The 56,584-nt window shown below is 74.7% G+C and carries 46 protein-coding genes, 1 pseudogene and 4 CRISPR repeat arrays (1 of these 51 running past the window's edge); of the genes and pseudogenes, 13 read left to right on the top strand and 34 right to left on the bottom strand.

The features are described 5' to 3' along the window. Positions 1-1,495 carry the 3' portion of an SdrD B-like domain-containing protein gene (locus ACH5AR_RS03565; RefSeq protein WP_396299724.1) on the top strand. Its footprint begins 1,781 nt before the window's first position, so the window shows 1,495 of its 3,276 coding nt (coding positions 1,782-3,276); its start codon lies beyond the left edge, outside the window; it ends in the stop codon at positions 1,493-1,495. Positions 1,496-1,623: 128 nt separating this feature from the next. Here ACH5AR_RS03565 and ACH5AR_RS03560 read toward each other — a convergent pair whose 3' ends face one another. The 5 genes from ACH5AR_RS03560 to ACH5AR_RS03540 form a co-directional block, all read right to left on the bottom strand. Then, positions 1,624-2,100 (bottom strand): hypothetical protein, encoded by a 477-nt coding sequence (locus ACH5AR_RS03560; RefSeq protein WP_396299974.1) that lies wholly within the window; start codon positions 2,098-2,100, stop codon positions 1,624-1,626. Positions 2,101-2,459: 359 nt separating this feature from the next. Beyond that, on the bottom strand, positions 2,460-3,212 hold the full coding sequence (locus ACH5AR_RS03555) for a choice-of-anchor P family protein (RefSeq protein ID WP_396299723.1): 753 nt from the start codon (positions 3,210-3,212) through the stop codon (positions 2,460-2,462). 143 nt (positions 3,213-3,355) lie between these two features. After that, a complete protein-coding gene (locus ACH5AR_RS03550; protein WP_396299722.1) occupies positions 3,356-4,723 on the bottom strand; it encodes a glycosyltransferase family 2 protein in 1,368 nt (455 codons plus the stop codon). After that, entirely contained in the window at positions 4,720-5,337 is a 618-nt protein-coding gene (locus ACH5AR_RS03545) for an archaeosortase/exosortase family protein (protein WP_396299721.1), read from the bottom strand. The genes ACH5AR_RS03550 and ACH5AR_RS03545 overlap by 4 nt, the downstream gene beginning before the upstream one ends. Positions 5,338-5,403: 66 nt before the next feature. After that, a complete protein-coding gene (locus ACH5AR_RS03540) occupies positions 5,404-5,619 on the bottom strand; it encodes a hypothetical protein (protein WP_396299720.1) in 216 nt (71 codons plus the stop codon). Positions 5,620-6,006: 387 nt separating this feature from the next. Between ACH5AR_RS03540 and wecB the strand changes: the two genes are divergently transcribed. The 5 genes from wecB to ACH5AR_RS03515 all read left to right on the top strand — a co-directional run bounded on the left by wecB (position 6,007) and on the right by ACH5AR_RS03515 (position 11,554). Continuing rightward, complete coding sequence (gene wecB / locus ACH5AR_RS03535; RefSeq protein ID WP_396299719.1) at positions 6,007-7,179, top strand: non-hydrolyzing UDP-N-acetylglucosamine 2-epimerase; 1,173 nt, start codon at positions 6,007-6,009, stop codon at positions 7,177-7,179. 164 nt (positions 7,180-7,343) lie between these two features. Continuing rightward, positions 7,344-8,327 (top strand): alpha/beta hydrolase, encoded by a 984-nt coding sequence (locus tag ACH5AR_RS03530; protein WP_396299718.1) that lies wholly within the window; start codon positions 7,344-7,346, stop codon positions 8,325-8,327. Positions 8,328-8,647: 320 nt separating this feature from the next. After that, a complete protein-coding gene (gene lanKC / locus ACH5AR_RS03525; protein ID WP_396299717.1) occupies positions 8,648-11,242 on the top strand; it encodes a class III lanthionine synthetase LanKC in 2,595 nt (864 codons plus the stop codon). 58 nt (positions 11,243-11,300) lie between these two features. Continuing rightward, entirely contained in the window at positions 11,301-11,432 is a 132-nt protein-coding gene (locus ACH5AR_RS03520; RefSeq protein ID WP_396299716.1) for a hypothetical protein, read from the top strand. Then, entirely contained in the window at positions 11,432-11,554 is a 123-nt protein-coding gene (locus ACH5AR_RS03515) for a hypothetical protein (RefSeq protein WP_396299715.1), read from the top strand. The genes ACH5AR_RS03520 and ACH5AR_RS03515 overlap by 1 nt, the downstream gene beginning before the upstream one ends. Before the next feature lie 183 nt (positions 11,555-11,737). Here ACH5AR_RS03515 and ACH5AR_RS03510 read toward each other — a convergent pair whose 3' ends face one another. Then, the gene (locus tag ACH5AR_RS03510) at positions 11,738-12,805 is read right to left on the bottom strand and encodes a LuxR C-terminal-related transcriptional regulator (RefSeq protein WP_396299714.1); all 1,068 of its coding nucleotides are present in this window, start codon (positions 12,803-12,805) and stop codon (positions 11,738-11,740) included. Positions 12,806-12,953: 148 nt separating this feature from the next. Here ACH5AR_RS03510 and ACH5AR_RS03505 point away from each other — a divergent pair, with 148 nt between their 5' ends. The 3 genes from ACH5AR_RS03505 to ACH5AR_RS03495 all read left to right on the top strand — a co-directional run bounded on the left by ACH5AR_RS03505 (position 12,954) and on the right by ACH5AR_RS03495 (position 15,530). Beyond that, entirely contained in the window at positions 12,954-13,952 is a 999-nt protein-coding gene (locus ACH5AR_RS03505; RefSeq protein ID WP_396299713.1) for a LuxR C-terminal-related transcriptional regulator, read from the top strand. Between the two features lie 157 nt (positions 13,953-14,109). Next, positions 14,110-14,790 carry an alpha/beta fold hydrolase gene (locus ACH5AR_RS03500; protein ID WP_396299712.1) on the top strand — a complete coding sequence of 227 codons (681 nt, stop codon included), beginning with the start codon at positions 14,110-14,112 and terminating at the stop codon, positions 14,788-14,790. 119 nt (positions 14,791-14,909) lie between these two features. Further along, complete coding sequence (locus ACH5AR_RS03495) at positions 14,910-15,530, top strand: TetR/AcrR family transcriptional regulator (protein ID WP_396299973.1); 621 nt, start codon at positions 14,910-14,912, stop codon at positions 15,528-15,530. A gap of 74 nt (positions 15,531-15,604) precedes the next feature. On the opposite strand, the gene ACH5AR_RS03490 is transcribed toward ACH5AR_RS03495, so the two are convergent. The 15 genes and pseudogenes from ACH5AR_RS03490 to ACH5AR_RS03420 all read right to left on the bottom strand — a co-directional run bounded on the left by ACH5AR_RS03490 (position 15,605) and on the right by ACH5AR_RS03420 (position 37,091). After that, on the bottom strand, positions 15,605-16,405 hold the full coding sequence (locus ACH5AR_RS03490) for a metal-dependent hydrolase (RefSeq protein WP_396299711.1): 801 nt from the start codon (positions 16,403-16,405) through the stop codon (positions 15,605-15,607). A gap of 105 nt (positions 16,406-16,510) precedes the next feature. After that, positions 16,511-17,287 (bottom strand): annotated as a pseudogene (locus ACH5AR_RS03485) (lipase family protein). Positions 17,288-17,653: 366 nt separating this feature from the next. Then, positions 17,654-19,818: a CRISPR direct-repeat array (repeat unit 29 nt; unit sequence GTCCTCCCCGCACCCGCGGGGGTCAGCCG). A gap of 109 nt (positions 19,819-19,927) precedes the next feature. Continuing rightward, positions 19,928-20,251 (bottom strand): type I-E CRISPR-associated endoribonuclease Cas2e, encoded by a 324-nt coding sequence (gene cas2e, locus ACH5AR_RS03480; RefSeq protein WP_396299710.1) that lies wholly within the window; start codon positions 20,249-20,251, stop codon positions 19,928-19,930. 43 nt (positions 20,252-20,294) lie between these two features. Then, on the bottom strand, positions 20,295-21,218 hold the full coding sequence (cas1e, locus tag ACH5AR_RS03475) for a type I-E CRISPR-associated endonuclease Cas1e (RefSeq protein ID WP_396299972.1): 924 nt from the start codon (positions 21,216-21,218) through the stop codon (positions 20,295-20,297). Positions 21,219-21,277: 59 nt separating this feature from the next. After that, on the bottom strand, positions 21,278-21,934 hold the full coding sequence (gene cas6e / locus ACH5AR_RS03470; RefSeq protein ID WP_396299709.1) for a type I-E CRISPR-associated protein Cas6/Cse3/CasE: 657 nt from the start codon (positions 21,932-21,934) through the stop codon (positions 21,278-21,280). Further along, the gene (cas5e, locus tag ACH5AR_RS03465) at positions 21,931-22,758 is read right to left on the bottom strand and encodes a type I-E CRISPR-associated protein Cas5/CasD (RefSeq protein WP_396299708.1); all 828 of its coding nucleotides are present in this window, start codon (positions 22,756-22,758) and stop codon (positions 21,931-21,933) included. Before cas5e ends, cas6e begins: the two co-directional genes overlap by 4 nt. Next, on the bottom strand, positions 22,755-23,927 hold the full coding sequence (gene cas7e / locus ACH5AR_RS03460; protein WP_396299707.1) for a type I-E CRISPR-associated protein Cas7/Cse4/CasC: 1,173 nt from the start codon (positions 23,925-23,927) through the stop codon (positions 22,755-22,757). Before cas7e ends, cas5e begins: the two co-directional genes overlap by 4 nt. A 50-nt stretch (positions 23,928-23,977) precedes the next feature. Beyond that, positions 23,978-24,811 carry a type I-E CRISPR-associated protein Cse2/CasB gene (casB, locus tag ACH5AR_RS03455; RefSeq protein WP_396299706.1) on the bottom strand — a complete coding sequence of 278 codons (834 nt, stop codon included), beginning with the start codon at positions 24,809-24,811 and terminating at the stop codon, positions 23,978-23,980. Next, on the bottom strand, positions 24,808-26,415 hold the full coding sequence (gene casA, locus ACH5AR_RS03450; RefSeq protein ID WP_396299705.1) for a type I-E CRISPR-associated protein Cse1/CasA: 1,608 nt from the start codon (positions 26,413-26,415) through the stop codon (positions 24,808-24,810). The genes casB and casA overlap by 4 nt, the downstream gene beginning before the upstream one ends. A 215-nt stretch (positions 26,416-26,630) precedes the next feature. Continuing rightward, a complete protein-coding gene (gene cas3, locus ACH5AR_RS03445) occupies positions 26,631-29,465 on the bottom strand; it encodes a CRISPR-associated helicase Cas3' (protein ID WP_396299704.1) in 2,835 nt (944 codons plus the stop codon). Positions 29,466-29,861: 396 nt separating this feature from the next. Beyond that, positions 29,862-31,112: a CRISPR direct-repeat array (repeat unit 29 nt; unit sequence CTCCTCCCCGCACCCGCGGGGGTCAGCCG). A gap of 424 nt (positions 31,113-31,536) precedes the next feature. Further along, on the bottom strand, positions 31,537-33,966 hold the full coding sequence (locus ACH5AR_RS03440; protein WP_396299703.1) for an ATP-binding protein: 2,430 nt from the start codon (positions 33,964-33,966) through the stop codon (positions 31,537-31,539). A gap of 80 nt (positions 33,967-34,046) precedes the next feature. Beyond that, entirely contained in the window at positions 34,047-34,676 is a 630-nt protein-coding gene (locus ACH5AR_RS03435; protein WP_396299702.1) for a DUF6879 family protein, read from the bottom strand. Then, positions 34,669-34,938, bottom strand: coding sequence for a hypothetical protein (locus tag ACH5AR_RS03430; protein WP_396299701.1), 270 nt, complete (start codon positions 34,936-34,938; stop codon positions 34,669-34,671). The genes ACH5AR_RS03435 and ACH5AR_RS03430 overlap by 8 nt, the downstream gene beginning before the upstream one ends. Positions 34,939-35,100: 162 nt before the next feature. Beyond that, positions 35,101-35,757 carry a LuxR C-terminal-related transcriptional regulator gene (locus ACH5AR_RS03425; RefSeq protein WP_396299700.1) on the bottom strand — a complete coding sequence of 219 codons (657 nt, stop codon included), beginning with the start codon at positions 35,755-35,757 and terminating at the stop codon, positions 35,101-35,103. Further along, the gene (locus ACH5AR_RS03420) at positions 35,721-37,091 is read right to left on the bottom strand and encodes a sensor histidine kinase (RefSeq protein WP_396299699.1); all 1,371 of its coding nucleotides are present in this window, start codon (positions 37,089-37,091) and stop codon (positions 35,721-35,723) included. Before ACH5AR_RS03420 ends, ACH5AR_RS03425 begins: the two co-directional genes overlap by 37 nt. A gap of 593 nt (positions 37,092-37,684) precedes the next feature. Next, positions 37,685-38,079: a CRISPR direct-repeat array (repeat unit 29 nt; unit sequence GTCCTCCCCGCACCCGCGGGGGTCAGCCG). Between the two features lie 964 nt (positions 38,080-39,043). Here ACH5AR_RS03420 and ACH5AR_RS03415 point away from each other — a divergent pair. Then, positions 39,044-39,250: a hypothetical protein gene (locus ACH5AR_RS03415; RefSeq protein WP_396299698.1), complete on the top strand. Its 207-nt coding sequence runs from the start codon at positions 39,044-39,046 to the stop codon at positions 39,248-39,250. Between the two features lie 164 nt (positions 39,251-39,414). Here the strand turns inward: ACH5AR_RS03415 and ACH5AR_RS03410 are convergent, their stop codons facing one another. Together ACH5AR_RS03410 and ACH5AR_RS03405 are read right to left on the bottom strand one after the other, a co-directional pair. Beyond that, positions 39,415-39,846 (bottom strand): hypothetical protein, encoded by a 432-nt coding sequence (locus tag ACH5AR_RS03410; RefSeq protein WP_396299697.1) that lies wholly within the window; start codon positions 39,844-39,846, stop codon positions 39,415-39,417. Between the two features lie 102 nt (positions 39,847-39,948). Next, entirely contained in the window at positions 39,949-40,362 is a 414-nt protein-coding gene (locus ACH5AR_RS03405; protein ID WP_396299696.1) for a restriction endonuclease, read from the bottom strand. A 395-nt stretch (positions 40,363-40,757) separates the two neighbouring features. Continuing rightward, positions 40,758-41,821: direct repeats of the CRISPR family, unit length 24 nt; unit sequence GGCTGACCCCTGCGCGTGCAGGGA. A 129-nt stretch (positions 41,822-41,950) separates the two neighbouring features. On the opposite strand from ACH5AR_RS03405, the gene ACH5AR_RS03400 reads away from it, so the two are divergent. After that, positions 41,951-42,394 (top strand): hypothetical protein, encoded by a 444-nt coding sequence (locus ACH5AR_RS03400; protein WP_396299695.1) that lies wholly within the window; start codon positions 41,951-41,953, stop codon positions 42,392-42,394. On the opposite strand, the gene ACH5AR_RS03395 is transcribed toward ACH5AR_RS03400, so the two are convergent. The 8 genes from ACH5AR_RS03395 to ACH5AR_RS03360 form a co-directional block, all read right to left on the bottom strand. Further along, a complete protein-coding gene (locus ACH5AR_RS03395; protein WP_396299694.1) occupies positions 42,348-42,788 on the bottom strand; it encodes an SRPBCC family protein in 441 nt (146 codons plus the stop codon). The two genes, ACH5AR_RS03400 and ACH5AR_RS03395, sit on opposite strands and share 47 nt — an antisense overlap. Positions 42,789-42,878: 90 nt before the next feature. Further along, positions 42,879-43,808 (bottom strand): DUF5133 domain-containing protein, encoded by a 930-nt coding sequence (locus ACH5AR_RS03390; RefSeq protein ID WP_396299693.1) that lies wholly within the window; start codon positions 43,806-43,808, stop codon positions 42,879-42,881. Positions 43,809-43,901: 93 nt separating this feature from the next. Continuing rightward, positions 43,902-44,726: a SigB/SigF/SigG family RNA polymerase sigma factor gene (locus ACH5AR_RS03385; RefSeq protein WP_396299692.1), complete on the bottom strand. Its 825-nt coding sequence runs from the start codon at positions 44,724-44,726 to the stop codon at positions 43,902-43,904. A 566-nt stretch (positions 44,727-45,292) separates the two neighbouring features. Beyond that, positions 45,293-46,960 (bottom strand): multicopper oxidase family protein, encoded by a 1,668-nt coding sequence (locus ACH5AR_RS03380; RefSeq protein WP_396299691.1) that lies wholly within the window; start codon positions 46,958-46,960, stop codon positions 45,293-45,295. Positions 46,961-47,182: 222 nt separating this feature from the next. Further along, positions 47,183-48,565: an ABC transporter ATP-binding protein gene (locus ACH5AR_RS03375; protein ID WP_396299690.1), complete on the bottom strand. Its 1,383-nt coding sequence runs from the start codon at positions 48,563-48,565 to the stop codon at positions 47,183-47,185. Between the two features lie 63 nt (positions 48,566-48,628). Continuing rightward, positions 48,629-49,462, bottom strand: a complete 834-nt coding sequence (locus ACH5AR_RS03370; RefSeq protein ID WP_396299689.1) for a carbohydrate ABC transporter permease — start codon at positions 49,460-49,462, stop codon at positions 48,629-48,631. After that, the gene (locus ACH5AR_RS03365) at positions 49,459-50,397 is read right to left on the bottom strand and encodes a carbohydrate ABC transporter permease (RefSeq protein WP_396299688.1); all 939 of its coding nucleotides are present in this window, start codon (positions 50,395-50,397) and stop codon (positions 49,459-49,461) included. The genes ACH5AR_RS03370 and ACH5AR_RS03365 overlap by 4 nt, the downstream gene beginning before the upstream one ends. 87 nt (positions 50,398-50,484) lie before the next feature. Beyond that, positions 50,485-51,768: an ABC transporter substrate-binding protein gene (locus ACH5AR_RS03360; protein WP_396299687.1), complete on the bottom strand. Its 1,284-nt coding sequence runs from the start codon at positions 51,766-51,768 to the stop codon at positions 50,485-50,487. 226 nt (positions 51,769-51,994) lie between these two features. On the opposite strand from ACH5AR_RS03360, the gene ACH5AR_RS03355 reads away from it, so the two are divergent. Beyond that, the gene (locus ACH5AR_RS03355; RefSeq protein ID WP_396299686.1) at positions 51,995-52,843 is read left to right on the top strand and encodes a universal stress protein; all 849 of its coding nucleotides are present in this window, start codon (positions 51,995-51,997) and stop codon (positions 52,841-52,843) included. An 81-nt stretch (positions 52,844-52,924) separates the two neighbouring features. Continuing rightward, complete coding sequence (locus tag ACH5AR_RS03350) at positions 52,925-53,488, top strand: YbaK/EbsC family protein (protein ID WP_396299685.1); 564 nt, start codon at positions 52,925-52,927, stop codon at positions 53,486-53,488. Positions 53,489-53,582: 94 nt separating this feature from the next. On the opposite strand, the gene ACH5AR_RS03345 is transcribed toward ACH5AR_RS03350, so the two are convergent. The 3 genes from ACH5AR_RS03345 to ACH5AR_RS03335 form a co-directional block, all read right to left on the bottom strand. Next, the gene (locus ACH5AR_RS03345; RefSeq protein ID WP_396299684.1) at positions 53,583-54,410 is read right to left on the bottom strand and encodes an ABC transporter ATP-binding protein; all 828 of its coding nucleotides are present in this window, start codon (positions 54,408-54,410) and stop codon (positions 53,583-53,585) included. Continuing rightward, positions 54,407-55,486 (bottom strand): FecCD family ABC transporter permease, encoded by a 1,080-nt coding sequence (locus ACH5AR_RS03340; protein WP_396299683.1) that lies wholly within the window; start codon positions 55,484-55,486, stop codon positions 54,407-54,409. The genes ACH5AR_RS03345 and ACH5AR_RS03340 overlap by 4 nt, the downstream gene beginning before the upstream one ends. A gap of 98 nt (positions 55,487-55,584) precedes the next feature. Further along, the gene (locus ACH5AR_RS03335; RefSeq protein WP_396299682.1) at positions 55,585-56,583 is read right to left on the bottom strand and encodes a FecCD family ABC transporter permease; all 999 of its coding nucleotides are present in this window, start codon (positions 56,581-56,583) and stop codon (positions 55,585-55,587) included. Between the last annotated feature and the right edge of the window lies 1 nt (position 56,584).

The raw sequence follows: 56,584 nt of genomic DNA, 5'->3' as shown, positions 1-56,584 counted from the left end.
GGCCTACCGGATGCTCTTCGACGTCCAGGTCGCCAACAGCGTCCGCGCCGGTGAGCTGACCAACGACGTCTACGTCACCGTGGACCGGCCCACCCACCCGGTCTCCTGCACGTACTCCGGCTCCGACAGCGGCAGCACCCCGGACGTGCTCGACCTCAACGGCAACGGCGACACCACCGAGCTGCTGTGCCACGCCTCCTCGCGGATCCGGGTGGACGTACCCGCGGTGCTGCGCTCCTACAAGGAGGTCAAGGGGGACCTGGACGCCGACTACGTCAGCATCGGCACCGCCACCCCGGGCGGCCAGACCTCCTGGCGGATGACCGTGCGCAACGACTCGCCGGACCCGGTCAGCGAGTTCGTCGCCTACGACCAGCTGCCCGCCCCGGGCGACGACTACGTGCTCACCCAGGACGCCAAGCGCGGCAGCACCTGGACGCCGTCCCTCAGCCGGCCGATCACCGCCAGCGACCCGACCGTGCTGATCGAGTACAGCACCGACCCCGACCCCTGCGTCGAGGCCGTGATCGCCGACCGCACCGGCTGCAACAGCGCGGCGGTCTGGAGCACCACCTTCCCCGGCCCGGGCACGGCCACCTGGTTCCGCGTCCACCGCCCCGGCGCCATGGCCCCCGGCGAGTCCTTCACGCTCACCTGGCCGATGGTCGCCTCCTACGACGCCCCCGAGGGCGACTACGCGTGGAACAGCTTCGCCTACACGGCCACCGACGCGGCCGGCCGCCCGCTGCTGCCGGCCGAGCCCGCCAAGGTCGGCGTCGCGGTCAAGCGCGTCGCACCCTCCGACAACGCGCTGGGCGACTTCGTCTGGCACGACCGGGACGGCTCCGGCGTCCAGAAGCCCGGTGACGAGGGCATCGCCGGGGTGACCGTGCACCTGCTCGACGGCTCCGGCCAGCCCGTCCGGGACAAGGACGGCAAGCCCGTCACCACCGTCACGGACGCGACCGGCCACTACCTCTTCGACCACCTGCCCGACGGCAGCTACCAGGTCCGGTTCGACCTGGCCACGCTGCCCCGGGGCGCCAAGGCCACCACCCGGCACGCCGGGACCGACCCGGCCAGGGACTCCGACGCCGACCCGGCCACCGGCCTCACCCAGGTCGTCACCCTCGGCGGCGGCCAGCGCTACCTCGACCTCGACATGGGCGTGATCCTCCAGAGCTCCTCGCCGAGCCCCTCGCCCTCGCCGTCACCGACCTCCTCGCCGACCTCCTCGCCGAGCCCGAGTCCGTCGCCGAGTCCGTCGCCCTCCCCCACCTCCTCGCCGTCCCCGTCGCCGAGCCACTCGCCGAGCCACTCGCCGAGCGCGACCCACAGCCGCCCCCACACCCCGCGCCCGTCGGAGAGCGGCACGCTGCCCCCCACCGGCGGCTCCTCCTCCGACACGCTGGTCGGGGCGCTCGGCGCCATCACCCTCGTCGGCGGCGGCACCCTCTGCTTCGTCGCCTACCGCCGGCCGGGCCGCCACAGCTGACGCCCGCCCGGACCCTCGAACGCGCCGGTGGCGCCACCCCAGGCCGGGGCGGCGCCACCGGCGCGTTGCGTGCTCTGGGGCGTGTCTGACAATTCGCCGCGCACCCGGCGAGAATTGTCAGACACGCCCTAGTCCAGCTGGGAGAGCGCGTCGGTGATCAGCCTGGTGGCGAACTCCTCGCCGTTGCCGGAGATCCGGTTGATGTACTCCGCGAGCAGCACCACCGTGGCCTCCAGCGGGTTCATCTCCTCCTTGGTCCACGGTCCGTACTGGGCGCGCCAGAGGTTGGGGCTCAGTCCGGTGCCGGCCGCGATGAGCAGGCCCGCCATGGTGGGGACGACCTCGGGGCTGAAGGTCCTCGGCATCATCCGCATGGTGGCCACGAGGCTCGGGATCGCGTGCTCGATCACGTCCTCCTCCTGCTGCTCGAAGGCCGAGCGCAGCCAGTTCATGTACATGAAGACCAGCGTGCAGGCGCCTTCCACCAGCGCCTCGGCCTGCTCCGGGCCGAAGGACGCGGTGAGCTGGTCGACCAACCGCTGGTGCTCGGGCGTCGTCCCGGACCTGCCGTCGTAGACGGCCTTGAGCCGGGAGTCGACGACCATGAGCGCCGCGCTCACGTCGCCGACGGGGGCGTGCTTGGGGTCGCAGGACGGCACGGGACTCCTCCTAGAGCGGCCACGGCCGGTGGGGCCGGCCCGTTCGTAGGGTAGGCGACCGACCGGTCGGGGCGGACGGTCCCGGCCGCGGGCGCCGCCGCGGTGCGGGGTGCGGGGCGGGCGCCCCGGGCGGGCCGGGGCGGCCCGGTGCCGGTGGGAGGGGTCCCGTCCCCGCCGTCCGTCAGCCGGCAGCAGCGCCTCACACGTCAGGGGGAGGCGCCGGCGGCCGAGTTGACCACCGCGGGAGGGCGGGCGGCCGGCCCCGCTCACGGACCGGCCGCCGGCCCTTCCCTCCTCCTGCCGGCTCAGGCGCCCGAGGCGGCCGTCCGGGCGTGGCGGCGGCGGACGTAGACGGTGGCCAGGACACCGGCCAGCACCGCCCCGCCGCCCGCCCCCGCGACGGACGGGTCGATCATCGGGACGGCGGCCGCGGGCTCGGCGCCGCCGCACGAGGCGTGTCCGATCACCAGGTTGGCGCCGTTCAGCGACGGCAGCAGGGTGAGGTGGACGGCGTTGACGGTCAGCACCCCGTCGGCGTCGGTGGTCTGCTCGTTGAGGACGATCGAGCCGACCAGCGGGATGTCGACCTTGGTGTTGGCGGGGGCGTCGGCCTGGAGGTTGACCGGGAGCAGGCCGACGGTGACCGACCCGCCCGCGATCAGGCCGCTGCCGGTGGCCCCGGTGGGAGTGGCGGTGCAGGTCGAGTTGACGCCGGTCAGCGCCACCGAGGCGAGGCCGAGGTCGAGCCCGAGCTTGTCGACCGTCGCGGAGGCCGACGCGGTGCCGTCGGCCGGGTTCCCGGCGGTGGTCGCGGTCAGCGTGGAGTCGGTGGCCACCGGACCGACGTTGAGGCCGACCAGGGTCCGGGTGCCGCCGGACGGGTAGGCCGACTCGGGTGACGGCGCCACGGCGACCATTCCGCCCAGTGCCTCCGTGGAGACGACGTAGGCGTCGGCCGTGGGGGCGGGCAGTGCGGCGTACGCGGGGGACGCCACGGTGAGGGCGCCGACGGCGAGCGCGGTTCCGGCGAGGACACGGTTGCGGGGACGGGTTCTCACGGGTCTGGCCTTTCGGACGGGGCACGGCGGACAGGCGTGTCCGCGCCGTGCGGGCAGGAAGGGGGTGGTGCGTCGACTCCGCCGGCCGGCCGCGGCGCACGGGGCGGCCACGGCCTCACCGGCCGGGGAGAAGTCCGGAGCGCTCAGGCGGTGGCGGTCTCCTGGGCGGCGGGCGCCGGCAGCGGCCCGGCCGTACGGGCCGTCTTCTGCCAGGAGCCCTTGCGTCGCACGATCCGCCAGAAGGCGCGGACCGCGACGAGGTAGGTGGTCGCGGCGTAGACCGCGAGCGCGAGGCCGTAGCCCAGCGCGGCCCGGCGGCTGGTGCCCGGTTCGCTGCGGCGCCGGTACAGCGGCCCCCACAGGGCGAACTCGGCGACGCCCAGGGCCAGGTAGAGCGCGATCAGCACGGCGCCGCCCTGGCCGAGGAAGGCGAGCACGAACTGCGGGTAGCGGACGATGTTGTAGCCGAAGGCGGCGATCGGCACGGTGTAGACCACCAGGCCGACGACCTGGAGCCAGGGCTGGACCATGAAGTAGAGGACCTCCAGGAAGCCCAGGGTGGTGAACTCCCGGGAGCCCCAGACCTTCCGCAGGTACGGCGCGCACTGCATCGAGCCCTGCGCCCAGCGGACCCGCTGGGTGATCAGCTGCCGGACGTTCCAGAGGGCTTCCTGGTCCACCCAGGCGGTCGTGGTGTAGCCGTTGCGCCAGCCGGCCAGCATCATCCGCAGCCCGAGCTCGAAGTCCTCCAGCAGCGCACCGCCCCACGGCGCGCCGTCGGCCTGCCCGATCGAGCGCAGCGCACTGAGCCGGTTGGCCTGGCCGTTGCCGCCCACGTTCACCGTCCCGGTGTGCCGGCGGGTGATCTGGATCGCGGAGATCGGCCCGCGGAACTCGATGTCCTGGAGCCTGGCCAGCAGCCGGGCGAACCGGTTGGCCAGGCGCCCCCGGCGGGGCAGCGGCACCGCGACGTCGCGGTTGGACATCCGGACCTCGACCTGGACGGCGCCGACGGCCGGGTCGCCGAAGGAGGACGCCCCGGCGAAGGTCTCCAGCATCCCCGGGGAGGGCCGCCCGTCGGCGTCCAGGACGATCAGCACCACCCGCTCGGCGTCGGCGTCCGGCGGCAGCCACGCCTCGACCGCCCGGTAGGCGGCGTTCAGGGCGTCGCCCTTGCCGGTGCGGGCCTGCGGCAGCCGCCGTCCGACCAGGTGGACGGGCCGGCCCTCGGCCGCCCGGGCCCGCACCACCTCGGCGGTGCGGTCCTCGGAGTGGTCGTCGACGACCCAGACCCGGGCCCGGGGGAAGTGCCGGGCGAGGTAGTCCAGGGTGGTGCCGATCACGGCCTCCTCGTCCCGGCAGGGTATGAGGAAGTGCCAGTCGAAGCGGCTCGGGTCCCCCGGGGCGTCCGGGCCGGCCCGCAGGAAGTTGCGCACGATCACCGTGACGTAGGCGAGGAAGCCGATCCCCAGCACGAAGGAGAGGGAGACGGACAGGTCGAGCAGGGTCACGATGCACCGGCCTCGGTGTCGCGGGTGGACGTTCGGGTGACCAGGAGGAGGAAGAGCAGCAGGGCGGCCAGGCCGGCGGCCATCATCAGCACCGAGCCGAACAGCACGTGCGTCCAGCCGAACCCCTCGTCGCCGTAGCGGTGCTGCATGGCGACGATCAGCGTCAGCCGGCCCAGGTTGGCGGCGACGACCAGGCCGGCCGCCAGCGCGAAGCCGAGCAGGACGCGGCTCGGGCGGCGGGTGCCGAACAACAGCAGGACTCCGGCCAGCAGCGCCAGCGGGGCGATCAGCAGGGCGCTGCTGCACCCGGTGGTCAGGGCGATCCCGCGCCCGTACCCGCTCGCGTCGCCGGCGTAGAGCACCGGCGCGTCCGGGGCGGCGAGCAGCAGGGCCCGCAGGCCGAGCGCGTGCTCGGCCAGCCACCGCGCCCCGGCCATCTCCCGGAACCGGTAGGCGCGTTCGCCGGCCACCAGGACGCCGCCCAGGCCGAGCAGGGCCGGGCCGGCCACCCCGGCGAGCACCCGGCCGGACAGCGGGGCGCGGCCGGGCCGCGGCAGCGGGGAGCGGGCCGGCCGCGGTGGCCGGGCGGGTTGCGGGTACACGTCTGCGGTCACGGGGACACCCCTCGGGAGGACGGCGGGTCGGCGGGCGACGGCGGGGCGCGGCGGCGGGGCGCGGGGCTACCGGCCGTCGCGCTTCCGGTCGGACCGGTCGGCTCGCCCGCTCCGCCCGTCCCGGTCGGCGGCCAGCCGGCCGCGGCGCAGCAGGGCGACCCCCAGCAGCACCAGGGCGGTTCCGACCGCGGCCACGACGCCGAGGGCGGGCGAGCCGGTGGAGGCCAGCACGCCGCCGCCGGCCGCCGCCGGGGGGAGTCCGCCGCCTATGGGTCCGTACATGGGGTCCCTCTCGTCGTGACCGGGCGTCCCGGTCGTTGCGATCTGTCGTTGCGATCTGTCGTTGCGATCTGGAGCCGTATGCTGCTGGGCCGATCGGATGATCTGATAGATCCGCCGCGCCCATTCGGGTGGAAATCACCCGTTTGCCGCAGTCGGCCGGGCAGCGGCGGCAGCGGGCCGGTACACGGGGGCGCGAGCGGCCCGCCACGTGGCCGTGGCGCGCCGGGCCCTGATGCGGCGGCACACGAACGACTGCCGCCGGTACGGGCTTCGCCGGAGGCCCGTATCGGCCAAGTGGGTGACAACGTCCCCCTGTGTGGATATTTCTTGCGAATCCCCCCATATCGTCTGCTGCTACTTCCCCACCCCTCGCCCCTTCGGAGCGCCATGTCCTCGACCGATGTCGCCCTGGTCCTCGGAACCCGGCCGGAAATCGTCAAACTCGCCGGGGTGGCCCGCCTCCTCGGTCCGCAGGCCCGCATCGTCTGGAGCGGCCAGCACTGGGACCCGGCCCTCAGCACCGCCTTCTTCACCCAGTACGGCCTGCCCCGCCCGCACCACCTGCTGAAGGGCGTCGGCGGCGAGCCGCGCGGCCGGCAGATCGGCCGGATGGTCAGCGCGCTGAGCGACCACCTCGCGGCCCGCCCGCCGGCCGCGGTCGTCGTCCAGGGCGACACCAACACCGCCGCGGCCGGCGCCCTGGCGGCGCACTGCGCGGGCATACCCGTCGTCCACGTCGAGGCCGGCCTGCGCTCCTTCGACCCCGGCATGCCCGAGGAGGCCAACCGTCGGCTGATCGCCCCGCTCGCCGACCTGCACTGCGCGCCCACCGCGACGGCGGCGGCGCACCTGCTGCGGGAGGGGATCGCCCCGGAGCGGGTGGTGATCACCGGCAACACCGTCGTCGAGGCGACCCTGGAGACGCTGCCCACCGAGGCCGAGGCCCACCGCGTCCTGACCGGACACGGCGTCACCCCCGGCGGCTACGTGCTCGCCACCATCCACCGCCCCGAGAACACCGACGACGCCGCCCGGCTCGCCCAGATCCTCGACCAGCTCGCCACCCTCGACCTGCCGGTGCTGCTGCCGCTGCACCCCCGGACCAGGAGCGCCGTGGAGGCGTTCGGCCTGCGCGGCCCGCTCGCCCGGCTGCGCCGGATCGCGCCGCTGGACCACCCCGGCTTCCTCGCCCTGGCCCGGCACTGCCGCCTGCTGGTGTCGGACTCCGGCGGGGTCCAGGAGGAGTGCACGGTGCTCAAGCGCCCGCTCGTGGTGGTGCGCAACTCCACCGAGCGGCCCGAGGCCGTGCGGGCCGGCTTCGCCCGGCTCGCCCGCCCCGGCCACGAACTCGCCCGCGTCCTGCGGGAGGTGCTCGCCGACGAGGCCGGCGCCGAACGGCTGGCGCGGCTGCCCTCGCCGTACGGGAACGGGCAGGCGAGCGCCGAGATCGTCGCCGCGGTCCGCGGCCGCTACCTGGCCACCGGGCGGCGGCCCGGACGGGAACCGGTACCGGAGGTCGTACAGAGCATCGGCGCCGCCGGACGCCCGTTCGGCCACTGACCGCTTTCGGACACTCCGCCCCCCGCGTTCCGGACAGGCCGCCCGATCCCCGCGAACGGAGCTGCGCCACCCCCCACGCTGGAGTCGCCGGGCGGCCGGAGCCGCCCCACCCACCAGTCGAGGGCGGAACTCCACCGGCCGCCCGCCCCCACCCGGAGGTCGTGTTGAGCACCCACCGTCCCACCCGGAGGAACGTCCTCAAGGCCGCCGGCGGCCTCTCCGCGGCGCTGGCGCTCGGTGGTGCCGGCGTCCTCGCGACGGCCTCGGCGGCCCGAGCGGCCGACGACGGCTTCGGGCTGCGCATCACCGACCGCAACGAGGCCGACGCCCGGATGTGGTACTACCGGTTCGCGACCGCCGAGATCGGCTGGCAGCCGGCCGTCAACGTGCTGCTCCCGGACGACTACCACACCAGCGGGCGCACCTACCCCGTCCTCTACCTGCTGCACGGCGGCCTCCAGGACTTCATCGAGTTCGACCGCCAGGGCGTGCGCGACTGGACCGCCGGCAAGCCCCTGATCGTCGTCATGCCCGACGGCGGCCAGGCCGGCTGGTACTCCAACCCGGTCAGCACCAACGTCGGCCCGCGCAACTGGGAGAGCTTCCACCTCAACCAGCTCCTCCCGTGGGTCGACGCCAACTTCCGCACCTACGCCGAGTACGACGGGCGCGCCGTGGCCGGCTTCTCCATGGGCGGGTTCGGCGCCCTGAAGTACGCGGCCAAGTACTGGGGCCACTTCGCCTCGGTGAGCTCCCACTCCGGCCCGGCCAGCCTGCGCCGGGACAACGGCGCCGTCGTGCACTGGGCCAACGTCTCCTCCGCGGCCAAGGACCTGGCCGGCGGCACGGTCTACGGCGCACCGCTGTGGGACCAGGCGAGGGTCACCGCCGACAACCCGGTCGAGCGCCTGGACAGCTACCGCAACAAGCGGGTCTTCCTGGTCGCCGGCACCAGCCCGGACCCGACCAACCCCTTCGACACCTTCAACGAGAGCGCGGTGCTGGCCGGCCAGCGGGAGTTCCGCGCCCTGCTCGACGGCGCGGGCATCCCGTACGAGGCCCACGAGGAGCCGGGCGGGCACGTCATCCGCGACTACATGTTCCGGCGCGACATCGACGGCATCATCGACCGGCTCCGCAAGGCGTAGGGCGCGCGTCCGCCGGACGCGCCACCAGGACGGGACGCTCCCCGCGCGGGGAGCGTCCCGTCCGCCGTTCCCGGCCGCAGGCCCCGCAGGCCCCCTGGCCGGCCGTCGCCCCGGACCCGCCCGCAAACTGCCAGGCACGAAGGTGGCGGATCGGATCCGTCGACCCGGCGCACCCCGGCTGGCAGGGTCGGAAGCAGCCCGCGACCGGCGGGACCGACGCACCCGGGGGGCTCCCATGACGACGACATCCGACGGCCGGCCGGCCACCGGAGCGGGCGCGTTCGGGTGCCCGCCGCGGACCGCGGGCTGAGGCGGGCACCATGGACGACCGCTACGAGCGCCACTGCTTCGCCGACCCGCTGTTCTACGACGACCCCGCCCGCGCCGAGCGTGCGGACGACCGCTTCGCCGCCGCCACCGCCCCGCTGCCGCCGGGCTGGGAGCGCCACGAGCACGGCCCCTGGGTCAGCCTGCGCCCCGCACACGCCCGGCTCCCCGAGCAGGGCTGGAAGGTGCACGTCTCGGCCACCCCGGCCGAGGCGGAGCAGGTCGTCGACCAGGTCCTGGCGTACTGCCTGGAGCACGGGCTGGCCTGGAAGTTCCTGCGCGGCCGGGCCACCGTGCTCGCCCTGAACAGCAAGTACGCCGACCGCCGCGCCAGCGGCAAGCTGATCACGCTCTACCCGGAGGACGACACCCGGCTGACCCGGGTGCTGGAGGACCTGTCCACCCTGCTGAAGGGCGTCCCCGGCCCCTACGTGCTGAGCGACCTGCGCTACCGGGAGGGCCCGCTCTACCTGCGCTACGGCTCCTTCGTCGAGCGCCACTGCACCGACGAGCACGGCCGGCGCGTCCCGGCGATGCGCGGCCCGGACGGCTCCCTGGTGCCCGACACCCGGGGCACCGTCTTCACCGTGCCGGACTGGGCGCCGGTGCCGGAGGCCGTCCGGGCCCAGCTCGCCGCCGACGCCGAGCGCGAGGCCGAGGCCCCGGCCGACTTCCCCTTCGAGGTCGTCAGGGCGCTGCACTTCTCCAACGGCGGCGGCATCTACCTGGCCACCGACCGGCGCGACGACCGCACGGTGGTGCTGCGCGAGGCCCGCCCGCACGCCGGGCTCGACCACGCGGGCCGGGACGCGGTGCAGCGGCTGCTGAGCGAGCGCCGGGTGCTGGAGGCGCTCGCCGGGGTGAACTTCGTGCCCGCGCTGTACGAGTACCGCCGGGTCTGGGAGCACCACTACCTGGTGGAGGAGTACATCGAGGGCGAGCGGCTGGAGGACGTCTTCACCCGCACCTGCCCGCTCACCCGCCCCGACCCGGACGAGGCCGAGCTGGCCGCCTACACCGCCTGGGCGCTCGACGTGCTCGACCAGGTCGGCGGGATGCTGACGGCACTGCACGAGCGCGGGCTGGTCTTCGGCGACCTCCACCCCAACAACGTGATGGTCCGGCCGGACGGGCGCTGCGCGCTGGTCGACTTCGAGATCGCCTTCCCCGCCGACGACCCCGCCGCTCCCCCGCTGGGCGCGCCCGGCTTCGTCTGCCCGACGGCCCGGCGCGGGACGGCCGTGGACGCCTACGCGCTCGCCGCGCTGCGGCTCTACCTCTTCCTGCCGCTGAACATCCAGCTCGGGCTGGACTCCGGCAAGGCGGAGCTGGCCGGCCGGGAGATCTCCCGCCGCTACCCCGTGCCCGCCGGATTCGGGGCCGAGGTCGCCGAGGCACTGCACCGGGCGGCCGGCGGGAGGCTGCCGGCGGGCGCCACCGAGCGCACCCCGGGCACTGCCGACGGCGCCGCGGGGCCGGCCCGTCCGGCCTGGCCCCAGGAGCCGGCGTCGGACGCCGCGGCCTGGCTCCCGGCGCTGGACTCGCTGGCCGCGGGCGTCCTGGCGACGGCCACCCCGGACCGGACGGACCGGCTCTTCCCGGGCGACGTCGAACAGTTCGGCCCGGGCCACGGCGGCCTGGGGCTGTCCTACGGCGCGGCCGGCGTCCTGTACGCGCTCCGCGCCTGCGGCCGCCCCGCCCCGCCCGAGCACACCGACTGGTTGGTGGCCCGTGCGAACGCCGCGGCCGACCTGCCGCCCGGCCTGTACGACGGCCTGACCGGCATCGCCTGGACGCTGGCCCGGCTCGGGGCGACGCAGGAGGCCGGCGCACTGGTCGAGCGGCTGCTCGCCACCGAGGCCCCGGCCGACCCGGGGCTCGGCTCCGGACGGGCCGGCATCGCGCTCGGCCTGCTCGACCTGGCCGACGCGCTCGGCCGGGAGCGGCTCGCCGGACGGGCCCTGGCCCTCGGCCACGAGCTGGCCCGGGAGGAGCCGGCACCGCGGCTGCGCGGACTGCTGGACGGCTGGAGCGGACAGGCCTCGCTGTTCCTGCGGCTGTACGGGCACACCGGCGAGCAGCGCTGGCTGACGGCGGCCGAGGCGGCGCTCGGCCGCGAACTGGACGGGGCGGACATCACCGACGGGATGCTCTTCCTGGTCGAGGACCGCCACCGCCGCAAGCTGCCGTACCTGGCCGCGGGCGGGGTGGGCACCGCCCGGCTGGTCGCCGAGCTGGCCCGGCTCGGCGGGGCGCACCGGCTGCCCGACCGGTTCGCCCGGGCGACCGCCGCCGCCGACCGCGCCTGCCGGCCCGACCTGATCGCCGCGGCCGGCCTGTTCGAGGGCCGCGCCGGGCTGGTGCTGCACCTGTTGCGCGGCGGGCACCGGGACGGGGCCGAGCGCCACCTGCGGCTGCTGGAGTGGCACGTGATGGGCCATCGCGGCCACCTCGCCTTCCCGGGCCGGCGCTCGATGCGCCTGTCGGCGGACCTGGCCACCGGCGCCGCCGGCGTCCTGGTCGCGCTGCACGAGGCCGTCCTCGGCCCGGTGCCGCTGCCCGGCATCACCGACTTCCCCCGGCCCTGAGGCAGGGGGACCAACGGCCGCCATCCGGTGGCCGGGACCACCACGGAAAGGAACGACCATGACCCAGATCCTGGCCCTCCAGGGGCTCCAGAGCGAGGCCGGCACCGGTGCCGTCGAGCCCAACAGCCACTGGAGCAGCTTCGCCCACTACCGCGTCGAGGCGCCCGTCTCCGAGGAGGCCGGTCGCTGATGTCGACGATCCTCTCCCTCCAGGCGCTCGACGCCGCCCAGGACGACGCGGCCGTCCCGTACAGCCACTGGAGCACCGACGTGCACCTGCCGGTCGGCGCCCCGGTGGAGGCGGCGGAGTAACCCTCCGGCCACCGACGCGCAGGCCCGCCGGGACCACCCGGCGGGCCTCCGTCGGTCGTTCGGCCCCAGGGGCCCCCGCGCCCGGGCCCCTTCCGTCGCTCCCTGTCCGGGGGCCGTCGCTCCCGGGGCCCCGTCCGTCGCTCCCGGGCCTCCTGCCGTGCCCACCCGCCGGGCGGCCGGCCCTCAGCAGGGAGCGGTGGCGTCCGCCGGGACGGTGAGCCCGGCGCGCTCGGCCAGCACCCCCGCCTGGAACCGGCTCTGCGCGCCCAGCCGCGCCAGCAGCTCGGCGATGTGGCGCCGGCAGGTCCGGGTCGACATGCCCAGCCGCCGGGCGATCGTGTCGTCCTTCTCCCCCGCGGCGAGCAGCACCGCGATCACCTCCTCGACCTCCCGGGAGACCGTCCGGGCCGCCCGCGGAGCGGTGTCGTAGGGCACCGCCTGGCTCCACTCGTGCTCGAACAGCCCGACGAAGTACGCCACCAGGGACGGCTCCCGGACCAGCAGCGCCCCTCCGGTGGCGAGCCGGGCCGGCACGAAGGCCGTGGTCCGGTCCACCACGACCAGCCGGGCCGGCACCTCGGCGCGGGTCCGCACCTCCGCCCCCGCGGCGATGACCCGCTCCGCGTAGGCCCGGGTGGGCGGGTCGAACCGGGTCGGGTGCTGGTACAGGCTCCGCAGCCGTACGCCCCGCTCCAGCACGGCCAGGTCGCGGGGCAGCGCCTCGGTGAGGGCCGCCTGCGGGTGCCCGCCGCCCGGCCGGACGGTCAGCACCTCCTCCTTGGCCGCGTCCACCACCGAGCCGAGCGCCGAACCGGCCGCGTGGGCGTCCTCCAGCAGGCGCAGCGAGCCCTCCGCGTCACCGCCCTGCGCCCGGTAGACCGGCTCCAGCGAGGCCACCTCGGCCCGCAGCCCGGCCAGTGCCGCCTGACGGCGGCCCAGCTCGGCCTCCGCGATGCGCAGCCGCGCCTCCTCCCGTCCGGTCAGCCGGGCGGCCGCCGACTCCGGGCCGACCGCCACGAAGCACCCCGGGCCGGCTCCCGGGCGGCGGACCAGCAGGCACAGCGCGGCCAGCCGGTCGACGGCCGCCCGGCAGCGCGCCTCGCCGAGCCCGAGGTCGGCGGAGATCCGCGCCAGGTCGGCGGGCTCGACCTGCCGGTGCCGCACGGCCCACTCGTAGACCGACCGCGCCTCGCGATCGAGCAGGGCCTCCCGCCCCGACGACCGGACCGTGTCCGCATTCACCGGATTCATCCACCCCTCCTCAGTCGGCCAACATCTTCCTGTCCCCCTGATCCCCTGGCGGTCGCCGCCGCCGGTGACGACGATCGAACAACCGCTCCGGGGCCGACCGGCCGCCGGCGGTGACCGTCGACTGCCACCAGCTGTCAAGAGGGCTGTCATGAAAGAACGTGGAACCGTCCGCCTGGCGTTCACGCCGCGCACACCGGGAGCCCCACCGGGCTCCGTCCCGGGCCCCGCCGTCCCCCCTGCCTCCGCCGGCCCCGCCGGCCCCGCCGTACGGGCTGCCACCGCCGACGGGCCGGGCGACGGCACCGTCACCTTCCACGACTGGGCCGTCCGCGGCGGGCGGCCCGCGCCGGTGCGGACCGCCCCCGGGCCGACCGCCCGTCCGCGGTGGGCCGACCGGTCCTGGACGGCCGCGCACGCGGTCCACGGGCTGCCGGGGGCCGACGCGCCCGCCGGGCGGCCGCAGCTGCCGCCGGACCCGGGCCCCGTGCGGGCGGTGGTCGGCGACCGGCTGCAGCGGGCCCGCCGGGAGGTCTTCCTCTGCTGCCCCGGCGGCGACCCGACGGCGGCCGCGCTGGCCGATCTCGTCCTGGCCGAACTGCCGCGCACCGACCGGACCCTGAGGGTCCGGATCGTCCACCAGCACCCCGCACGCTTCCACCTGCCCACCCAGCGCCAGGCCCGCGCCGCGGAACGCTCCGGCGCCGAGGTGCGGACCACCGGGGAGAGCTGCGGCCCGCTGCTGGTCGTCGACCGGGAGAGCGCCTTCCTGCCGGAGCGGGGGCGGCCCGACGGGCTGGTGCTGGTGGAACAGCCCTCGGTGGTGGCCCACCTGGCCGACTCCTTCGAGACGCTCTGGCACCAGGGCGAGGCCTTCCGCAGCGGCCCGGCCGCCGCCCGCGCCGTCTCCGACGAGCTGCGGGCGACGATCCTGCGGCTGCTCGCCGACGGGCTGAAGGACGAGGTCATCGCCCGCCGGCTCGGCCTCTCGCTGCGCAACTGCCGGCGGCACATCGCCGGCCTCTACAGCTCGCTGGGCGCCGACAGCCGGTTCCAGGCGGGCGTGCTGGCGGAGCGCCACGGCCTGACCGGGAACGCGTCGGCCGCCGGGCCCGCCGCCCGGCGGGAGCGGGTGCACCTGCTGCCCTGACCACCCGTGACCGAACGGCACCACGCCCACGGCCGACCGGCGACAGACCCGGCGACCCGCAACCGGCGACGCGCCCGGCGACACACGGCCGTCACGTTCCCCCCGGATACTCGGTCGGGTACGTCCGCCCGCACCCGGCACGACGGAGGCCCCGCGCATGACCGCCACCCCCGACCGCCCCGACTTCCTGCTGGTCCACGGCGCCTGGCACGGCTCCTGGTGTTGGGACCCGGTGCGCGCCGCCCTGGCCGCCGACGGCTGGCGCTCCCACGCCGTGGACCTGCCCAGCGCCGCCCGTCCGGTGGGCCTGGCGCAGGACGCCGCCGAGATCCGCGACCGGCTGCGACGGATCGACGGCCCGGTGGTGGTGGTCTCCCACTCCTACGGCGGCGCCCCCGCCACCGAGGCGATCGCGGGCGCCGCCAACGTGGTGCGGGCCGTGTACCTCGCCGCCTTCCAACTGGACGCGGGCGAGAGCGTGGCCTCCTTCCTGGGCAACCCGGCACCGCACGCCCCCTCCGGCCGGATCGCGCCGAGCCCCGACGTCCGTCGGCTGCACTACGCCGACGTGCCCGCCGCCGACGCCGAACGCGCCGCGGCCCGGCTGACCCCGCAGAGCGCCCGCTCCTTCTCCGATCCGGTGACGACGGCGGGCTGGCGTACGGTGCCCTCCAGCTACGTGGTCTGCGAGCAGGACCAGGCCCTCGTGCCGACCGACCAGCGGGAGCTCGCCTCCCGCGCCGACACCGTCCACCGACTGCCCAGCAGCCACGCCCCGTTCCTGTCCATGCCGGGGGAGCTGGCCGGGCTGCTGGCGCGGATCGCCGTGGCCGGCTGAGGGGCGTCGGAGGGCTGTCGTCCGCGGCCGGGGCGCGGTCGGGGCCGGGGGGCCGTCGCCGCTGGTCAGCCGGGTGCCCGTGCGCAGGGTGATCGACATCAGGTCGCCGGCCTCCCCGCATCTCCCGGGAGGAGGTCGTCGCCACGGCCCGCCGGATCGTGGACGAGGAGGGCGTCGGACGGCTGACCATGCGCCGGCTGGCCACCGAGGTCGGCAGCACGCCGATGGCCCTCTACCACCACGTCCGCGACAAGGAGGAACTGCTCGTCCTGCTGCTGGACGACTACGCCGAGCGGGCGCTGCGCCCCACCGCCCTGCCGGCCGAGCCGCGCGAGCGGGTCCTCGCCGCCGCGACCGCCATCCACGAGGCGCTCGCCGCCTGCCCGTGGATCGTGGAGGTGCCGACCGGGGACAGCCTGATGTCCGCCCACTCACTGTGGTTCGTCGAGCAGATCGTCGACGGCCTGCTCGCCTGCGGCCTGTCGCCGGAACGGGCCGTCCAGGGCTACCGCGCGGTCTGGTACTACACCGCCGGCGAGATCATGGTCCGCGCCGCGGCGGCCCGCCGCCCCGCCGACGACGAGCGCCCCACCCACCGGCAGCAGGTCTTCGCCGGCCTCGACCCGGACCGGCTCCCCCGCCTGGCCGCACTCGCCGACCGCTGGGCGCCGCTCACCGCCCCGGACACCTACCGCGACGGCCTCGGCGCCCTGGTGGACGGCCTGCTCGCGGCCCGCTGAGCGAGACCCCGCGCCCCTCCGCCCCTCTTCCTCCTCGCCCCTCTTCCCCCGTCTCCCTCCCCTCTCCCTCTCCCTCAGCCGTTGCCGAGGAAGCCGAGCGCCCCCGCCGCGCACACCCCGCCGGCCCCCAGGAACACCGGCGTCAGCACCTTGATCTCCACCCAGCTGCCGGCCCGGAACCGCATGGCCTTCGGCGGTCCGACCGGGTACCAGCGCCGCCGCCCGATCGGGATCGGCCACAGCACCGGGCAGCCCGAGACGGTCAGCGCGTCGCCGAGGCAGTGCACCAGCGCGCCGAGCGCGATCGGCAGCCCGATCCAGAGGTACTGCTGCCCGGGCTCCTCGAACAGCCACTGCGAGCCGTTGCCGGGCTTGTCGAGGACCTCCGCGAGCATCCACGCGCTGGTCGCCCCCAGCAGCCACACCAGGACGTCACTGGAGACCCTGGCGTGCCGCCACAACAGGCCCTCGATCGCCAGCACCATGTGCACGAACAGCACCACCAGCACGCCCCAGCGCCCGCCGAAGCCGGCCACCGCCGCGGCGCCCGCCCCGCACAGCACCGCCCAGAGCCAGGTGTGCGTCAGCGTCCGGTGGCCGCCCGAGCGGCGCGGGTCGCCCTTGCCCCTGGTGGCCTTGTACACCGCGTGCGAGAGGTTGTCGATCACCTCGCAGAGCACCCGGGACACCGGCCCGAACGCCCGGGATATCGTCGCCGCCTTGTGGTCCAGGTCCGGCGCCAGCGCCGCGCCCGCGCAGATCAGCGCCCCCGCGAGCAGGACCGGCCAGGGCATCGGCTCCCCCATCCCGGCCGCCACCGCGCCCACCCCCAGCCACGCGGCCGCACCCGACAGCGAATGCGCCGGTCCCATCATGTCCGTACACCACCGATCCCATCAGCACCGTCCTCACCGCGAGGACCTGACATCACGGCAGCCTATCCGTCCAAGATCACCGGGCTCGCCCCCGTCCCGAGCCGATCAGGCCAGGGCCTTCTCCAGGGCGGCGAGGTAGCTGCGCATCATGTGGTCGCGGACGCCCTCGCCGTCCGGGGCGAACGCCGCCGCGCCCAGGCCCTTCGCACGGTCGGTCAGCCCGGAGACCAGCCCGGCCTTCTCCCGGACCCGACCCGCCGAGTCGATGTGGCGCAGCGCCTGGACGTGTGTGAAGGCCGGCTCCGGCGGCATCTCGGGCACGATGTCGTTGCCGTGGACGAAGCGGTAGGTGCGCCCCGCCAGGCCCTTGTCGTAGGCGGCGGCGAGCAGCCGGTCGCAGGTCCGCGGCTGGCCGAAGGTGTAGACGCCGTCGGCCGCCAGCCGCGGGTCCTCCAGGTCCAGCCGGGCGGCGGCGAGCATGGCGAGGGCGCCGCCGAGGCTGTGGCCTGGTGAACCACACGCTCTGGTCACCGGTCCGCAGGTCGGCGAGGGCCTTGGCGACGTCGGGGAAGACCGACTCCAGAGCCACGGCGGGGTGGTGGTGTCGGTCAGCCAGTCCCGGATCTGCGCGGGCTCGGTGCCGCGGAAGGCAGTGACGATCATGTCGTCGGCGGCCATCGTGTAGGCCTGGGTGTCCTGCAACGGGAACGGCGGGGTGAAGGTCGTCCGGTGGTGGCGCACCGCCCCGAAGCCCCAGGCGCGGGCCTGCCGCTCGATCGTGGCCTCGTCCTTGTACGCGAGGTCGGCGGCCTTCGCCATCCAGTACGCGTGCTCAAGGCTGCAACCGGTGGCGCTCCGGTCGAGAACGGTGGGTACGGCCATGGGGGCTTCTCCTGTCACGTCCGTCGGGCTGATCGGCCCCAGCACCCGCCCGGCGCCGCCACCCTCACCGGGCGCCCACCGCAACGACCCGGTGACCACCAGCGACGCTCCCCCCGCCCACCGCCCCGCCACGCCACCCCGCACCCCGCCCTGCGGCCACCCGCAGGCCCGGCCCCACCAACTGCAGTCCCCGACACGCGAGCTGACCCTCGGACACGAGCACCGGATGGCCACCCCCGAGCCGCCCATGGCACGATGTGCGGACGCTCCTTGGCAACTCAACACCTCGCCCGACATCCACCCCAGCACCGGCTGCGCGATAGTCAAGAAACAGCAAAGCCACCGCTGCACCGCAGGTCAGGAAGAGTCCTCCCCGCACCCGCGGGGGTCAGCCGAGGTCGAGAAGGCGGGGCCGGCGCACGGGTTCGTCCTCCCCGCACCCGCGGGGGTCAGCCGTTGCGGGCGGCGGCCGCGGCTTCGGTGGTGAGGTCCTCCCCGCACCCGCGGGGGTCAGCCTCCTGCATCATGAGTTTCGTCCTCGGCTTGTACGTCCTCCCCGCACCCGCGGGGGTCAGCCGCGGCGGGCGAGCCGGTTGACCAGGTACAGGCCGTCCTCCCCGCACCCGCGGGGGTCAGCCGCGTTGGTGGCGTCTTCTGCGGATACCTTGATGGTCCTCCCCGCACCCGCGGGGGTCAGCCGGCGACCGGGCGCTTGGCGAGCAACGGGTTCGTGTCCTCCCCGCACCCGCGGGGGTCAGCCGGCGTGTACTGCGTTCCGTTCACCGGGATCAGCGTCCTCCCCGCACCCGCGGGGGTCAGCCGGTGGCGGTGCACGTTGTCACGCCCAGCTGCGCGTCCTCCCCACACCCGCGGGGGTCAGCCGCGGCAATCGAGGCGTCGCAGGCTGCCGGGGTGGTCCTCCCCGCACCCGCGGGGGTCAGCCGCCGTCGAACAGGCTCAGGCCCGCGCGCCCCGGGTCCTCCCCGCACCCGCGGGGGTCAGCCGCACGGAAAATCAGACGACCCCTCTCCTGGCCCGTCCTCCCCGCACCCGCGGGGGTCAGCCGTCCGTAGTAGTACCAAGGGGCCCGTCCACCAGGTCCTCCCCGCACCCGCGGGGGTCAGCCGGGGTGTTTCCGGGGGACCGGCGATGGGCTCGTGTCCTCCCCGCACCCGCGGGGGTCAGCCGGACCGCCCATGAGCGCCACACCCACCACCGCCGTCCTCCCCGCACCCGCGGGGGTCAGCCGCAGATGCCCACCTCCAGGTTGTCGCGGACCGCGTCCTCCCCGCACCCGCGGGGGTCAGCCGCACCTGGAGCGTCCAGCGAGCAGCCTCCAGCAGTCCTCCCCGCACCCGCGGGGGTCAGCCGACCGACGAGGAGATCATGGAGGCCGAGAGCCGGTCCTCCCCGCACCCGGGGGGGGTCAGCCGTCCTCGCCCTGTTGCCGGCCGGGCCGCCGACGGTCCTCCCCGCACCCGCGGGGGTCAGCCGCGGTCTAGGGCGGCGTTCACGGCGTTCACGGCGTCCTCCCCGCACCCGCGGGGGTCAGCCGTCCCCCTTGCTCGCCGATCTCCTGACCAAGGAGTCCTCCCCGCACCCGCGGGGGTCAGCCGCGGGCCGACGAGGCGCGGAGGGGATCTACGAGGTCCTCCCCGCACCCACGGGGGTCAGCCGAGCCGGCCCACGGTGTCGGGGGCGTTGTTGAGGTCCTCCCCGCACCCGCGGGGGTCAGCCGGCGAGTTCCGCGAACTCCTCGGGCGTTGCGGCGTCCTCCCCGCACCCGCGGGGGTCAGCCGATCGCGGACTGCCCGGAGAGCGGTGCCGGATCGTCCTCCCCGCACCCGCGGGGGACAACCGCCGGGGTTGGCGTCGAGGTCGGCCCAGGTCGCGTCCTCCCCGCACCCGCGGGGGTCAGCCGGAGCTGCGCGCTCGCCGGGCCGAGCTCAAGGAGTCCTCCCCGCACCCGCGGGGGTCAGCCGCCGCCGAGATCGGCACGGAGATCGAAGACTTCGTCCTCCTCGCACCCGCGGGGGTCAGCCGCGGGCAGCACGGTCGGTTGCGGTGGTGGTCACGTCCTCCCCGCACCCGCGGGGGTCAGCCGCCCGACGAGTGGCACGACACCTACGAAGAGCAGTCCTCCCCGCACCCGCGGGGGTCAGCCGTCGCACCACCACAGGCCAGCGGTCTTGCCGTCCGTCCTCCCCGCACCCGCGGGGGTCAGCCGTCCTGCGGGGTCATGCAGGGCGGCGGTGGCCGTCCTCCCCGCACCCGCGGGGGTCAGCCGCCGAGCAGCTGCTCACCGACGCGAAGGCGCGCGTCCTCTCCGCACCCGCGGGGGTCAGGCGCTGGTCGCCACCAGGGCGTTGCGGTACGGGCTGTCCTCCCCGCACCCGCGGGGGTCAGCCGCAGACCGCCGAGTGGCCGCGCTAGGCCGGCATGCCCTCCCCGCACCCGCGGGGGTCAGCCGGAGCCGGGGAAGGTGCCGCGCATTGCCGCCGGGCCCTCCCCGCACCCCGCGGGCCCAGTCGGCCTTGGGCCGCGCGCGGCGCTGTTCGCCGGGCGCGGCTCGTCGTCCCCGGCCGACCGTGCCGCCGGGACCCGTCCGTTCCCCGCCCGTCGTCCCGGACTGTGGCGCGCCTACGGTCCTGCGGCCTCCCCGCCGTGGGCCGCGGGCTGGACGGCGGTCATCGCGACCAGGGTCAGCCCGTCGAAGTCCACCGGCTTCCGTCGCTGCTCACCCGCTGTCCGGAGCTCGAAGCCCTGTTCGTTGGCCGCGGCGTGGACCAGCACCGCCACGCCGCTGCCGACGCAGCCGCTGACGGCCTGCCAGAGTTCCTCGCGGACCTTGGCGGAGATGGTGCCGACGTACAGCTGCGGGGTGACCTCGATGAGCCAGCGGGTGAGGGCGCCGCGTACGTGGTCGGGGACGGCCGTGGCGGACAGGACGGTCATGGCTGCCATCGGCGCTCCCCGACGGGCCGCGGCGGCGCGGAACGGCGAGTCCTCACAGCAGCTCCTCCCCCGCGTAGTTGACCCCGCCCGGGATCGCGCCGGAGACCGGGTCCCAGAGGTCGACGAGCTGCTCCTCGGGATCGGGGACGGCGATGTCCTGGTCCGGGGCGAGCAGCCGCTGGATGTCGGTCACGATGCGCGGCAGCAGGCGGAACAGGCGCAGCCCGTCGCGGAAACCGCGCCGGGCGTCGGCTTCCGGTTGGGGCGAGGCGTGCAGGGAGAAGGCGAGCGGGATGGTGAGTTCGGCCTTGTACAGGTCGGCGATGTCGTAGACGAAGGCCTGCTGGTTGCCGCTGTGGACGAACCCGAGGGCCGGTGAGCAGCCGAGGGCGAGGACGGCCGCGTGGACGATGCCGTAGAGGCAGGTGTTGGCGGCCGACAGCGCGAGGTTGACAGGGTCCTGCTGGTCCCAGGAGTTCGGGTCGTAGTTGCGGCGGAACCGGCCGATGCGGTGCTGCTGGGCGAGCAGGCGGTAGTGGGCCTTGACCCGCTGGCCCTCCAGGCCGCGCAGCTGCGCGAGGCCGCTGCCGGCCGGGGCGGTGCCGCCGCCGAAGCGCTGCTCGTACATGGCGGTGGCGACGGCCAGCCGGGAGCTGTCGTCCGCCCAGGCACGGGCCTGGCGTTCGAGCCAGGTGGTGGTGAGGGATTCCGGCACGGTGGCGGCGTAGCAGCGGACGCCACCGGACCCGGCGATGACGACGGTGGTGCCGTGCCGGGCGAGGGTGGACAGGGCCCGGGCGGTGATGGAGGTCCCGGGGCCGAGCAGGACGCAGCCGAGGGCCGCGGTGGGGAGGTAGACGGTCTCGGTGCCGCGGTGGGGGCTGGTGACTTCGGCGCAGACCCCGGTGTCGTCCTGGACGACGCGGACGATGTCGAGGTAGAGGAAGGAGAGGGAGTCCGCGATCCGGGGCAGCATCGCGACAGTGGGGGCGGCCAGTTTGCGCCGGGCCCAGCCGGGGTCGGGGCGGCGGCCGGTCACTGCGGCCCCCGTTGCGGGGCGATGCTCAGCAGGCCGCAGCCGTAGGCCTTGCCCTTGCCGATGCCTTCGGTGAGGCGGGTGCGCAGGCGGTCGGCGTCGGTGATGACGGCGGTGCCCTCGAACAGGACGCGGTCGTGCCGGACGGGCCGCTGGTCGCTTCGCCGGTTGCCCTTCGCGGCTTCGAGCGGGCTGGAGTGGAGGGTGCCGACGGCCAGGCCGGAGGATTCGGCCTGGCGGGCCCACCACTCGTCGGCTGCCGTGCCCCGGAGCGGGACGACGGCCTTGAGCCGGTAGAGCTCGCGGGTGGTCCGGGTGGGCCGGCGGATGGGGTTGGCGGCGATGCGGTAGCGGATGTGCAGTCCGGGCCGGAGGGCGTCGAGGAGCGGGGCGAGCGGCTTGGTCACGGCCTGGCCGTATCCGGCGGGGAGCCGGTCGAGGTCGGGCCGGCGGGCGCTCTGCAGGAGGATCCGGTCACCGGCGGCGGTGGACTCGGTGCGGAAGAGCACGCCGAGTCGGCGACGCGGCTCGTCGTCGGCGACGTGGTCGGGGAACAGCGACATCAGGCGGTGGTGCAGGTCGACGGCGCCCGAGGTGTCGCGGCGGGCGTCACGGCTGCGCGGGTCCGGGGTGATGCGGGTCAGCCAGAGGGTCATGCGGGGATGCTTTCGGGGCGGGTGGTGTGCTGGTCGAGGTAGTCGCCGACGGCGCTCAGGTAGCCGGCGGCCAGGCCCCGGCAGCGGTCGGCGGGCAGGGTGAGGGTGCGCTGGTAGCGCGGGCGGGCGCGGTAGGACCGCCGCCGGGGGTGGAAGTCGAGCGGGTCGTCGGTGACCTCTCCGGCCGGGGCGCTGCCGTCGTCGTTCCCGGCCTGGGGGTGGTCTCCGAGGCGGTCGAGCGGCTGGTCCCCGTGGAAGACGACGTCGACGTCCCTGGCGCCGCTGGGGGCCGGGCGGGCGATCGGCAGGTGGACGAGGTGGTGCAGCGGGTCGTCGACGAGACCGAGCAGCAGCGGGCCTTCCGGCGGGCAGGAGCGGCGCCCGAGGTACGGGGGCCAGTGCGGGTTCCGCAGCGCCTGCGCCCACTCCTCCAGGTGATCGGGGGCAGCCGTGACGACTGCGGTGAAGGCGGCGTCGGCGAGGTAGTAGCGGTGGGACAGAAGGGTGGCGGTGGCCCCTGAGCGCTTCTTCCCCTCGGCGGTGGTGACCGTACGGGCGGCGGGCAGGCCGCCACCGACGGTGTGCAGGTCGCGCAGGACGACGCCGGGGCGGTCGGTGCGGACGGTCAGCGAGAGGGTGGCGAGGGGGCCGATCGCCTCGTCCCGCTTCCTGCCCAGGGCGGCGGCGAGCAGGCCGATGACGCCGGAGCGGGTAGGGAAGCGGGCGGTGTCGCGTTCGTTGAACCTGCTGTTCTCGCCCCAGGACTGCAGCGGCGCGGCGAAGCGCAGCAGCAGTCCCCGGGCTTCCGTGGTGACGGGGCTCATACGCCGGCCCCGGCGGGGACGGTGCCGAAGGCCGCGTCGACGGCGGTCTCGATGAGCTGCGGGAAGGAGTCGATCCGGGTGCCGAGGCCGTCGAGGTCCTTGTCCTCCAGGCCGGCCCAGGCGGCGGCGACGGCGCCGCGCCGACCGAGGAGCCTGTTGGCGGCGGTGGCGTAGCGGGCGAGGGCGGCTCGGGAGGCGGGGCCGTAGCCGCCGCTCTCGTGGGAGGGGACGGGCTGTTCGAAGGCGGCGGCGTAGGAGAGCGGCCGGTCGCTGCGGACGGCGATGTGGGCCAGGTCGGGGATGGTGTGGGGGGCGGTGGCGGTCTTCTTCGCGCGCGGGAGGGAGAGGATGAAGGCCTCGGCGAAGCCGGCGGCCAGCTCGCGGGCGGCTCCGCGGTCACCGCCGAGGTTGGCTTCGAGGTCGGCGAGGTCGACGGTGGCGTAGCGGTAGAAGACTCCGGCGCTGAACTCGGCGTGGCCCATGTGGGCGCTGCCGGTGGTGTCGCCCCAGGCGGAGGTGACGTCGTCGACGGCTGAGAAGTAGTCCAACTCGACGTCGGTGCCGTGGGTGGTGAGGGCGTGGGCGACCTGCACGGCGCCGTCCACCCCGGCGTCGTCGACCTCTGCGAGCATCCGGCCGAAGAGGTTGATGACGCCGTTGCGACTGCGGAGGATCGCGTCGACGGCCTCCTTGGGCAGGACGCTCTTGTCGACGGCCTTCCTGATGTCCTTCGCGCCTTCGAGCTCGGCACGGTGTTCCTCGGCGAGGGCGGCGAGTTCGGCGACGGCGGTCTCGGGCACGTACACCATGGCGTTGGTGGTGATGACGGGCGAGTCCTTGTCCGTCTCGAACTTGATGCTGCTGCCGGCCGCGACGTGCTGGCCCGCCCGCTGGGCCAGACCGGTGGGCCAGCCGTGCTCCTCCTCGAGGAGGCGGGTGACGCGGGCGCCGATGCGGCGGGTGCGCAGGGCCCGCTCGCCAAAGCTGTCCTGGAAGTACTCGCGGACGGCGCGCTTCCAGGACTGGCTGCTGACCCGGGTGCGCTCGGTGTCGCCGTAGCGGACCGTCTTGACGGAGTTGTTGTCGTCCCGGTTGAGGTTGGCGAACGGGACGCTCTGGACGACGTGGATGTCGAGGAATCGGGCGGTGGTGCGGTCGGGGCCGGGCATGCTCTGCTCCTTGGGGTGTCGGGTTCGTGGGTACGGAGTCGGGACCGCGGTCAGGCTTGCGGGTCGGTACCGTCGTCGGCGTCGTCGGCGGTGTCGTTGTCGTCCCGCTCCCGGGCCCGGCGCTCGCCGTCCTCCTGCAGGGCCCGGTGGTAGTCCTGGAGCCAGGTCCGTTTGACGGCGCCGGAGCGGCGCCGCCACTGGCAGAGGTCGATGAGGAGCCGGGCCCAGTCGATCTCCACGTCGCTGCCGCGGAGTTGGCGGACGGCCCCGGGCAGGTGGCGGTGCAGCCCGTCGACGCTCTGGCGGGTCAGCAGGTTGAGGCGGGTCTCGGCCGAGGACTCGCGCAGGCCGCCTCCCTGGCCCCCCTTGAGTACGCCGTCGGCGAAGGCCCGGCCGAGGCTGCGCGACGGGATCCGCTTCGCGCTGGCCGGGTCCGTGCCCTCCACGACCTCGGTCGGATCGCCGGGGACGACCGGCACCGCCTCGGCGCCCTCCGCCGTCTCGCCCTCCGCCGTCCCACCCTCCTTCGGCGCGGTGCCCTTCTTCGACGCCTCCGCCTTCGCGGCGGCGTACTGGTCCCGGCGCTGCGCCGCGATCAGCGACGCGACGGTGTAGAACGCGCGTTGGACGTCGCGGCTGCGCGCCTGCTCGTCGTTCAGCCAGGAGGCCACGAAGCGGTGCATGAACGGCACGGCGTCCAGGTCCTTGCCCACGCCGCGTCGCAGCGCGGCGCGTACCCCGGGGTCGTCGTGGCTGCGCTGGTCGATCCTCGCGGCGAACGCCCGGGCCCGCCCCAGCGAGGGGACCAGGGCGGACTCCTTCGCCGGTCGCACCGTGTCGTCCCCGGGCCTGGCCGGGCCCGGGATGGCAGTGGTGTTGCTCACGTGTCCTCCGTGCTCGTGGTACGGCTCGCGGTGCCGCCGCTCCTGGCGGGGGACTTCACCGGCCCGCCGAACAGCTCGACGCGGGCCCTGATGCAGGCCTTGGCTCCGCGGTTGGTCCCCAGGGCGCCGTGGGTGACGGTGTCGTAGGCCCGCTCCGCGAGGATGCGGAAGGCCGCGGCGGCACCGTCGAAGTCGCGTTCGCCGAGACGCTTCCAGAACTCGGCCTCGGCGGCGGGCCAGTAGTGGGCCGCCGCGTCGACGGCCCACGTGCAGTCGCGGATCTTGGGCGCCTCGGTGAAGGCGGTCCAGGCCTTCTTGACGGCCCGGTCGAGGCGCTCGCCGTACCGCTCACCCCACACGCGCAGGCGGCCGATCTCGACGGCGATCGTGAGTTCCTCCTCCTTCGCGAGACCGAGTACGGGCGGTGTCAGGGCATCGACGAACTGGATGTCCTTGGCCTGCCCGTCCTGCTCGAACCCGAGCGCGTGCACCCGCAGGTCCTCCGAGACGTCCAGGGCCGTCCTGAACACGGTGGGACGCCGGGGCTTCGCGCTGCCGGCCGGGTCCTCCAGCAGCAGTGCGTCCAGGTCCCGCCACAGGGCGCGGTGCGAATCGGCGGGCCGCGGGTAGGTGTTGCCCTGTCTGCTGGTCTGCCAGATCAGGTACGGATCGCCCTCGCGGGAGATCTTGTCGCGGTAGGCCCAGGTGATGAACGCGTCCTTGACGAACGTGCCGGTGTCGTCCGGCACGAGCAGCAGCGCGTGCTGCGAACGGGCGGTGAGCTCCGCACACGGCCCCGTCAGGGGCGGCGGGGCGGCGAGCGGGTCAGGCAGCGCCTCCCACTCCCACGGGCAGAGGTCGGTGCCGCGGCGGACGTCCTGGCCGGGTTCGGGGAGCCCGGCCAGGAGCGTCTCGAAGAGCGTCTCCCCCTCCGGGTGGTAGGAGAGCGTGCTGCGCAGCGGGCCGGCCTTGCTTCCCGCGTCCCTGACGTCGCCGACGGTCCGGCTGGAACAGCGTCCGGAGGGTCCGTAGTAGTGCCACACCAGCAGGTGCAGGACGGCCTGGGCCGGGGTGGGGAGTTCGGGTGCGGCGCTGTTGACGTGCTGGAACCAGGAGTGGTTGTTGCCGGAGGGGCGGGTGGTGACGAGCTTGTCGACTCCGGCTGTGTTCGCCGGATCGCACTGCTCGCTCAGCCGGGGATCCTGGAGGAAGGGTCGCGAGGCGTCGAACAGGTCGAAGCGGTCGCGGTGGTGCGCCGTGTACGCCGCGACCCGCTCCGGGTCGAACCGGCCCTCATCGACCAGCGCGAGGCGCCGACTCGGCCAGTCGGCGGGGCCGGACTCGTCGAGGCAGGCCTGATCGAGCCCGGTCATCCGGGCGGTCACGGCGTACAGGACGCGGTAGAGCGCGGACAGCACCGGCGGGATCTCGATCGCGATCCGCTCGATCTCGTGTGCGCGCAGCAGGAGTTCGCTCAGGCCCACCGCCGGCGGGTGGGACGCCTCCCGGTCCGTTTCGTCGTCGGCCCCTCCCGGAGGCGGACCCCATCGGACGGGGATCCAGGCTTCGTCGAAGAGGTTGTAGGCAGGTGGTGCGGATGTCATGCGGCCTCCGGCGAGGCAGGTGCGGATGATCACAGGATGGGTAGGCTTTGCCCCGTCCCCGCGCACGAGCGGGGGTGAACCGTACGGCGCTTAGGAAGAGCCGTGCAGGTGGTCCGGTTCCCCGCGCAGGCGGGGGTCCCACTGCATCCGGGCGGACTTTCCCCCCGCCTGGATGCAGCACTGCCAAGGTATCGCCAAGTACGGTGCTTATGACGTCAGTTCTCCGAAATTCCCACGTTCGAGTACTCGATCCGCCGCTCCGCCAGTCGGGCCGTCCAGCGTTCGCCGTCCCAGCGGAAGCGCAGCAGGACGAGGTCCGCCAGCAGGGGCCGGTCGCGCCAGCCCCTCGGAACGGCGTCGTCGTCGGTGCGCCCGAGGAGCCAGCGCCCGGGCAGCGGCACGCTGTGCCGCATGATCAGCGCGATGTCGTCCCTCGTCGGTGCGGCCTTGGCCGGGGGCAGCGGTACATGGCGGTCCGGGGCGAGGCTCCACCGCCCGTCCTCCCGTTCGAAGACGCACACCGCCCGCCCGCTGTCGGCGCCCAGCCGGGTGGTGAGCAGGTCCTCGGTGATGCCGAGCCCGCGGTCGCTGAGGGGGGACAGGTCGTCGCGGACGTCGTAGGGCGAACCGATGCCGGTCAGGCCGGCGAGCTGCGCCTCGGCGGCCGCCGAGGCGATGCGCTCGGCGTCCATCCGTCGAAGCTCCTGCGCCGCGGCCTTGCCCAAGCCCGCGCCGAAGTCCTCGGCGTACACCTCGTCCACGAGCCGCTGGACGTCCCCGGGCACCTCGATCGCGCCCCCGGCCTGCTGACGGAGCAACAGACTCGTGCGGCGCAGCAGGGAGGCGTCGTAGACGGTGCCCCAGGAACGGGGCGCCACCACCTCGCCGTTGTCGTCGAGCGGCTCCAACACGATCATGCGCGGCTCGGTGGGCCGGCCCGTCCACGCCGGACGGTCGGAACGCTCGTGGCGCTTGCCGCGGCCGGCCCGCTGAAGCAACTGCGCGAGCGGGGCGAGATCGGAGACGATGAGGTCGAAGTCCAGATCGAGGGACTGCTCGACGATCTGGGTGGCCACCAGGATCGAGCCCGCGCGCGGCGCGGCCGCCGCCGCTTCGTCGGCCGGCTTCCCGTAGGCGGACTCGCACTCGGCGGTGATGCGCTGCCGCTCGTGCGCGGGGAACCGGGAGTGCAACAACCGCAACCCTCCCGCACGGGCCGCTACTTCGGGCAGCACGGACCGCAGGTAGCGGTAGGTCCGCTGGGCCTCGTCCACGGTCGTGCAGCAGACGAGCACGCAGCCGCCCTCGGCCGCGACCGGCGCGAGGATCTCACGCAGTGCCGCACGCCGTCCCGGCCGTCCCTGCTCCGCCGCGCCGTCTGCCTCCCGGACGTCCCAGCGCACCTGGCGGGTCTCCACCCGCAGGGTGCGGGCCCGGCTGCTGCCGACCTCGCGGGGCTCGGACACCCTGCCGTCCTCCGCGCTCACGAAGAGCCACCCGGGGTAGCGGGGCTCGACGGCGCCGGGTTCCCTGAAGCCGGCACCGCGGCGGTAGGCGTCGACGAGTGACGAGGCCGCCGCTCCGGTCAGCGTCGCCGACAGCAGCACCACCGGGGCTCCGAACGCGCCGAGCCACTCCAGCAGCCGTACCAGCAGGCTGTGCATCCAGGGGCCGTAGGCGTGCGCCTCATCCACCACCAACACCTTGTTCGACAGGCCGAACAGCCGGAGGAACCCGTAGCGGACGGGCAGCACCCCGGTGAGCGCCTGGTCGACGGTGCCGTTGGCGAGCGGCGCGAACAGACCGCGCCGCCCGGTGCGCAGCCACCGGCCGGCCTCGGTGTCCGCGAGCACGGCCGTCCCGTCCGACAACTCCTGTGCAGGGGCGTAGTCCGGGCTCAGCCAGGCCATGCTGTGCAGCAGGGTGAGCGCCCGATCCCCCTCGACGTTGGCCTCCGCGAACCTGCGGACCCGGGTGAACATCGCGTCCGCCGTGGCCATCGTCGGCAGCGCGAAGTAGACCCCGGCAGCCCCGGCCGCCCGTGCCATCACGGACGTGGCGTGCAGGGCGGTCTCGGTCTTGCCGTCCCCCGTAGGCGCCGTGACCAACAACAGCCCCGGGCCGTCCACCTCGACGGGCAGGTGCTCGGCGACGTCGGCCTGGAGCTTGTTCGGGGCGAACGGGAACTGCCCTTCGAACGGCTTGTCCGGAAAGACCGCCCGGCCGAGCCCCGCCGCCCGCACCCACCCCGGCGCGGCGGCGCAGGCCACCCGGAAGTGGTCGGCGAGATCCGCGTCTCCGGCCTTCCAGCCCTCCGCCGGCATCCGCGGCTCGATGACGTCGACCGGGCTGGCCAGCCAGTCGGCCACCACGACGAGCCCCGCGACCACCACCGCCAACTCCCCGGGCAGCAGGGACTCCAGCGCCTTCTCGTCCCCGACCACCCGGCGGACCGCGTGCGCGTGGGCGAGCCGCTGCTGCCGCCACCCCTCCGCGGTCCCGAGACCGGGCTGGTAGCCAGAGGGGTTGACGACGTGCTTGGCCAGCAACGGCTCGGCGAAGCAGCCGTGGTGCCCACCGAGGAGCTGGGCGATCTGGTGGGCCGGCGACTGCCGCACCGGCCTGCGGAGCGGATAGCCGCACTGTTTGAAGAACTCGACCAGCCCCCAGTGCGTCGCCGTCTCGTGCCGCAGGAAGGCGCTGCGCCTCGCGGCCGGGTTGTCCTCCGCGTACTTCGGATCCCCCCGCAGTTCGGCGAACGCCGCGGGAACCTGCTGCTGGAAGTGGAGCGAGATCTTCCCGATGTCGTGCAACCCCGCCCACAGCACCACCATCGCCCGCGCCTCACCCTCCGAGGCCCCCACCACCCCGGCGATCCGCGCCCGCACGCGCTCGCCCAGGACGGCATCCCACAGCGCACCCGCAGCCGCCGCCGTGTCCAGCAGGTGGCAGATCACGGGGTAGGGCCCGGGCAAGCCGTCGCTCTTGCCCCACAGGCGAACATCCGGACCGGGATGGTCGGGCGCGCCAATGAGCGTGCTGTCAGTCATGACTGAAGCTCTATCAGCTACCACTGACAGCCCGGCACGGCCGACGGTTGACCGGCGGCAGAGCACCCGAGCAGGGCGGCGGCTCCTTGGGCGCATCCCCCGAGGCCAGCAGGGCCGGAGGCCTCGACGGGCGCCTCGCATAACGATTCCGGGACCCGGCAGCGACGACAACTTCCGCGTACGATGGACCCTTTGGGCTACTGCCAGCCCGGGACCGCACCCGGCCTTCGCCACCGAGGGCACAGTGCCGCGACGGGGACGACACCGGAGCCCACGCGGCCGGCCCGCGGACGTGACATCATTCGGAGGCTCCTTGACATCCCCACAGTCCGACGCCGCCGTGTCCCGGCTGGTCAAGCAACGGCAAAGCCACCGCTGCGCCGCAGGTCACGAAGCCTCCTCCCCGCACCCGCGGGGGTCAGCCGGTCAGTTCGACGGTCTCCCCGGCGGCGAGCCGCTCCTCCCCGCACCCGCGGGGGTCAGCCGACCGTGCTCTCCGAACGCACCGGCCCCGAGCGCTCCTCCCCGCACCCGCGGGGGTCAGCCGGTCGACCAAGCGCTGTGGGCGGCCGGGTTCGACTCCTCCCCGCACCCGCGGGGGTCAGCCGCACCGCGTGGAGAAGAAGGTCAAGGCGGCGACCTCCTCCCCGCACCCGCGGGGGTCAGCCGGCGATGGTGGGGAAGATCTTCTCCATGGCCGCCTCCTCCCCGCACCCGCGGGGGTCAGCCGCCCGGACCCGCCGGCGCGCCGGCCGCACGCCCCTCCTCCCCGCACCCGCGGGGGTCAGCCGAGACTGCGAACGACCCTTCCGTCCCTCCGTCCCTCCTCCCCGCACCCGCGGGGGTCAGCCGGCCGACCAGTACACGATGTCGGCCGGATCCACCTCCTCCCCGCACCCGCGGGGGTCAGCCGGACTCGGTGTGGTAGAGGTCGCCAGCGGTCCACTCCTCCCCGCACCCGCGGGGGTCAGCCGCCACCAGGCCGAAAGCCCAGCCCACCACGGTCCTCCTCCCCGCACCCGCGGGGGTCAGCCGAAGTCGTTCCCCGCGTCGATCGACTGCCGCACCTCCTCCCCGCACCCGCGGGGGTCAGCCATTGAGGGCGAACAACGACTTACCCGTTCCAGGCTCCTCCCCGCACCTGCGGGGGTCAGCCGCCCTTCAACGAGGGTTCCGGGGCACCGCCGCGCTCCTCCCCGCACCCGCGGGGGTCAGCCGTCCGGGTTGGTGCGGCGGACCTGCTCGGCGATGCTCCTCCCCGCACCCCCGGGGGTCAGCCGCATCCCGCCTGCCGCGTTGGGGGGCGAGGGCTCCTCCTCCCCGCACCCGCGGGCGTCAGCCGCCGTCGGTGCGTCCGGCTCCGAGGTGGTGGCCCTCCTCCCCGCACCCGCGGGGGTCAGCCGCCGAGGACGGACCCGGGGGTGGTGACGGCCGGCTCCTCCCCGCACCCCCGGGGGACAGCCGGTCAGCGCGCCGGGGCCGTTGCTGCCCCAGTAGTCCTCCCCGCACCCGCGGGGGTCAGCCGTCGATCACGCGGGTCCGGGCGGAGGGCGAGTTGTCCTCCCCGCACCCGCAGGGGTCAGCCGACGCGTTCGCGCCGATGGGGTGCTCCGACGTCCTCCTCCCCGCACCAGCGGAAGTCAGCCGTGTGCGGATCCCAGGTCTCCGTCCGTTCTGCCTTCTCCCACGCTTGCGGAGTCAGCCGGCCGTGGTCGATCGGGTGACCCGCAGGGCCGACTCCCCCCGCACCTGCCGGGGGTTAGCCGCTCGCGAGCAACGGCTGAGCCGGTTCCTGCGGCTCCGTTGCACGCGCGGAGGTCAACTGTGCCTCGCCCCCCAGCACACCCCACGCGAGCAGCCCGGTAGCCGTCTGACTCAGCACATCCGTTCGTTAGGAGGCCGACGGGCTGACCGACCCGCATCGAAGGCGAACTCAGCCACCTCGGACGACTGTTCCGTCAGGTACTCCAGCTTCTCCCGGCATGGACCGAGTCCTGCCTCGAGGAGGTCGACAGCCCGCCGGTCATGACGCCGTCCCAGAGACCGCCCTCCGGAACGGTCCAAACCGCCGTCAGCCCGCCGCGAGCAGGCGGGCGATGCGGTCCCGCACGCCGGCCGCCCGCAGGTCCTGGTACCCCGCGAGCAGGGTGAGCGCCTCCGCCCGGTGCTGCCGCGCCGTCCGCGGGTCGTCGGTGGACAGTGCCGCCGCCAAGGCGTCGAGGGCGAGGGCCTCGTGCCAGGCGTCGCCGAGGGCGTGGTGGGTGGCGGCGGCGCGGCGGAGGAAGGCGGCGGCGTCCGGGGCGCGGTCGAGGGCGCGATAGGTCTCGCCCGTGCCCTGCCAGGCGAGGGCTTCGCGGCTGCGGTCGCCGAGGCGGCGGTGGAGGACGGCGGCGCGCTGGTAGGAGTCGAGGGCTTCGGCGAGCTGCCCGTCCGCGCGCTGGGCGTCGCCGAGGGTGAGGAGCCAGAAGCCTTCCAGGCGGTGGTCGCGCAGGTTCAGGGCGATGTCGAGTGCGGCGTGCGCCGAGGCCAGTGCGCCGGCCTGGTCTCCGCCCTCGCGCCGGATGTCGCTCAACAGGCGCAGGGCGTTCCCCTCGCCCCGCTGGTTCTTCCGTGCGCGGTGGACTTCCAGCGCCCGGCCGACGGCGGTCTCGGCCTGCGGCAGGAGTCCGGCGCGGTAGTGGGCGCCGGCGAGGTTGGCGAGCGCGGTCGCCTCCCAGTGGTCCTCGCCCAATGACCGGAACGCGTTGAGCGCCTGCTCAAAGTGCTCTGCCGCGTCGTCCAGTTGCCGCCGGTGCAGGTGGACCAGGCCGATCAGGTTCAGCGAGTGCGCCTCGTTGAGCCGGTCGCCGAGTGCGCGCCACAGCTCCCGTGCGCTCCGGTGGTGCTCCAGGCTCTCGTCGAGGGCGTTGATCCGGGTGTGCGCCATGCCGAGGTCCGTGAGCAGCAGGACGCGGGCGGTGTCGTCGCCGAGGCGTTCGGCGGCCGCCAGCCCGAGCCGGCCCGCCACCGGCCAGTCCGCGCCCGGGGCGGAGGGGGCCTGGGCGTTCCATAGGACGGCGGCCAGGTGCCAGGTCCGCCGGTCCTCGCCCGCCACGGAGGCCGTGCGGACGGCCTGGAGGAGGTTGGCGCGTTCGCGTTCGGACCAGTCCACCGCGGCGTTGTAGTCGGTGAAGGCCGCCGGTCGTACCCCGTCGGACACGGGGTCCAGCGGCAGCCGGGCCTCGGCCGGCCGCAGCCACCGCTGGGCGGCGTCGGCGGTGTGCAGGTACCAGTCGAGGACGCGGCGCAGCGCGGCCTGCCGCTGTGCGGGCGACTCCTGCTGCTGGGCCTGGTCGGTGGCGTAGGCGCGCAGGAGGTCGTGGAACTGGTAGCGGTCCGGTGCGCTCTGTTCGACGAGGTGGGCGCCGACCAGGGAGTCGAGCAACTGCCGGGTGCGGTTGGGGGGCAGGTCGGCGAGGGCTGCCGCGGCGTGGAGCCCGAACTCGGGGCCGGGGTGCAGACCGAGCAGCCGGAACAGGCGGGCGACCTGGTCGGGCAGGGCGCGGTAGGACCAGGCGAAGACGGTACGGACGGCGTCGACGTCCTCGTCGTCTCCCACGCTGAGGGCGTCCCAGAGGGCGGATTCGTCGCGCAACTCGTCGATCAGATCGTCCAACCCCATGTGCGGCAGGCTGGCGGCACGTTCGGCCGCGATGCGCAGGGCCAGCGGCAACCGGGCGCACCGGCGGGCCAGTTCGACGAGCTTCGCCGGGTCGTCCTGGGGCCGGTACCCCGCGGTGACGGCGCGCAGCAGGGCGACGGCCTCGGCTTCGGGCAGGGTCCGCAGGGTCAGTCGGCGGGCGCCGTCGCGTACCGCGAGGCCGGACAGTCGGCTGCGGCTGGTGACCAGGACGAGGCATCCGGCGCTGCCGGGCAGGAGCGGGCGGACCTGGTGCGCGCTGGCGGCATTGTCGAGGACGACCAGGACGCGGCGCTCGGCGAGGAGGGAGCGGTAGAGGGCGGCGGCCGCATCGATTTCGTGGGGGACGGACTGGCCACTGACGCCAAGCGAGGTGAGGAAGCGGTGGAGCGCTTCCTGCGCGCTGACGGGGCGGCCCGGGTCGTAGCCGCGGAGGTTGACGTACAACTGGCCGTCGGGGAAGCGGTGGCGGGCCCGGTGGGCCCAGTGCAGGGCGAGCGAGGTCTTCCCGGCGCCGGCGGTACCAGCGATGACGACCACGGACGCGGCGGCGGACGGGGGTTGCTCCTCGTCGGCCAAGGCGGCGTCCAGTTGGTGGAGTTCGCTTGTACGGTTGACGAATCCGCGTACGTCGGACGGGAGTTGGCGCGGGGTCGGGACGGCGTTCGGCCGGTCGGAGCCGGCAGGTCCGCCGTGCGCACCATGGAAGTGGATGCCCCCGCTGACGTCCCTGGCCTGGACCACGTCCCGGGCGGAGGCCCCGGACACGCTGGAGCGCGTGCTCCCGGGCCCGTCGGTGCTCCCGCCGTGCTCGACTGCCACAGTGCTCCGCTCCTGTTCGGGCTCCACGGTTCCTGTCACGGGTCCTACCGCCGCTCCTGCTGCCGTTCCTGCCGCGATTCCTACGCGGGCGGGAGGAGGGGTGCCACCTCGCGATCGACGTACGCCACGACGTCTTCACCCGCCCGGTGGAGATCCGCGAGGTAACTCTCCCACCGGAGGACGATTCCGGGCTCGGTGAACCTGACCGCTCCCACGGGAATTCCCTCCTCCGAATACCGGACCTGATAGAGCGTGCGTCCACCGAGGACGACAATCTCCGGCAGCTGGTGGAATTCCTCGGAATCGGCCAGCATCTCGGCGCCGACGACACGGATCCGCTCGCCGCATTCGGCCCGGATCCGCAGCGAATGCAGCTCCCACCGGAGGTACGTCGTCAGCGGCTGCTCGACGACCCGTACGCGGTGGAAGAACGACTGCCGCTCCGCGTCCTCCCGGCCGATCTCGCGCAGCGCCTCGCGTCGGCCCTCCAGGAGGCGCAGCGCCTCACCCCAGTCTCCCCGCCGGGCGGCCTCCCAACTCGGGCTGCCCTGCTCCTCGAAGTGCTGGCGCCGCTCCAGCTTCCAGGAATCCCGGCCGCGTACCAGCGCGTCCCGTTCGCGGAAGTCGCGCCGGTATTCGTCCCGGGTGAGCGCCTCGCCCCACTCGGGACGCAGCTCGGGAGCGCGCGGAGCCGACAGCCGATCAGGCATCCGCGATATCCGCCTTCGCCGTGCTGAGCATGATGCCGGGGATGACGACGAGCCGTTCGCCCGGGCCCAGCGCGACGTCTCCGGGGAGGCGGTCACGGTAGTCGTCGGTGAGGTCGCGGCCGATCACGGCGATGTCGCCGTTCGAGAGCTGCCAGATGTCCGGGCATTCATCGCGGCTGTCGGACGTCCCGAGTTCCTTTGCCGACTTTCCCAGGCGCTTCTCCAGAAAAGCGGAGGGATCGGCTTCCCAGCCACGAGCCATACCCGCCCCCGATCGGTATCGCGTTCGGCGCAGACCACCCTTTTCGCCACTCTACACCTGACGGCAAGTCAGGGGAATGCTTAGGATATTCGCCCGATACTCCGAGATGACCATCGTCGCGGCACCTCGGCATCCCGCGCGACAGTGTGCGTCGGCCGCGCCTCAGGGCGTACGGGTGCCGTCGAGGTAGGCGAGGACGGCGAGGACGCGGCGGTTGTCGTCGTCGGAGGCGCCGAGGCCGAGCTTGGCGAAGATGCTGGAGGTGTGCTTGCTGACGGCGCCCTCGCTGAAGTGGAGCCGTTGGGCGATGGCGGCGTTGGAGCGGCCCTCGGCCATCAGGGCGAGGACCTCGCGTTCGCGCGGGGTGAGCAGGGCGAGGGGCTGGTCGTAGGCGTTGCGGGCGAGAAGGCGGGAGATGACCTGGGGGTCCATGACGGTGCCGCCGGCGGCGACCGTACGGACGGCGTCGACGAACTGGTCGGCCTTGGAGACGCGGTCCTTGAGGAGGTAGCCGACGCCACCCGTGCCGTCGGCGATCAGCTCCCGGGCGTAGAGCTGTTCGACGTGCTGGGAGAGGACCAGGACCGGCAGGCCGGGCCGTTCGCGGCGGGCGGCGAGGGCGACCTGGAGCCCCTCGTCGGTGTAGGTCGGGGGCAGGCGGACGTCGACGACGGCGATGTCGGGGCGGTGCTCGGCGAGCGCGGCGGCCAGTTCGGGGCCGCTCTCCACCGCCGCGACGATCTCGTGCCCGTGGGCGCCGAGCAGCAGGGAGAGTCCGTCCCTCAGCAGGACGAGGTCCTCGGCGAGGACAACACGCACGGTAGCTCCATGATCAGCCTGGTCGGACCCCCCGGGGGGCTGGTCAGCGTGAGCGTACCGTCGAACGCGGCGAGTCTGCGCCGGATGCCCCGCAGGCCGCTGCCCCGGTCGGGGTCGGCGCCGCCGCGGCCGTCGTCGGTGACCTCGGCGCGGAGCACTCCGGCGCCGTGGGTGAGGTGCACGGCGGCGTGCCGGGCCCCGCCGTGCTTGACGGCGTTGGTGAGCGCCTCGCTGACGGCGAAGTAGACCGCCGACTCCACCGGCGCCTCGGCCCGTCCCGGCAGTTCGGCCCGCACCTCGACCTTCAGCGGGACGTCCAGGGCCAGCGCCCGCACACCGTCGGTGAGGCCGCGCTCGGCGAGCACCGGCGGGTGGATGCCGCGCACCAGGTCGCGCAGTTCCTGGAGGGCCTGGGTGACGTTCTCCTGGGCATCCGTCACCACGCGCTTCGCCTGGTCGGGGTCGCGATCGATCAGCGCCGCGACCGCGCCCAGGCGCAGGCTCACCGCGACCAGCCGGGCCTGGGCCCCGTCGTGCAGGTCCCGCTCGATCCGCCGCAGTTCGGCCGCCTGTGCCTCGGTCGCGTCGAGCCGGATCTCGGTGAGCTGCTCGACCCGCCGGGCGAGCCGGGAGCGCTCGGTGGGGCCGAGCAGGGCGCGGGTCCACCGGCCGTGCAGGTGCAGCGCGGGTCGGGCGAGGGCGAGTCCGGCGGCGATCAGGACCGGGCCGAGGAGGGCGGCCAGGAGGGTGGCCAGGACACCGGACGGCAGGCCGAACGGCAGGTCGTACGGCAGTGGTGCCTGGACGATCCCGTACAGCCCGGCGCCGACCAGCAGCACGGGAGTGGCCGCGATGCCGCCGCCGACCAGCGGATCGGCGATCACCCAGAGGGCGTCCCGCCAGGTCGCCGGGTCGTTCCAGATCCAGCGCAGCCCGAGGGCCATGCCCGCGAACCAGCGGTTCTTGTGGTAGTCGTGGCCGGTCCAGTACCAGCCGTGGAGGGTGCGCTCCAGGGCCGGACGCGGCCGGTACGGCGGCGCGACGGGCACCTGCGACCAGTGACCGGCCGCCCACCGCGCGGCACCGGCGGCGGAGCGGACCAGCCGGGTGATGGCCGGGAGGAGCGGGAAGACCCCGAGGCAGCCCCAGAGCAGGAAGGACAGCAGGAAGGCCGTCACCAGCACCACGCCGGCGGGTATCAGCAGCGTGAAGACGGCGAGCCGCCCGAGCGCCCGGGCGGCGGCGCGCAGCTCGGGGGCGGCGGCGAGGCGCGCCCCTCGGCCGCCGGCGGCGGCGCGCGGCTCGCCGGCGCCTGGGGGCTGCGGGCTGCTCACGGGGCCTCCGGTCCGGTTCGGTGGTACGGGCCGCCTATGATCGCAGTCGCCCGGTCGGCCGTCAGCCGCCAAGCGCCCGCCAGCCGGTACGTCCCCGCAAGGCACCCCGCCCCGGCAGCACGAACCCGAGGCTGGGGATGCTCCTGCTCCGGTACCTGCGGGACCAGCGCTGGCACGCCCGTCGCGGTCACCAGCCCGACCGCCACGGCGCGGCGTGGCACCAACCGGTCTGACGGGCCGCCGTACGCCCTTGCCCAGGACGTCGAGCCAACTCCGGCCCGCGAGGCTCCAGTCGGCTCCGGGCTGCCGCCCCGAGCAGCCCGGTGTACAGCAGTCCAGCGCCAACGCCGAACCGCTTCCACGCTCCCACCAACCGCCATGCCGGGCCCTTGTCCTCCCGCGCCATGACGACCGCCGGCGGCCCTCGGGCGGCACGTGACCGACGCTAGAGCCGGCGGGACAACGGCGGAATCCACGCCCTCCGGGGGCGTGACGCCTCAACAGCTCAACTAGAGTGGAGTGGCGTTCGTGGACAGCACGGCCAGCAGCGTAAAGAAATGGCAAAGCCGCCACATCGCACCAGGTCACGAAGTGTCCTCCCCGCACCCGCGGGGGTCAGCCGCATCTCGTGGACGCCCAATACCAGAGCGCCACGTCCTCCCCGCACCCGCGGGGGTCAGCCGGCCGTGGCGAGGGGGACGTCGCCGGCGGTGATGTCCTCCCCGCACCCGCGGGGGTCAGCCGCCGGCCAGCACCTCGGTACCGTCGCTGGCGCCGTCCTCCCCGCACCCGCGGGGGTCAGCCGCGCTCGGCCTGGTCCTGGTGGACCCGAGCCTGGTCCTCCCCGCACCCGCGGGGGTCAGCCGCCGGGCACCGAGCAGCCGCCGACCGCGGCCGCGTCCTCCCCGCACCCGCGGGGGTCAGCCGCCGTCGCCGACGCCTACGAGGTCAACGTCACCGTCCTCCCCGCACCCGCGGGGGTCAGCCGGGGCGCTGGTGCCCGGGGTCCGCAACCGACCAGCTGCGCAAGAAGGCTCCAACGGCCCCGATCCGCGTGCGGGCAGTCCGGTTGGTGTGCGCTAGGGCGGGTGAGGACTTCGCTGCTGGCGGAACTCCAGGGGTCGCTGGCCTGCCGTGCTCCCACCCGGATCCGATCGGGGGACGGGGACCGACTTCGCCGGTTAGGCGCCGATGGCTGCCTTGTAGCTCTCGGCCTGCCAGGGTGTCAGCAGCTTGGAGACGCGGATGAGTACCGTGCCCTTGACGTAGTCGTACTCCGTCGCCGCGGGCATCGACCTCACGATCCCCTGGATGTAGTCGGCGCGCCGTTGGGCGTCGGCCTCGGTGGCGAAGACCTATACGGCCCCGCCGCGGGCTACCGAGTCGGCCTCCTCGCCATCGACGTCCGACGCCTTGATCCGCGAGTCCGTGAACGTGACCTTCGAGGTGTACTGACCGGGCCGGCCGAGCAGGTGGGTCGGGTCGTCCTCGGCGGTCAGGTCGCCACTGCGCTTCCCGCCACCTTGACCTTGACGGCTGTGGTGGTTGCTGCTGGGGGAGGTGGGACGGTCGTGGCTGTGGGGGCGGCGACGACCGCCCCGCCTCCTTCGGGCTACTGGACGAGTTGGAGCAGGCGGCCGAGCCGATGGCGAGCAGTGCGACCACGACGGCCGCGGTGGTGGTGCGGGTGTGCACGGTCCCCCCTGGAACGCGAGGGTACTGGTGGTGAGGGGACCGAATCGGCGCCGCCACGTTGACGACCTCCGGCCGACGCCCGACCCCTTCGGACAACCCTCGCCCGCGGAGCCCCGCTGCCCACCGTGCCACGAGGCGACTCAGGAGACTCAGGCGACTCGGCGTCTCCCGCGCGCGGGGTGGTGCCGGGCCTTTCGTCGCGGGCTCCCCGTCGGACGGGACACAATGGTGAGCCCCGAGGTCAGGAGGATGCCGCCATGAGTGACAGGATCCCGCGTGAGCGGCAAGGCCGGTGGCACGACCGGCGGGGCTTCGGCTCCCGTGGGCCCGCCAAGGGGGCGGCGCACCCGTCGATGCCGCTGCCGGACGCATCCGCGCAGCAGCCGTCCGACGACGGAACCACCGGGCTCGGCAGCCCCGACGGGCACTCCGGACCGCTCCTGCCCGCCGACCCGCCGCAGTAGCCCGGGCGAGGGCGGTGGCAGCGCAGCGCCCGGTGCACCGAACGCGCCTCCACGCGTCACGCGGACTCGAACGTGACCATCGCGTCGCCTGCCGCCGCAGCCGCGGCGAAGAAGTCCGCCAGCGCGCGGAGGTCGGCTGTCAGGTCGCAGCCCCACGCCGCCGATCACGGGGCTACGAACCCGAGCCCGGCGACCTCGGACGCCAGCGTGGCCTCCACCCTCCCCACCAGGTCGCCGACTCCCACGGATTCCAGGAACGCCGATGCCGCCCGCACCTCTTCGGGCCGGAGCACCCACACACTGGTCTCGGTGAACTCGTCGCCGCGGTCGGGATCCCCCTCGACGACCACACGTTCCTCGCCACCGAACAGCGGCAGACGGACAGCCGCCACCTCCGGGCCACTCCCACCGACCGCCGCCGTCAGTGCGACATCCATCAGGTACCCGTTGCGCTCCACGGCCAGGACCACACCGGCGTCGCGCTGTGGCCCGAAATCGTCGTCGAACCACCCGGGCACCAGGGCACGGAGCTGCTTCGGCGACAGGTCGTCCAGCGCTTTCCAGTCCACCCGCCGCCAGAAGAAGTCCACGCTCATGACCCGCACCGTTCCCTGCTCCCCGCCGCCCTGAAGACCACTGGCGGCCGCAGCGTCGTCAGGGTAGACGGAGCCTCCGACAGCCCGGTACGGAAGGCCGGCTCAGGCCCACGGCGGGCGGCCCCGACCGTCGGCCCACAGCGCGAGCGCCCGCTGGTCGACGGCGCGTATGCCGACCTGGGTGCAGAACGCGACGGCGGCCTTGGTGAAGGAGCTGGTCGTCACCACGGCGGCCAGGTCGCAGTGGTGGACGTCGCGGTAGGTGCCGTTGACCTTCTGGACGTCCTGGGAACCGACGAAGGTCCGCGGCCCGTACCGCTTGGCCTGGATGAGGATCCGCTGCCCGGTCGGGGTGGTGGCCAGGACGTCCGCCGCCAGGTCACCGGCCCCGCCGACCACCTTCACCTTCGTACAGCCGTCCCTGCGGCACAGGTCCGCCAGCGCATGCTCGAAGGCCTTCGGCGTCATTGCCAGGAGCGGTCCGATGTGGCGCAGTTGGGCGTTGCGCGCGTCCAACTCCCGCTGCCGGGAGCGTACTCGCGAACGCAGGACGGCACCACCCGCTCCGACACCGACGACCAGCAAGGCGGCGACCAGGAGAAGGTGTTGGGCAAGCCAGCGGACCACCAAGGAGGCCAGGACGGCCAGGAGAAGCGCAGCCGCCCCGAGCAACGGCACGTTCTGCCGCACCTTGCGGGCGGCAGCCGACCGCCGTCGCCGCCGAACAGGCCTACGGGCCACGGCACTCCCCCTCACGCCACGGTATTCGGACGAGCGTAGAAGCAGACGCGGCCGTGCGCCTGCGATCCAGGCGAAATCCGCTGGGCGGAAGCCCGAGTTGGCCGGTTCCCGGCAACCAGCGGCCGAACCTGCCCCAGGCACCCTGATCCGTCCGCCACACCTACGACGGCTGGCTGCCCCCTGCCCGTGCAGGGAGGACTCGATGCACATGCCCTGGGACGCCCGCGTCGTCGGCTGACCCCTGCGCGTGCAGGGAGGACGGCGAGTGGCGGAATCGGGCAGACGCAGTGACCGGCTGACCCCTGCGCGTGCAGGGAGGACCCGGCGGCGAGCGCTACGGCCGCGGTGGTGTGCGGCTGACCCCTGCGCGTGCAGGGAGGACAACCGTTCCACCAGCGGCCGGGTCAGCGGGTCCGGCTGACCCCTGCGCGCGCAGGGAGGACCCCACGACCAAGCGTCCCTCCAGCCTCTTGAGCGGCTGACCCCTGCGCGTGCAGGGAGGACTCGCCCCAAGCTCTCTGCCGGCGTTCGGCCCGTGGCTGACCCCTGCGCGTCCAGGGAGGCCTGCCGTCGGCCAGGCCGATCGGCACGTCGGTGCGGCTGACCCCTGCGCGTGCAGGGAGGACCGGCATCCTGGTCACCCGTTGTAGGTGCGGGCCGGCTGACCCCTGCGCGTGCAGGGAGGACTCCCGCCACGGCTCGGACGCCCGCTCAAAGTCCGGCTGACCCCTGCGCGTGCAGGGAAAACCCGCGCCAACGGTGGGGATCAGACCGGGGGCGGCTGACCCCTGCACGTGCAGGGAAAACCCGAGCTCGTCCGCGATCGGCTGCAACGGCAGCGGCTGACCCCTGCGCGTGCAGGGAGGACGGAATCGGCCGGGTGGCGGTCTCCGCCCGGTGCGGCTGACCCCTGCGCGTGCAGGGAGGACTTGTACCCGAAATTCACGACACATCGTCAACGCGGCTGACCCCTGCGCGTGCAGGGAGGACCGAGTCCTGCGACTCCTCGCACACCTCGCACCCGGCTGACCCCTGCGCGTGCAGGGAGGACTCCAACGCGGCCTGCACCTCGCCCCGAACCTGCGGCTGACCCCTGCGCGTGCAGGGAGGACGTCGCCGTGCAGCAGCGTCTCCGGCAGGCCGCAGGCTGACCCCTGCGCGTGCAGGGAGGACTTGAGGACGGTCGTGGCGTGGGCCCGGACCAGCGGCTGACCCCTGCGCGTGCAGGGAGGACCCTTCCCCACCTGCACCGCCGCGCGCCCTTTGCCATTTCTTGACTATGCTGCGGTGCCTCAGCCCCAGCCATCCTCCCACGCCCCGCCCCACCATCACGCCACCGCCCCCTCACCCCACAAGGCCCCCCATGACCCGCCTCTCCTGGCTCTCGCGCGCCACGGCCTCCCTCCTCCTCTGCCTGGAGGCCGTGGCCGTACTGCTGTACTTCTGCATCGCGGTGCCGTTGTTCTCCAGCGGCATCGGCTTGGAGGACGAGGTGGCGCCGAGGTCGAAGGTGCTGCCGCACCTGATGGCACTGGGCGGGCTCGTGATGGTCGGGACCAACGCGTTCGGGGTGCGCGAGCTGTGGCGGCCGCTGCCCGGCAGGCCTGTGGTCGCGGCGACGGCCGGGGTGCAGGTGTTGCTGCTGGCGTACGGCACGGTGTCGGGCGACTACCTGTTCTCGGTCTTCGCGGCGGCGGTGGCCCTGCCGCTGCTGGCGGCGGCCGTGCCCGGGTGGCGCCGGCACGGCGGCGGCCGGGCCGTCACGGACCGCGCCGCCCCCGGCCGCGTTCCTCGACGTACTCCTTGAACCGTCGCAGGTCTCCCTTCACCCGGTGGTCGACGGCGCTCCTGACCTCGGCGGCCGTCTGCCCCGGCCCCGCGGGCGGGAGGTCGACGGCGAGGGTGACCCGGGTGTGGCCGGGGTCGAGCCGCCGGAAGGTGACCACCTCCTTGCGGTCGGCCTCGCCGTCCGTGGTGCGCCAGGCGATGAGTTCCTCCGGCTCCTGGTCGACGATCTCGGTGTCGAACTCGCGAGCGACGCCGTCGATGCTGGTGCGCCAGTGGCTGTGGCGGGCGTCCAGCCTGGTGACGGAGTCGACGCCCGCCATGAAGCGCGGGAACTCCTCGGACAGCGTCCACTGGTTGTAGGCGGCGTGCAGGGGCACGGCCACGTCCACGGATTCCTTCACCCTCCGGCTCATGAGGACCTCCTCGTCCGACGTGGCCGGGGCCTTCCCGCCCGCCCGTGCGCCTGCCCGGCCACCGTCGGCACCACACGAAGCGCTCCCCCGCTACGGGCCGCTCCGCTCGCCGGGCGCGGCTCGCGGCCGGTCGCCGTCGACGAGGTGCCGGGCGACGGTGGCGAGGTCGGTGCCCAGCCGCTGGGCGGCGCCGACCAGGAGGTTGAGCGCGGTGTGCGGGGTGACGTCGAACCGCTCGGCGGTGAGGCCGATGGCCAGGCCGGTGGCGTGCCGGCGGTCGAGCAGGTCGGCCACCGCCCGGGACAGCGCGAAGCGGTCGAGGGCGGCCGAGGCCTGGAGGGCGAGCACCTCGACCAGCCCGAGGGCGGGCGTACCGGGGTCGACGGGGGTACGCAGGTAGGCGCTGAACACCGTGCAGCCGGCCGGGTGGGTGCGCAGGTGGGCACCGGCCACGGCCCGCACGCCGCAGCGCCGGGCGCGGTCGCCGAAGCGGTCCGGGCGGCCCGGGTCGAGCCGGACCACGACCTGGCCCTCGCCCTGGCGGCGGAGCCGGGGCATGAGGCCCAACTCGGCCTCCCCCTGCGCGCGTTCGAGGGCCAGCAGGTAGGACGGGGTGGCGGCGAAGGTCTCGACCGTGCCGTCGTCGTGCCAGGTGCTCACGGCGGCGCCCACGCAGTCCGGGACGGTGACCCTGGTCAGCTGCACGACGTCGTGCAGGGTGGGCAGGGGCGCGGAGCGCACCCGGTCGCGGGCGGCGAGCTCGCCGAGGACGGCGAGCAGCGCCGAGCGGGCCCGCTCGGTCGCCGGGGCTCCGGCCGCGGCGCCGCCCGCGTCGGCCCGGCCCTGGCGTTCCAGCAGGATCCGGGCCCGGGCGACGGCGCGGGCGGCGTCGGCCTCGCCGGTGTAGATGCCGATCGTGTAGCAGACGTCGCGCAGCCGCTGCCGAGCCTCCGGCGAGCTCGACGGGGCCAGGGCCTCGTACTCCGCGACCAGTCGGCCGAGGGCAGCGACATCCACCATGGGCATGAGTACCTCCGTGTGTTTACGGAAAGTATGCGCCGATCACACAGTGAAACCATGCCGCCCGGCCCCCACCCGCACGTCGGGCCCGTCTCAGCAGGCGCCCTGCGAGCCCTCCCCGGCGTCCTCGTCGCTCCAGCCGGGGGCGTCCCGGTCCTCCAGTTCCTCGCGCAGCCAGGTGAGAGTGGCGCTGAGCAGCCGAGAGACGTGCATCTGGGAGACGCCGATGCGCTCGGCGATCCTGGACTGGGTGCAACCGTCCCAGAACCTCAGCTTCAGGACGGTCTGTTCGCGTTCGGGCAGGCGGGCCAGCAGGGGGCGCACGGCGGCGCGGAAGTCGGCGAGTTCGATGCCGGGGTCGCAGCCGCCGAGGCGGTCGAGCAGGGCGCTGCCGCTCTCGTCGTCGTCCTCCTCGCGCAGGGCGTCGAGGGAGTTGGGGCGGTAGACGCGGCCGGCCATCAGGCCCTCGGTGGCCTCCTCGACGCTGACGTGCAGGTCCTCGGCGAGCTCTTCCGGACGCGGCAGGCGGCCGAGTTCCTGCTCCAGGCGGTCGGAGCCGCGGGCGACGGTGAGGTAGAGCTCCTGCATGCTGCGCGGCACCCGTACCGGCCAGGAGGTGTCCCGAAAGAACCGTTTTATCTCGCCGGTGATGGTGGGGATGGCGTAGGTGACGAACTCGACGCCGCGCCGCGGGTCGTAGCCGTCGACGGCCTTGATCAGGCCGATCGTGCCGACCTGGAGGATGTCCTCCATGTCCTCGGCCCGGTGGCGGAAGCGGGCGGCGATGAACCGCACCAGGGGCATGTTGAGCTCGATGATGGTGCCGCGCACGTAGCTGTAGGCGTGGCTCTCCCGGGCCGCCCCGGCCAGCCGCGCGAACAGCGCGTCGCTCAGCTCGCGGGCCTCCGCCTTCCCCATCCGGCGCAGTTCGGCCGCGGTGGGGCGTCGCGGCAGGTCGGGCGGTGCCCCCGGCCGGGCTCCGACATCGCTGCCGACACCCCGGCCGACGCCCCGGTCGACATCCCGGCCGACGCCCCGCCCGGCATCCCGCCCGACATCCCTGCCGCCGCCCCGGTCGGCTTCCCGCCCGACATCCCTGCCGCCGCCCCGGTCGGCGTCCCGCCCGACATTCCGATCGGCATCCCGGCCGCCGTACCGCCTGCTGTTCCGGCGGACGGCCCGCAGATCGACGGCCCTCAGGTCGACGACTCTCAGGTCAGCTGTTTCCAGGTGAACGGACACGTGATCGCTCCTCGGCGCCGGGCCGGACACCCGTCGCCGCGTACGGGACTGGCACCTCATGCGGCGAGTCGCCTCGTGCGGCGTGTCGCGGTTCCTCCCGGGGGCCTGCGCCCGGCTTCGTCGGGTACGGCCCCGATCGGCACCGCCCGGGGTGCTTGGAGCAGCCGGAACCGCACGGCCGCTGCAAGGGGGTTGTACCCCGGGGAGCGGCACCGAACGCATGTTCCCGATGTTTTTCCCGCTCAGCGCGGACGCGGGCGGACGTACTCGACCAGCTGCATCATGCCGAGCTCCTCGTGCTGGAGCTGGTGGCAGTGCAGGACGGTCCGGCCGGGGTGGTCCTCGTACTTGACCAGCAGGGTGACGGTGTCGCCCGGCCGGCCGCCGGCCAGGTCGACGGTGTCCTGCCAGACCGGCGGGTCGAGCCGCCGGCCGTTGCGGTGGGTGACGAGGACGTGGTTGGTGTGCAGGTGGAACGGGTGGTGGAAGGCCGGCATGGTGTCGTCGCTGTGCAGGGTCCACCGCTCGACGGCGCCGAGCTCCAGGGTGTGGTTGACGTACTCGGGGTCGTACAGGCCGTAGGCCGGGTCCCGGGTGAGGTCGCCGCCCGGGTCGGCCGCGGGGGTCGGGTGGCTGCCGAGGACGCGGAAGGCGTTGGGGAACGGCTGGTCGAAGACGTTCGCGTCGACGTGGAAGACGATCCTGCGGTCCGCGTCGGGGTTGGCGATGTCCTTCTCGTCGAGGAAGGGCTTGCCCTGCGGCAGCGCGGTCGGCAGCTCCATCGGCGGCCGGACGGCCTCGCCCGCCACCTCGACCGTCATCAGCGGGACGGGCACGCCGGCGGCCCGCAGTTCGTACCTCCCGGCTTCGCCGCCCCGGACGAGCACGTCGGCGCGGTTGCCCGCGGCCAGCGGGACCAACTCGGTGGCTACGGGCGCGGCGAAGGTCACACCGTCCATGGCGATCTGATGCATCGTCAACGAACGCTCCCCGTCCGCGATCCGGAGCGCGAGCGAGGTGAGGGCGGTCGCCGCGACCAGGCGCCAGCGCTGGACCTCGCCGGGGCGCAGCGTCAGCGTGGGGTTGACCGCGCCGTTGACGGTGAAGGTGGGCTGGACGGCGGCGAGGGCGTCGCCGGAGGCGAACTCGGCGACCGTGCCGTCCTTGATCCGGAGTTCGTTGATGCAGACGACCAGGTCGGCGGCGGCCTTGATCTGCGGCACCTCGTCGACGTCGCCCTCGACGATGATCACCCCGGCCATCCCTCCGGCGATCTGGACGGCGGTGGCCCCGTGCGCGTGCGGGTGGTACCAGTACGTCCCGGCGGGGTGGTCGACGGGGATCCGCACCGTGGTCAGGTAGCGGGGCTCGGGGGCGCCGGCCGCGACCTCCTCGGCGGTGCGCGGCCGGAACTCGCGCAGGACGTTGTCGGCGTTCCCGGTGGGCGGGACGTGCAGCCCGTGGGTGTGCAGGTTGAAGCTGTTCGGGCGGTGCGGCCGGTTGTGGCCGCCGTGGCGGTGACCGTGGCCGGACGGCTCGGGCGCGCCCGGGTCCGGCACGCCCGGCGGGCCCGGCGGGTTGGGCGGCAGCCCGTTGACCTGGTGCAGCCACAGGACGTCCCCGCCGCGCACCCGTAGCGTCGGCCCCGGGACGGTGCCGTTGTAGGTGCGGGTGGTGACCGGCCCGTACCCCGGGACGGTGAGCGTCGTGAACCGCACGTCGAGCGTCTGGTCCAGCACCGCCCCCGGCCTCCCGGGGGCCGACGGCGCCCTCCGGACGAGCGGCTGCGGGAAGGCGCCGGCCGCCCTCGCGGGCCGGCCGAGGAGGCCTTCGGAGCCGACCGCGAGGACGGCGGCGGCGGGAACGGCCTTGAGCACCGAGCGACGACTGATTCCGACGTTTTCTCTCATAAGCGGGCAATCTAGGTCTGCTTCCGTACTGCTGCGTTCAGGCACACCGCGCGCCGGCCGGGGTTGGGCCTTCCGCAGCACATCGGGGAGCACGCCGGCACATCGGGGAGCACTCCGCGAAGGGACGCCGCGAAGGGGGACGCCGCGAAGGGACGCCGCGAAGGGACGCCGCGAAGGGGGACGCCGCGAAGGGACGCCGCGAAGGGGCGCCCAGGGAGCACGCTACGAATGTTCCGGGTGGGTCAGGTTGGCCCCGGTCCGGGGGTCGAAGACGTGGATGCGCGCCGTGTCCACCCGCAGCTCCAGCGGATGGCCCTCGGCGGCCCGGGTGGCCGGGGCCAGCCGGGCGACCATCCGGTGCTCCCGCAGGCCGGTGTCGGCCCGGCCCGAGTCCGCCGCGAGCTCGGCGAGTTCGGCGAGATCGGCCAGGTCGGCCAGACCGGCGGGTCCGGCCGGACCCGCACCGGCCCCGGCGGCCCCCGGCCCGCCCTCCGCCGCGAAGTGGACGAAGACGTCCGAGCCGACCGACTCCCGGACCTCGACCGTCACGGTGACGGTGACCCCGCCCGGGTGCCCCTCCGCCAGGGCCGCGTCCTCGAAGTCCTCGGGGCGGATCCCGACGACCAGTCCGCGCGGCGCGTCCGCCCGCTCCAGCGCGCGCCGGGTGCGGTCGTCCAGCGGCAGCTCGCCCAGCGGGGTCCGCAGCGAGGCCCCCGAGACCGCCGAACCACCCCGCCCACTCGAACCGCCCAGCGCGGACGAGCCGCCCGACGCCGTCGAACCTCCCAACGCCGTCGAACCTCCCAACCCTGTCGAACCCCCCGGCGAGCCCGGCGCACGCGGCGCGGCCACGGCGCCCGGCACCAGCTCCGCACCGAAGAAGTTCATCCCCGGCGAGCCGATGAACCCCGCGACGAAGAGGTTCACCGGCTCGTCGTACAGCTCCTGCGGCGAGCCGACCTGCTGGACCACGCCCGAGCGCATCACCACCACCCGGTCGCCGAGCGTCATCGCCTCCACCTGGTCATGGGTGACGTACACGGTGGTGGTGCCCAGGCGGCGCTGCAGCGCGGCGATCTGGGTGCGCATCTGCACCCGGAGCTTGGCGTCCAGGTTGGAGAGCGGCTCGTCCATCAGGAAGGCCTTGGGCGCGCGGACGATCGCCCGGCCCATCGCGACCCGCTGGCGCTGCCCGCCGGAGAGGTTGGCCGGCTTGCGGTCCAGGTGCTCGGTGAGGTCGAGGATGCGGGCGGCCTCCTCGACCTTGGCGGCGATGGTCGGCTTGTCCACCTTGGCCAGGCGCAGCGCGAAGCCCATGTTGTCGCGCACGCTCATGTGCGGGTAGAGCGCGTAGCTCTGGAAGACCATCGCGATGTCGCGGTCCTTGGGCGCGCGGTCGTTGACCACCTCCCCGGCGATCCGCAGGGTGCCCTCGGTGATGTCCTCCAGCCCGGCGATCATGTTGAGCGTGGTGGACTTGCCGCAGCCGGACGGGCCGACCAGGATCACGAACTCCCCGTCGGCGACGGTGAGGTTGACGTCATGGACGGCGAGGGCGCCGTCGGGGTAGCGCTTGGTGATGCCGTCGAGGACGATCTCGGCCACGATCCGCCTTCCTGGCCCGCCGGCGGGGCGGGCACGTCAGCTCAGCTACTCGGTAACTCGGGGTCAGCCCTTGACGGCGCCGGCGGTGAGCCCGGCGACGATGCGGCGCTGGAACAGCAGCACGAAGAGCACGATCGGGACGGTGATGACCACCGCGGCGGCCGCGATCGAGCCGGTCGGCTGCTCGAACTGGGAGCTCCCGGTGAAGAAGGCGATCGCGGCCGGGACCGTCCGGGCCGAGGTGGTGGAGGTCAGCGAGATCGCGAACAGGAAGTCGTTCCAGCAGAAGATGAAGACCAGGATGCCGGTGGTGAACACCCCCGGGGCCGCCAGCGGCGCGATGACCAGCCGGAACGCCTGCCAGGGCGTGGCGCCGTCCACCTTGGCCGCCTTCTCCAGGTCCCACGGGATCTCCCGGAAGAACGCCGAGAGGGTGTAGATCGCCAGCGGCAGCGAGAAGGTCATGTACGGGATGATCAGCCCGGGCCAGGTGTCGAACAGGCCGAGCACCCGCTCGATGTCGAACAGCGGCGAGACCAGCGAGATCGGCGGGAACATCGCGATCAGCAGGGACACCCCGATCAGCAGCCGCTTGCCGGGGAAGCGCAGCCGGGCCACCGCGTACGCGGCCATGGTGCCGAGCACGACCGCGACGGTGGTGGCGATCACCGCGATGCCGATCGAGTTGACCAGGGCGCGGGTGAACTCCGAGGTCTGGAAGATGCCGCGGTAGTTGGCCAGGGTCCACCGGCGGGGCACGAAGGCGCCGTCGGACAGCGTGCTCGGGTCCTTGAAGGAGAGCGCCACGATCCACCACACCGGGAAGAGCGCGTAGAGCACGACGACCAGGTTGGCGACGCCCCAACCGGTCAGGGCCCGGGCGGGCCGCCCGCTCACCGGTGCTCCGGGTCCGCGCCGGGCGCGGCCGCGCCGAACAGCTTGACGAAGACCAGCGCGACGAGCGCCACGCAGACGAAGATCAGCACCGAGATCGCCGAGCCGATGCCCAGGTTGAGCGCGGTGAAGAGGTTGTCGTAGCCGAGGATGGAGACCGATCCGGTGCCGTTGGAGCCGCTGGTCAGCACGTAGATGTTGTCGAAGATCCGGAAGGCGTCCAGGGTGCGGAAGAGCAGCGCGACCAGGATCGCCGGCTTCATCAGCGGCAGGACGACCAGCCGCAGCCGCTGCCCGGCGCCCGCGCCGTCCACCATCGCCGCCCGGACGGTCTCCTCCGGGACGAGCGCCAGTCCGGCGAGCAGCAGCAGCGCCATGAACGGGGTGGTCTTCCACACCTCCGCGAGGATGATCAGGCCGACGGCCGGCCACTGCTCGGTCAGCGGGGCGCTGCCCTCCGGCAGCAGGGCGGCCAGGTAGCCGGTGCCCGGCGTCCAGGCGTACTGCCAGGAGTAGGCCGCGACCACGGTGACGATCCCGTACGGCACCAGCACGGCGGTGCGCACCGTCCCGCGCCCGAAGACCGTCCGGTGCATCACCAGCGCGAGCGCCAGGCCGAGCAGCAGCTCGACGGTCACCGACACCGCGGTGATCAGCGCGGTGACGCCGAGCGCCTGCCACCAGTACGGCGAGGTCAGCACCGCGCCGTAGTTGGCGAGCCCGACCCAGTGCGCCTGGGCCGGGAAGCGCAGGTCGTAGCGCTGGAGGGACAGGTAGACGGCGTAGCCGATCGGGTAGGCGGTGACGGCGAGCATCACGACCACGGCGGGGGCGCAGAGCAGCAGGCCCAGCCGGCTCTCCTGGCGGGCGCCGCGCGAGGGCCCGGCCGGTGCGGCCGGTGCGGCCGCGTCCGCTGCGGCCCCGGTGGACGGTGTCACGGGATCAGCCCCTTGGAGGTCACGGGATCAGCCCCTTGGAGGTCACGGGATCAGCGCCTTCGAGGTCACGGGACGAGCCCCTGGAGGTCACGGGATGAGCCCCTTCGAGCCGAGGGCGTCCCGGATCTGCCCGCGGAGGTCGGCCACGTCCTTCTCCGGGCGGATGCCCGCGGGCGGGGAGAGGGTGTGCGAGACGGCGATCGAGACGTTCTGGTAGGCGGGGGTCTGCGGCCGCACGCTGGCGGAGTCGAGGGCGGCCAGCACGTCGGCGGCGAACGGGTAGCTGGCGGTGAGCTCGGGCGTCTCGTACAGGCTCCGCAGCGAGGGCGGCAGGCCGCCCTTCAGCGCGTTGACGAGCTGGTTGTCCCGGTCGCGCAGGCACAGGGTGGCCTCGGCGGCGAGGTCGGGGTGGCGGCTGTAGGCGCCCACCGCGAGGTCGATCCCCCCGATGGTGACGCTGGCGGGGCGGTCGGCGCTCACGGCGGGGTACGGGGCCCAGCGGAAGTGCGGGAACAGGTCCGGCCGGTCGGCCTTCATCGACGGGTAGACGAAGGGGTAGTTGAGTTCGAAGGCGGCGGTGCCGGACTCCATCGCGAGCCGGTTCTGGTCCTCCATCTGGTTCGGCAGCGAGGGGTCGGCGGCCGCGGAGGCCGCCAGGTCGCGCATCACCCCGGCGGCGGTGACGGCGGGCGCGCCGAGCGAGGGCGCCTGGGCGTCGGGGGTGAGGATCGCGCCGCCCGCGCTGGTGACGAGCGTGTTGAACCAGACCGTCAGCCCCTCGTACTGGGCGCCCTGGATCTCCACGAGGTGCGGCTTGCCCTCACGGGCCAGCTCCTGGGCGCGGGAGAGCATCTCCGCCCAGGTCCGGGGCGGGGTCGGCACCAGGTCGTCGCGGTACCAGAGCAGCTGGGTGTTGGAGTTGTACGGGACGGCGTACAGCCGGCCCCGCCAGGTCGCGGTGCGCACCGCCGCGTCGAGGGTGTCGGTGGTGGCCCGCTCGCGCATCGTCCCGGTCCACTCCCGGATCCAGCCGGCCTCGGCGAACTCGGCGGGCCAGGTGACGTCCAGGCCGAGGACGTCCACGTCGGCGTCGTGGGCCGCCATCCGGCGCACCAGCTGCTGGCGCTGGCCGTCGGCGCCGCGCGGCAGCTTGTTGTAGCGGATGGTGTAGCGGCCGCCGGACTGCCGGCCGCAGCGGTCGGCGGCCTGCTGGAGGGCGCCCGAGTCGTCCGGGAAGTTGTACCAGTTCAGGGTGACCGGGCCGGCGCCGGCGCCGGCGCCGCCCCCGCAGCCCACCAGGGCCGGGGCGAGCACGGCCAGCCCGGCGGCGGCGCTCGCCCAGCGCGAACGGAACGTGGGGACCCTCGGCATCGCTCTCCCGCAGTGGGACGGACGGTCCGGCCGACCCTAGGGGCCGTCCCGCCGGCCGTTGCCGGGGCCGCGCCGCCCGCCGGCGCCGACCAGCCGGACGGCGGAACGGGCCCCCTCCGGCCGGCGCAGCCGGCGCCGGGCGCCCGGGAGGCGCCGGCCGGGGGCCGCGCGGATACTGGGCGCACACGAAGAGACCGCCGGCCGCACCGGAACCGAGGAGCACACCGTGACCGGACCCGTCGTCGTCGGATTCGACGGCTCACCCGAGAGCCTGGCCGCCGCCGCGTGGGCCGCCCGCGAGGCACAGCGCCGCGGCGCGCGCCTGGACGTCCTCCAGGCCTGGCCCCGGCCGAAGCACGTCGAGCCGGGCCGCGCGCCGGGCGGCCACCCGGCGCCGGCGCAGCTCGCGGAGCACGAGGGCGAGTTGCGGGCCCTCGCGCCGGAGGTGGCGGTCGCCGCCACCTCCGTGGCGGGCGATCCGGTCGAGGCGCTGGAGGCCGCCGGGCACGACGCCGCCGTGCTGGTGGTCGGTTCGCGCGGGCTGGGCACCCTGCGCGGGTTCCTGATCGGCTCGGTGAGCCAGGAGGTGCTGCGGCGGGCGGCCTGCCCGGTGGTGCTGGTCCGGACGGACGGAAACGAGCCGGACGGCGAGGTGGTGCTCGGCCTGGATCTCGGGCGCCCGGCGGAGGCGGTGCTGGCCTTCGCCTTCGAGGCCGCCGCGCTGCGCTCGGCGCCGCTGCGGGTGGTGCACGTCTGGTCGCCGCCGGCGGGCAGCGAGTACATGGCCTACGGGGCGATCGGCGGGCTGGAGCGCGAGGCGTCCGCGGCCGAGGACCACGGGCTCGCGCGGGCCCTGGAGCCCTGGCGGGTCCACCACCCCGAGGTCGAGGTGACCACCGAGCTGATCCGGGGCAAGCCCGCGGTGGACCTGGTGGACGCGGCCGGGGCCGCCCGGCTGCTGGTCGTCGGCCGCCGCGTCCGGCGGATGCCGCTGCGCCACCACCACATCGGCCCGGTGGCGCATGCCGCGATCCACCACGTGCGCTGCCCGGTCGCGGTCGTCCCGTACGGCTGACGGCGCGCCTGACCGTGCCTGGGGCGCCGAGGCCGACCGCGCGGCCGGCCGGGCACCGGGAAGGCGCTACAGTCCGGTGGCATGAGTCAGTCCGTACGCCCGCCCTTCGGGAACTTCGCCTCCGCCGTGCCCGCGCTGGAAGCCGGTGCGGAGCTCGCCGCACCCGTCGCCGACGCGCTGAAGAACTGGGACGCCCGGGAGGCGGCCGCCTCGGTGCTCTACGTGGACAGCGATCCGGAGCACGCCGACACCGCCGTGTTCTGCGCGGCCTACGACGTGCCGGCGGAGGTCTCCGCGAACTGCGTGGTGGTCGCCGCCAAGCGCGCCGGGGAGGTGACCCTGGCCGGCTGCCTGGCGCTGGCGACCACCCGGGTGGACGTCAACCGGGCGGTGCGCACCCGGCTGGGGGCGCGCAAGGCGTCCTTCGCGCCGATGGACAGCGCGGTCGAGCTGACCGGCATGGAGTACGGGGGCATCACCCCCGTCGGGCTGCCCGACGGCTGGCCGCTGCTGATCGACGAGGCGGTGGCCGCGGCCCCGTACGTCCTGGTCGGCAGCGGGCGGCGGCGGGGCAAGCTGATCCTGCCCGGGTGGGCGCTGGCGCAGCTGCCGGGCGCCGAGGTGCTGCCGGGCCTGGCCGGCTGAGCCTCGGCGCCCGGCAGCACCGGGGCGGGTTCAGCGGGCCACGGGTTCGGCGGGCCCGCGGGTCAGCCGGCCAGGGGTTCAGCCGGCCAGGGGTTCAGCGGGCCCGGGGAGCGAGGCCGACCGGGCAGACCACCGGGGTGCCGTGCACCGGGTCGGTGAGGATCGCGCTCTCCACCCCGTACAGCTCGCGCACCAGCTCCGGGGTGACGATGTCGCGCGGCGCGCCCTGGGCGACCACCCGGCCGTCGCGCATGGCCACCATGTGGTCGGCGTAGCGGCAGGCGGTGGTCAGGTCGTGCAGCACGAGGACGACGGTGCGGCCGCGGCCGGTCAGGCCGCGCACCATTTCGAGCACCTCCAGCGCGTGGCCCATGTCCAGCGCCGAGGTGGGCTCGTCCAGCATCAGGATGTCGGTGTCCTGGGCGACGGCCATGGCGATCCAGGCGCGCTGGCGCTGGCCGCCGGAGAGGGTGTCCAGCGGGCGGTCGGCGAGGTCGTGGAGGTCGGCGGCGGCGAGGGCGCGCTCCACCGCCTCGGCGTCGCCGGCGGACCACTGCCGCAGCAGGCCCTGGTGCGGCTGGCGCCCGTAGCGGACGAGGTCACGGACGGTCAGCCCGTCCGGCGCGGTGGCGGACTGCGGCAGCAGGCCGATGATCCGGGCGATCGCGCGGGTGGACAGCGAGGTCAGCGGCCTGCCGTCGAGCAGCACGGTGCCGGAGCGCGGGGCGATCGTCCGGGCGAGGCCGCCGAGCAGGGTGGACTTGCCGCAGCCGTTCGGGCCGACGATGACGGTGACCTGCCGCTGCGGCAGTTCGAGGTCGAGCTCACGGACCACGAGGGTGCGGTCGTGGCCCAGGCTGAGCGCGCTGGTCGCCAGCCGGGGGGCCGGGGCGTCGGCGGCGGTGGCGGTGCGGGCGGTCATGCGGTCCTCCGGGGACGGGTGGTGAGCAGCAGCCAGAGCAGGTACGGGCCGCCCACGAGGGCGGTGACCAGGCCGGCCGGCACCTCGGTCGGCGACAGGGCGGTGCGGCCGAGCAGGTCGGCGAGCAGGGTGAGGACGGCGCCGGCGGCGGCCGAGGTGAGCACCGGCACGCAGCGCGGCCCGGCGATCCGGCGGGCGGCCTCCGGCGCGGCCAGCGCGATCATGCCGAGCGGTCCGGAGACGGCCACCGCGAGGCCCGCGCAGACCACCGCGACGACCAGGACGCCGCCCCGCAGGCCGCGCACCCGCACGCCCAGCCCGGTGGCGACGGCGTCGGAGAAGCGCAGCAGCGACAGCCGGCGGCCGAGCAGCACGGCGGCGGGCAGGCAGGCGAGCAGCCCGAGTTCGAGGTAGCCGACGGCGTCGGCGTCCCGGCCGTTGAAGGTGCCGACCGTCCAGCCGTAGGCGGCGTTGGCGGCGTCGATGGCGGCGCGGGAGAGCATCAGGTTGGTCACCGCGCCGAAGACCGCGCCGATGCCGAGGCCGACGACCAGGAAGCGGTAGCCGTTGCGGCCGGCCCCGCCGCCGAGGGCGAAGGCGAGCGAGGCCGCGGTGGCGGCGCCCACCAGGGCGGCGGCGGAGGGCAGCAGCTGGGTGGCGACGCCGGTGACGGAGGCGACGGCGAAGGCGGTGGCCCCCTCGTTGAACCCGACGGTGTCCGGGGTGGCCAGCCGGTTCTGGGCGAGGGTCTGCATCAGGCAGCCGGCGACGCCGAGGGCGGCGCCGACGGCCAGGGCGGCCTCGACCCGGGGCAGTCGCAGCTTCTCGACCAGCAGCACGTCGCGCGCGGTGCCGTCGCCGAACGCGGCGCGCAGGGCCGTCACCGGGTTCAGGCCCGTCTCGCCGACGGCCAGGCAGACGGCGGTCACCGCGGCCGCGACGAGCAGCAGGGCGGTGCAGCCGAGCAGCGGCCGCACCGGGACGAGCACCGAGCGGCCGCCGCCCAGGGGGAGCAGCCGGGTGCCGGGCGGGGCCGTCCGCCGGGGCGCGGCGGCCGACGGGGCGCCAGGCCCCACGCCAGGCCCCACGCCGGGGCTCACGACGGGATCCACGGCGGAGACGGCCGAATCCACGGCGGTGTCAGGGGTGTCCACGGCGGTGTTCACGGGGCCCTTCACAGCGCGGGCATTCGGTGCGAGCGGACGACGGCGACGAGCACGGGGGCGCCGCACAGGGCGGTCATCACGCCGAGCGGCATCTCGTACGGGCGGGCGACCAGCCGGGAGGCCACGTCGGCGAGCAGCACGACGGCCGGCCCGAGCAGGGCGGAGACCGCGAGCAGCCGGCGCAGGTCCGGGCCGACCAGGGCCCGGGCGGCGAAGGGCACCACCAGGCCGACGAAGGAGACCGGCCCGGCGACCGCGGTGGCGGCGCCGACCAGCAGGGCGACGGCGGTGACCGCGAGGGCGCGGGCCCGGCGGGGCTTGTGGCCGAGGCCGGTGGCGACGTCGTCGCCGAGGCTGAGCGCGGTCAGCGCGGGGCCGGAGAGCAGCGCCAGCACCAGACCGAGCAGCAGGACCGGCAGGACGGACAGCAGTTGGTCGGTGCCGCGGCCGGCCACCGAGCCGATGGTCCAGAAGCGGATCTCGTCGGCGGCCCGGGCGTCGGAGAGCAGCAGGACGGAGGAGCCGGCGTTCATCAGTCCGCTCAGCGCCGCACCGGCCAGCACCAGTCGGACGGGGTCGTCGCCGGTGCCGCGCAACCGGGCCGCGCCGAGCGCCAGCAGGCAGCCGGCGGCGGCGCCCAGCACGGCGACGTACGGGCCGACGCTCGCCGCACTGGCCCCGAGCACGATCGCGATCACGACGGCGAAGGAGGCACCGGTGCTGACGCCGAGCAGGCCGGGCTCGGCCAGCGGGTTGCGGGCGGCCGCCTGGAGCACGGTGCCGGCCACGCCGAGGGCGAGTCCGACCGCGAGGGCCACCGCGGTGCGCGGCACGCGCAGGTGGAACACCGTGAACCGGGAGTCGGAGTCGCCGTCACCGAGCAGGGTGGCGAGCGCCCGTGACGGCCCCACGTCTCCGGCGCCGAGCAGCAGGCTCGCCAGTACGGCGAGCAGCAGGATCGCGCCGGCGGGCAGCAGTCCGCGCAGCAGGAGTGATCGGAATGTCACA

The organism is Kitasatospora sp. NPDC018619 (assembly GCF_044391605.1).
Lineage (GTDB): Bacteria > Actinomycetota > Actinomycetes > Streptomycetales > Streptomycetaceae > Kitasatospora.
The sequence above is the reverse complement of the archived record's forward strand: the minus strand, read 5'-3'. Positions and strand labels throughout refer to the sequence as shown.

What these genes read in the sequence shown, in the direction of transcription:
- cas7e (WP_396299707.1), bottom strand. Translation starts at nt 23,927, where the DNA reads ATGCCCGGCCCCGACCGCACCACCGCCCGATTCCTCGACATCCACGTC.
- ACH5AR_RS03520 (WP_396299716.1), top strand. Translation starts at nt 11,301, where the DNA reads ATGACCCAGATCCTGGCCCTCCAGGGGCTCCAGAGCGAGGCCGGCACC.
- ACH5AR_RS03490 (WP_396299711.1), bottom strand. Translation starts at nt 16,405, where the DNA reads ATGATGGGACCGGCGCATTCGCTGTCGGGTGCGGCCGCGTGGCTGGGG.
- ACH5AR_RS03430 (WP_396299701.1), bottom strand. Translation starts at nt 34,938, where the DNA reads ATGGCTCGTGGCTGGGAAGCCGATCCCTCCGCTTTTCTGGAGAAGCGC.
- cas3 (WP_396299704.1), bottom strand. Translation starts at nt 29,465, where the DNA reads ATGACTGACAGCACGCTCATTGGCGCGCCCGACCATCCCGGTCCGGAT.
- ACH5AR_RS03415 (WP_396299698.1), top strand. Translation starts at nt 39,044, where the DNA reads ATGAGTGACAGGATCCCGCGTGAGCGGCAAGGCCGGTGGCACGACCGG.
- casA (WP_396299705.1), bottom strand. Translation starts at nt 26,415, where the DNA reads ATGACATCCGCACCACCTGCCTACAACCTCTTCGACGAAGCCTGGATC.
- cas2e (WP_396299710.1), bottom strand. Translation starts at nt 20,251, where the DNA reads ATGGCAGCCATGACCGTCCTGTCCGCCACGGCCGTCCCCGACCACGTA.
- ACH5AR_RS03350 (WP_396299685.1), top strand. Translation starts at nt 52,925, where the DNA reads ATGAGTCAGTCCGTACGCCCGCCCTTCGGGAACTTCGCCTCCGCCGTG.
- wecB (WP_396299719.1), top strand. Translation starts at nt 6,007, where the DNA reads ATGTCCTCGACCGATGTCGCCCTGGTCCTCGGAACCCGGCCGGAAATC.
- ACH5AR_RS03560 (WP_396299974.1), bottom strand. Translation starts at nt 2,100, where the DNA reads ATGGTCGTCGACTCCCGGCTCAAGGCCGTCTACGACGGCAGGTCCGGG.
- ACH5AR_RS03345 (WP_396299684.1), bottom strand. Translation starts at nt 54,410, where the DNA reads ATGACCGCCCGCACCGCCACCGCCGCCGACGCCCCGGCCCCCCGGCTG.
- cas1e (WP_396299972.1), bottom strand. Translation starts at nt 21,218, where the DNA reads ATGCTGCCCCGGATCGCGGACTCCCTCTCCTTCCTCTACCTCGACATC.
- ACH5AR_RS03395 (WP_396299694.1), bottom strand. Translation starts at nt 42,788, where the DNA reads ATGAGCCGGAGGGTGAAGGAATCCGTGGACGTGGCCGTGCCCCTGCAC.
- ACH5AR_RS03500 (WP_396299712.1), top strand. Translation starts at nt 14,110, where the DNA reads ATGACCGCCACCCCCGACCGCCCCGACTTCCTGCTGGTCCACGGCGCC.
- ACH5AR_RS03360 (WP_396299687.1), bottom strand. Translation starts at nt 51,768, where the DNA reads ATGCCGAGGGTCCCCACGTTCCGTTCGCGCTGGGCGAGCGCCGCCGCC.
- ACH5AR_RS03510 (WP_396299714.1), bottom strand. Translation starts at nt 12,805, where the DNA reads ATGAATCCGGTGAATGCGGACACGGTCCGGTCGTCGGGGCGGGAGGCC.
- ACH5AR_RS03410 (WP_396299697.1), bottom strand. Translation starts at nt 39,846, where the DNA reads ATGAGCGTGGACTTCTTCTGGCGGCGGGTGGACTGGAAAGCGCTGGAC.
- ACH5AR_RS03390 (WP_396299693.1), bottom strand. Translation starts at nt 43,808, where the DNA reads ATGGTGGATGTCGCTGCCCTCGGCCGACTGGTCGCGGAGTACGAGGCC.
- ACH5AR_RS03505 (WP_396299713.1), top strand. Translation starts at nt 12,954, where the DNA reads ATGAAAGAACGTGGAACCGTCCGCCTGGCGTTCACGCCGCGCACACCG.
- ACH5AR_RS03540 (WP_396299720.1), bottom strand. Translation starts at nt 5,619, where the DNA reads ATGTACGGACCCATAGGCGGCGGACTCCCCCCGGCGGCGGCCGGCGGC.
- ACH5AR_RS03385 (WP_396299692.1), bottom strand. Translation starts at nt 44,726, where the DNA reads ATGGGGAAGGCGGAGGCCCGCGAGCTGAGCGACGCGCTGTTCGCGCGG.
- cas6e (WP_396299709.1), bottom strand. Translation starts at nt 21,934, where the DNA reads ATGACCCTCTGGCTGACCCGCATCACCCCGGACCCGCGCAGCCGTGAC.
- cas5e (WP_396299708.1), bottom strand. Translation starts at nt 22,758, where the DNA reads ATGAGCCCCGTCACCACGGAAGCCCGGGGACTGCTGCTGCGCTTCGCC.
- ACH5AR_RS03515 (WP_396299715.1), top strand. Translation starts at nt 11,432, where the DNA reads ATGTCGACGATCCTCTCCCTCCAGGCGCTCGACGCCGCCCAGGACGAC.
- ACH5AR_RS03400 (WP_396299695.1), top strand. Translation starts at nt 41,951, where the DNA reads ATGACCCGCCTCTCCTGGCTCTCGCGCGCCACGGCCTCCCTCCTCCTC.
- ACH5AR_RS03380 (WP_396299691.1), bottom strand. Translation starts at nt 46,960, where the DNA reads ATGAGAGAAAACGTCGGAATCAGTCGTCGCTCGGTGCTCAAGGCCGTT.
- ACH5AR_RS03435 (WP_396299702.1), bottom strand. Translation starts at nt 34,676, where the DNA reads ATGCCTGATCGGCTGTCGGCTCCGCGCGCTCCCGAGCTGCGTCCCGAG.
- lanKC (WP_396299717.1), top strand. Translation starts at nt 8,648, where the DNA reads ATGGACGACCGCTACGAGCGCCACTGCTTCGCCGACCCGCTGTTCTAC.